48 protein-coding genes, 1 tRNA gene and 1 pseudogene (1 of these 50 running past the window's edge) are annotated in these 57,671 nt (G+C 69.3%); 20 read left to right on the plus strand and 30 right to left on the minus strand.

The features are described 5' to 3' along the window. From VEC11_RS16795 to VEC11_RS16805, 3 genes and pseudogenes are all read left to right on the plus strand, one after another. Positions 1–379 (plus strand): annotated as a pseudogene (locus VEC11_RS16795) (TPM domain-containing protein); the annotation flags it as partial. Further along, positions 373–1,050 carry a TPM domain-containing protein gene (locus tag VEC11_RS16800; protein WP_464134663.1) on the plus strand — a complete coding sequence of 226 codons (678 nt, stop codon included), beginning with the start codon at positions 373–375 and terminating at the stop codon, positions 1,048–1,050. The pseudogene VEC11_RS16795 and the gene VEC11_RS16800, both read left to right, overlap by 7 nt. Next, complete coding sequence (locus VEC11_RS16805) at positions 1,047–1,577, plus strand: NUDIX hydrolase (protein WP_464134668.1); 531 nt, start codon at positions 1,047–1,049, stop codon at positions 1,575–1,577. The genes VEC11_RS16800 and VEC11_RS16805 overlap by 4 nt, the downstream gene beginning before the upstream one ends. 95 nt (positions 1,578–1,672) lie before the next feature. Here the strand turns inward: VEC11_RS16805 and VEC11_RS16810 are convergent, their stop codons facing one another. Beyond that, the gene (locus VEC11_RS16810; protein ID WP_464134673.1) at positions 1,673–1,951 is read right to left on the minus strand and encodes an NADH dehydrogenase ubiquinone Fe-S protein 4; all 279 of its coding nucleotides are present in this window, start codon (positions 1,949–1,951) and stop codon (positions 1,673–1,675) included. 222 nt (positions 1,952–2,173) lie between these two features. Here VEC11_RS16810 and VEC11_RS16815 point away from each other — a divergent pair, with 222 nt between their 5' ends. Genes VEC11_RS16815 through VEC11_RS16840 form a run of 6 tightly spaced genes read left to right on the plus strand, consistent with a single transcriptional unit; the run spans position 2,174 to position 7,285 of the window. Next, positions 2,174–4,411 (plus strand): molybdopterin cofactor-binding domain-containing protein, encoded by a 2,238-nt coding sequence (locus VEC11_RS16815; protein ID WP_464134678.1) that lies wholly within the window; start codon positions 2,174–2,176, stop codon positions 4,409–4,411. Then, a complete protein-coding gene (gene hemH / locus VEC11_RS16820; RefSeq protein ID WP_464134682.1) occupies positions 4,408–5,415 on the plus strand; it encodes a ferrochelatase in 1,008 nt (335 codons plus the stop codon). Before VEC11_RS16815 ends, hemH begins: the two co-directional genes overlap by 4 nt. Positions 5,416–5,451: 36 nt before the next feature. Further along, complete coding sequence (phbB, locus tag VEC11_RS16825) at positions 5,452–6,174, plus strand: acetoacetyl-CoA reductase (protein WP_464134685.1); 723 nt, start codon at positions 5,452–5,454, stop codon at positions 6,172–6,174. A 42-nt stretch (positions 6,175–6,216) separates the two neighbouring features. Further along, the gene (locus tag VEC11_RS16830) at positions 6,217–6,681 is read left to right on the plus strand and encodes an endonuclease domain-containing protein (RefSeq protein ID WP_464134689.1); all 465 of its coding nucleotides are present in this window, start codon (positions 6,217–6,219) and stop codon (positions 6,679–6,681) included. Next, positions 6,681–6,902 carry a ribbon-helix-helix domain-containing protein gene (locus VEC11_RS16835; RefSeq protein WP_464134692.1) on the plus strand — a complete coding sequence of 74 codons (222 nt, stop codon included), beginning with the start codon at positions 6,681–6,683 and terminating at the stop codon, positions 6,900–6,902. Before VEC11_RS16830 ends, VEC11_RS16835 begins: the two co-directional genes overlap by 1 nt. Continuing rightward, on the plus strand, positions 6,899–7,285 hold the full coding sequence (locus VEC11_RS16840) for a VOC family protein (protein WP_464134696.1): 387 nt from the start codon (positions 6,899–6,901) through the stop codon (positions 7,283–7,285). The genes VEC11_RS16835 and VEC11_RS16840 overlap by 4 nt, the downstream gene beginning before the upstream one ends. On the opposite strand, the gene VEC11_RS16845 is transcribed toward VEC11_RS16840, so the two are convergent. The 3 genes from VEC11_RS16845 to VEC11_RS16855 form a co-directional block, all read right to left on the minus strand. Next, the gene (locus VEC11_RS16845) at positions 7,286–11,941 is read right to left on the minus strand and encodes an NAD-glutamate dehydrogenase (protein ID WP_464134698.1); all 4,656 of its coding nucleotides are present in this window, start codon (positions 11,939–11,941) and stop codon (positions 7,286–7,288) included. It abuts the gene before it with no gap. A 111-nt stretch (positions 11,942–12,052) separates the two neighbouring features. Next, the gene (locus VEC11_RS16850; RefSeq protein WP_464134701.1) at positions 12,053–12,427 is read right to left on the minus strand and encodes a cupredoxin domain-containing protein; all 375 of its coding nucleotides are present in this window, start codon (positions 12,425–12,427) and stop codon (positions 12,053–12,055) included. Positions 12,428–12,516: 89 nt separating this feature from the next. After that, a complete protein-coding gene (locus VEC11_RS16855) occupies positions 12,517–13,812 on the minus strand; it encodes a PAS domain-containing protein (protein ID WP_464134705.1) in 1,296 nt (431 codons plus the stop codon). A 269-nt stretch (positions 13,813–14,081) separates the two neighbouring features. Between VEC11_RS16855 and VEC11_RS16860 the strand changes: the two genes are divergently transcribed. Both VEC11_RS16860 and VEC11_RS16865 read left to right on the plus strand, forming a co-directional pair. Then, complete coding sequence (locus VEC11_RS16860; protein ID WP_464134710.1) at positions 14,082–15,800, plus strand: M1 family metallopeptidase; 1,719 nt, start codon at positions 14,082–14,084, stop codon at positions 15,798–15,800. A gap of 73 nt (positions 15,801–15,873) precedes the next feature. Further along, on the plus strand, positions 15,874–16,704 hold the full coding sequence (locus VEC11_RS16865; RefSeq protein WP_464134714.1) for an AraC family transcriptional regulator: 831 nt from the start codon (positions 15,874–15,876) through the stop codon (positions 16,702–16,704). 37 nt (positions 16,705–16,741) lie between these two features. Here VEC11_RS16865 and VEC11_RS16870 read toward each other — a convergent pair. The 3 genes from VEC11_RS16870 to VEC11_RS16880 form a co-directional block, all read right to left on the minus strand. Next, positions 16,742–16,817: transfer RNA gene (locus VEC11_RS16870), tRNA-Thr, on the minus strand. Between the two features lie 71 nt (positions 16,818–16,888). Further along, positions 16,889–17,437 (minus strand): hypothetical protein, encoded by a 549-nt coding sequence (locus VEC11_RS16875; RefSeq protein ID WP_464134719.1) that lies wholly within the window; start codon positions 17,435–17,437, stop codon positions 16,889–16,891. Between the two features lie 111 nt (positions 17,438–17,548). Further along, complete coding sequence (locus VEC11_RS16880) at positions 17,549–17,914, minus strand: PilZ domain-containing protein (RefSeq protein ID WP_464134722.1); 366 nt, start codon at positions 17,912–17,914, stop codon at positions 17,549–17,551. 138 nt (positions 17,915–18,052) lie between these two features. Here VEC11_RS16880 and VEC11_RS16885 point away from each other — a divergent pair, with 138 nt between their 5' ends. Further along, positions 18,053–19,435: a L,D-transpeptidase scaffold domain-containing protein gene (locus VEC11_RS16885; protein ID WP_464134727.1), complete on the plus strand. Its 1,383-nt coding sequence runs from the start codon at positions 18,053–18,055 to the stop codon at positions 19,433–19,435. Between the two features lie 3 nt (positions 19,436–19,438). Here the strand turns inward: VEC11_RS16885 and VEC11_RS16890 are convergent, their stop codons facing one another. Then, positions 19,439–19,951, minus strand: a complete 513-nt coding sequence (locus VEC11_RS16890; protein ID WP_464134732.1) for a DUF4396 domain-containing protein — start codon at positions 19,949–19,951, stop codon at positions 19,439–19,441. 79 nt (positions 19,952–20,030) lie between these two features. Between VEC11_RS16890 and VEC11_RS16895 the strand changes: the two genes are divergently transcribed. Genes VEC11_RS16895 through VEC11_RS16915 form a run of 5 tightly spaced genes read left to right on the plus strand, consistent with a single transcriptional unit; the run spans position 20,031 to position 22,844 of the window. Then, positions 20,031–20,306, plus strand: coding sequence for a metal-sensitive transcriptional regulator (locus tag VEC11_RS16895; RefSeq protein WP_464134736.1), 276 nt, complete (start codon positions 20,031–20,033; stop codon positions 20,304–20,306). 46 nt (positions 20,307–20,352) lie between these two features. Further along, positions 20,353–20,712, plus strand: a complete 360-nt coding sequence (locus VEC11_RS16900) for a hypothetical protein (protein ID WP_464134742.1) — start codon at positions 20,353–20,355, stop codon at positions 20,710–20,712. A gap of 40 nt (positions 20,713–20,752) precedes the next feature. After that, positions 20,753–21,001, plus strand: coding sequence for a hypothetical protein (locus VEC11_RS16905; RefSeq protein ID WP_464134746.1), 249 nt, complete (start codon positions 20,753–20,755; stop codon positions 20,999–21,001). A gap of 53 nt (positions 21,002–21,054) precedes the next feature. Continuing rightward, positions 21,055–22,389, plus strand: coding sequence for a hypothetical protein (locus tag VEC11_RS16910; RefSeq protein WP_464134750.1), 1,335 nt, complete (start codon positions 21,055–21,057; stop codon positions 22,387–22,389). Between the two features lie 11 nt (positions 22,390–22,400). Then, a complete protein-coding gene (locus tag VEC11_RS16915) occupies positions 22,401–22,844 on the plus strand; it encodes a DUF411 domain-containing protein (RefSeq protein ID WP_464134755.1) in 444 nt (147 codons plus the stop codon). Positions 22,845–22,941: 97 nt separating this feature from the next. On the opposite strand, the gene VEC11_RS16920 is transcribed toward VEC11_RS16915, so the two are convergent. After that, entirely contained in the window at positions 22,942–23,688 is a 747-nt protein-coding gene (locus VEC11_RS16920) for a PepSY domain-containing protein (RefSeq protein WP_464134759.1), read from the minus strand. Positions 23,689–23,804: 116 nt separating this feature from the next. Here VEC11_RS16920 and VEC11_RS16925 point away from each other — a divergent pair, with 116 nt between their 5' ends. Genes VEC11_RS16925 through VEC11_RS16935 form a run of 3 tightly spaced genes read left to right on the plus strand, consistent with a single transcriptional unit; the run spans position 23,805 to position 26,016 of the window. Continuing rightward, positions 23,805–24,515, plus strand: coding sequence for a hypothetical protein (locus VEC11_RS16925; protein WP_464134763.1), 711 nt, complete (start codon positions 23,805–23,807; stop codon positions 24,513–24,515). A gap of 15 nt (positions 24,516–24,530) precedes the next feature. Continuing rightward, positions 24,531–25,175 (plus strand): maleylacetoacetate isomerase, encoded by a 645-nt coding sequence (maiA, locus tag VEC11_RS16930; RefSeq protein ID WP_464134768.1) that lies wholly within the window; start codon positions 24,531–24,533, stop codon positions 25,173–25,175. 52 nt (positions 25,176–25,227) lie between these two features. After that, complete coding sequence (locus tag VEC11_RS16935; RefSeq protein WP_464135569.1) at positions 25,228–26,016, plus strand: class II aldolase/adducin family protein; 789 nt, start codon at positions 25,228–25,230, stop codon at positions 26,014–26,016. Here VEC11_RS16935 and VEC11_RS16940 read toward each other — a convergent pair. The 21 genes from VEC11_RS16940 to VEC11_RS17040 all read right to left on the minus strand — a co-directional run. Beyond that, positions 26,013–27,341, minus strand: a complete 1,329-nt coding sequence (locus VEC11_RS16940; RefSeq protein WP_464134773.1) for a spinster family MFS transporter — start codon at positions 27,339–27,341, stop codon at positions 26,013–26,015. The two genes, VEC11_RS16935 and VEC11_RS16940, sit on opposite strands and share 4 nt — an antisense overlap. Positions 27,342–27,498: 157 nt before the next feature. Beyond that, complete coding sequence (locus VEC11_RS16945; RefSeq protein WP_464134778.1) at positions 27,499–29,793, minus strand: TonB-dependent receptor; 2,295 nt, start codon at positions 29,791–29,793, stop codon at positions 27,499–27,501. 11 nt (positions 29,794–29,804) lie between these two features. Next, positions 29,805–30,647 carry an alpha/beta fold hydrolase gene (locus tag VEC11_RS16950; protein ID WP_464134783.1) on the minus strand — a complete coding sequence of 281 codons (843 nt, stop codon included), beginning with the start codon at positions 30,645–30,647 and terminating at the stop codon, positions 29,805–29,807. A 154-nt stretch (positions 30,648–30,801) separates the two neighbouring features. After that, positions 30,802–31,173 (minus strand): hypothetical protein, encoded by a 372-nt coding sequence (locus VEC11_RS16955; protein WP_464134788.1) that lies wholly within the window; start codon positions 31,171–31,173, stop codon positions 30,802–30,804. A 10-nt stretch (positions 31,174–31,183) separates the two neighbouring features. Next, complete coding sequence (locus VEC11_RS16960) at positions 31,184–31,453, minus strand: hypothetical protein (protein WP_464134791.1); 270 nt, start codon at positions 31,451–31,453, stop codon at positions 31,184–31,186. A gap of 97 nt (positions 31,454–31,550) precedes the next feature. Beyond that, positions 31,551–31,826 carry a hypothetical protein gene (locus tag VEC11_RS16965; RefSeq protein WP_464134794.1) on the minus strand — a complete coding sequence of 92 codons (276 nt, stop codon included), beginning with the start codon at positions 31,824–31,826 and terminating at the stop codon, positions 31,551–31,553. A 45-nt stretch (positions 31,827–31,871) separates the two neighbouring features. Next, complete coding sequence (locus VEC11_RS16970; RefSeq protein WP_464134799.1) at positions 31,872–32,402, minus strand: hypothetical protein; 531 nt, start codon at positions 32,400–32,402, stop codon at positions 31,872–31,874. Between the two features lie 61 nt (positions 32,403–32,463). Next, positions 32,464–32,688 (minus strand): hypothetical protein, encoded by a 225-nt coding sequence (locus VEC11_RS16975; protein ID WP_464134805.1) that lies wholly within the window; start codon positions 32,686–32,688, stop codon positions 32,464–32,466. Positions 32,689–32,789: 101 nt separating this feature from the next. Beyond that, a complete protein-coding gene (locus VEC11_RS16980; RefSeq protein ID WP_464134809.1) occupies positions 32,790–35,297 on the minus strand; it encodes an ABC transporter permease in 2,508 nt (835 codons plus the stop codon). 18 nt (positions 35,298–35,315) lie between these two features. Next, entirely contained in the window at positions 35,316–37,772 is a 2,457-nt protein-coding gene (locus VEC11_RS16985) for an ABC transporter permease (protein WP_464134814.1), read from the minus strand. A gap of 12 nt (positions 37,773–37,784) precedes the next feature. Continuing rightward, positions 37,785–40,280 (minus strand): ABC transporter permease, encoded by a 2,496-nt coding sequence (locus VEC11_RS16990; RefSeq protein WP_464134817.1) that lies wholly within the window; start codon positions 40,278–40,280, stop codon positions 37,785–37,787. A gap of 12 nt (positions 40,281–40,292) precedes the next feature. Continuing rightward, positions 40,293–42,794: an ABC transporter permease gene (locus VEC11_RS16995; RefSeq protein WP_464134821.1), complete on the minus strand. Its 2,502-nt coding sequence runs from the start codon at positions 42,792–42,794 to the stop codon at positions 40,293–40,295. Positions 42,795–42,812: 18 nt separating this feature from the next. Then, complete coding sequence (locus VEC11_RS17000) at positions 42,813–43,490, minus strand: GIN domain-containing protein (protein WP_464134826.1); 678 nt, start codon at positions 43,488–43,490, stop codon at positions 42,813–42,815. A gap of 14 nt (positions 43,491–43,504) precedes the next feature. Then, positions 43,505–46,009 carry an ABC transporter permease gene (locus VEC11_RS17005; RefSeq protein WP_464134832.1) on the minus strand — a complete coding sequence of 835 codons (2,505 nt, stop codon included), beginning with the start codon at positions 46,007–46,009 and terminating at the stop codon, positions 43,505–43,507. Positions 46,010–46,019: 10 nt separating this feature from the next. Beyond that, complete coding sequence (locus tag VEC11_RS17010) at positions 46,020–48,515, minus strand: ABC transporter permease (RefSeq protein ID WP_464134836.1); 2,496 nt, start codon at positions 48,513–48,515, stop codon at positions 46,020–46,022. 46 nt (positions 48,516–48,561) lie between these two features. Continuing rightward, positions 48,562–51,066, minus strand: coding sequence for an ABC transporter permease (locus tag VEC11_RS17015; protein WP_464134840.1), 2,505 nt, complete (start codon positions 51,064–51,066; stop codon positions 48,562–48,564). A gap of 9 nt (positions 51,067–51,075) precedes the next feature. Beyond that, on the minus strand, positions 51,076–53,571 hold the full coding sequence (locus tag VEC11_RS17020; RefSeq protein WP_464134845.1) for an ABC transporter permease: 2,496 nt from the start codon (positions 53,569–53,571) through the stop codon (positions 51,076–51,078). A gap of 46 nt (positions 53,572–53,617) precedes the next feature. Then, on the minus strand, positions 53,618–56,128 hold the full coding sequence (locus VEC11_RS17025; protein WP_464134849.1) for an ABC transporter permease: 2,511 nt from the start codon (positions 56,126–56,128) through the stop codon (positions 53,618–53,620). A 15-nt stretch (positions 56,129–56,143) separates the two neighbouring features. Further along, positions 56,144–56,620: a Rid family hydrolase gene (locus VEC11_RS17030; RefSeq protein WP_464134854.1), complete on the minus strand. Its 477-nt coding sequence runs from the start codon at positions 56,618–56,620 to the stop codon at positions 56,144–56,146. Beyond that, a complete protein-coding gene (locus VEC11_RS17035; RefSeq protein ID WP_464134859.1) occupies positions 56,617–57,297 on the minus strand; it encodes an ABC transporter ATP-binding protein in 681 nt (226 codons plus the stop codon). The genes VEC11_RS17030 and VEC11_RS17035 overlap by 4 nt, the downstream gene beginning before the upstream one ends. 23 nt (positions 57,298–57,320) lie before the next feature. Then, positions 57,321–57,671, minus strand: the 3' end of a protein-coding gene (locus VEC11_RS17040) for an efflux RND transporter periplasmic adaptor subunit (RefSeq protein ID WP_464134865.1). It continues 954 nt past the right edge of the window; only the last 351 of its 1,305 coding nucleotides appear in the window; its start codon lies beyond the right edge, outside the window; its stop codon occupies positions 57,321–57,323.

Below are 57,671 nucleotides of genomic sequence, written 5' to 3' on the forward strand. Positions count from 1 at the left end.
GCGCGCAGCCTCGATCATCCAGCAGGAGATCATCCCGCGCTTTCGCGCCGGCGACATGGAGGGCGGGGTGGTGCAGGGGACGCTGGCGCTCCTCGGCTCGATCGAGGGCACCTACCAGCCGAAGCCGGCGGCGCGCGGCCGGCCGTCGAACGACAATCTGGTCACGCTGCTCGTCATCCTGCTGATCGTCTTCCCGTTCATCATGACGCGCCTCTTCTACAGCTATGGCGGCGCGCGCCGCGGCGGCTGGGGCTATCCGATGGTGATCCCCGGCAGCGGCTGGGGTCGTCGCGGCGGAGGCTGGAGCGGCGGCAGCGGCGGCGGCTTTTCCGGCGGCGGCGGCTCGTCCGGCGGCGGCGGCGCATCGGGGGGATGGTGATGCAGCTCAGCGCGGACGACCTGCAGCGGGTGACCGAGGCCGTAGCGAAAGCCGAGCGCGAGAGCGACGGCGAGATCGTGACGATCGTCGCCCGCCGCTCCGACGCCTATCATGACGTCGCACTCCATTATGCGATCCTTGCCATGCTGCTCGTCCCCGCATGGTGGGCGGTCGTGCCGCAGAGCTGGATCGACTGGTGGACCGGACTGCTGCTCGGCTGGAACGGGGAGCTGACCCGGCCGATCGTCATGCTCGCCATGTTCGTGAAGCTGATCGCGGCCTTCCTGTTCGTCCGGCTGCTGCTGATCTGGCGGCCCTTGCGCCTCGCGCTCACGCCGGGCGCGACCAAGAGCCGGCGCGTGCATCGCCGCGCGGTGCAATTGTTCCGCTCGAGCTGCGAGCTGAAGACGCGCGGCCGGACCGGCGTCCTCATCTATCTCTCGCTCGAGGAGCATCGCGCCGAGATCGTCGCCGACCGGGCGATCGCCGAGCAGGTCGAGGCGGACGTCTGGGGCGAGGCGATGGCGGTGCTGGTCGACGAGGTGAAGCAGGGCCGGGCGGGTCAGGGGCTGGCGCTCGCCGTGGAGAAAGTCGGCGCGGTGCTGCACCGGGTGCTGCCGGCGAAGCACGACAATCCCGACGAGTTGCCCAACCGGGTGATCCTGCTGTGAGCGCACCGGACGGCAACCTCCCGGAGGAGACCGTGTGGGAAGGCCGCTTCATTGCCGTGAAGAAGCAGGGCAAGTGGGAATATGTCTCGCGCACCCGCAACATCAGCGCCGCGGTGATCGTCGCGATCGACGACGGCCATGTCATCCTGGTCGAGCAATATCGCGTGCCGCTCGGCCGGAATTGCCTCGAGCTGCCCGCCGGCCTGATCGGCGACGAGGATGAAGGCGAGGCGGTGGAGAGCGCCGCGGCGCGCGAGCTGGAGGAGGAAACCGGCTACCGCCCGGCGCGGATGACCGACCTCGGTTATTATCACAGCTCACCGGGCATGGTCTCCGAGGGTTTCACCCTGCTCCGCGCCGAGGGGCTGACCAGGGTCTCCGACGGCGGCGGCGTCGAGGGCGAGAATATCGTCGTGCACCGGGTGAAGCTGGCCGACGTCCCCGCCTTCGTCGCGGCGAAGCGGGCCGACGGCTATGCGATCGACGTGAAGATGCTGCTGCTGCTGGCGGACTCGTTGCTCGCCTAGCCCGTCATTCCAGCGAAAGCTGGACTCTCACTGTTCTGGCTCGACCGCCGTCAGGGCAATTCCAGCTTTCGCTGGAATGACGGAGTGAAGCGTCTCTAGCGGAAATTGTCGGCGTAGGCCTGGAGCTTGAGTCTGGGCTCGGACGCCGGGACGATATGGGCATCGATCCGGTTCTTCGCCGCATAGGCCTTCGCCGCCTCGAGGCTCGGGAAGGTCAGGATCACCTGTTCCTGCGTCTCCGAGCCGCCGGCCCAGCCGGTGAGCGGATCGGGCCGCTTCGGGCGCGCGGATTCGAATTCGAGAATCCATTCGCCGGAGCGGGCCCTGCCCGACTGCATGGCGTTGCGCTCGCGTTGGTAGATCCTGGCAGCCATGGGGCGTGCGATGCCCCAGGACCGGGTGGGGAATCAAGCTCCCTCATAGTCATCCCGGCGAAAGCCGGGATCCATGAACCTGGAGACTGGAATGGGTCCCCGGTGTTCGGCAATGAGCTCGCACTTCGGTGTTAATGGGTCCCGGCTTTCGCCCGGATGACCAGTTTGATTTGGCCCCCTATACTCTAGCCCCCCGCCCCCTCCCCCTCTATCACCCTCCCGATGGCGAGAGACGCGACCAGACGGGGGCCAACCCGCCGGCAATTGCTGATCGGCGGCGGGCTCGGCGTCGGGCTGCTCGTCGCCTGGAAGTTCTGGCCGCGTTCCTATACGCCGAACCTCAGGGCCCGCGAAGGCGAGACGGTCTACAATGCCTGGCTGAAGCTCGGCCGGGACGGCCATGTGAGCGTGGCGGTGCCGCAGGCCGAGCTCGGCCAGGGCGCCTGGACGGCCTTGCCCCAGATCCTCGCCGACGAGCTGGGCGCGGACTGGCGCACGGTCGCGGTCGAGCCGGCGCCGCTCTCCCCGCTCTACGCCAACACCTTCCTCGCCGCCCAGGCCGCGGACGACAGCGGCTGGCCGAGCGGGCTGCAGGGTACGGGCCGCTGGCTCTCGCGCCGCTATGCGACGCGCAGCGCCCTGATGCTGACCGGCGGCTCCTCCTCGGTCCGCGCCTTCGAGACGCCGCTCCGCGAGGCGGGGGCGGCGGCGCGGGTGATGCTCTGCATGGCCGCGGCGGCGCGCTGGGGCGCGGACTGGCGGGAGCTGGAGGCGCGCGCCGGCTTCGTCTGGCGCGGCAGCGACCGCATCCCCTTCGCCGAGCTGGCCGAGGCTGCGGTGGGCTACACGCCGCCGGACCCGGTGCCGCTGCGCGAGGATGTCGAGGGCCGCCTCTCCGGCCAGCCTTTGCCCCGCCTCGACGCGCCGGCGAAGATCGACGGCAGCGCCCTCTTCGCCGGTGACATCCGCTTCCCCGACATGGTCTATGCCTCGTTGGCCAGCGGCCCCTGGGGCAGCCGGCTCGCCGGCATCGACCGGGCGGCGGGCAACGGCGTGCCCGGCGCGCTCCGCACCTTCGAGGATGCGGAATGGGTGGCGGTGGTCGGCACCAACTGGTGGGCTGCGCACAAGGCGCTGATGCGGATGCGGCCGCGCTTCCACCTGCGCCGGCCCTTCGTCACGACACAGGGCATCTCGGCCGCGCTGACCGCCGCGCTCGATGGCGAAGGCACGCGCGTGTTCGAGGCGGGCGACATAGCCGGCCCCTTCCCGGGCGCCAGCCCGGTCAGCCAGACCTATGAGGTCGGCCTCGCGCCGACGGCTGCGCTGGAGCCGCTGACCGCCACCGTCCGGATCATTGGCGACGCGGTGGAGGTCTATGCGGGCTGCCAGGCGCCGGGCCTCGCCCGCGCCGCGGCGGCGCGCGGGGCGGGCGTGGCCGAGCACCAGGTCACTTTCTTCCAGACCTTCGCCGGCGGCGGCTATGGCCGGAAGCTGGAACTGGCGGCGATCGAGCAGGCCGCGAGCCTCGCCCGGCAGATGAGCCGCCCGGTCCAGCTCACCTGGTCGCGGCTGCAGGAGATCATGCGCGACAGCTACCGGCCCGCCGCCCGTGCGCGGCTGACCGGCTGGATGAAGCAGGGCCGGCTCGAGGCGTGGCAGGCCAGGATCGCGGCGCCGGCGACCGCGGTCGAGGTCGCGCGGCGGATCGGCGCCAGTGGTGGCCTGGCCCGGCCGGGTTTCGCCGCCGTCGCCGGGGCGCGGCCGCCCTACGGCATCCCCAATGTCGCGGTCGACCAGGTCGAGACGGAGATCGGCATCGAGACCGGCCTGTGGCGCGGCGAGGCGCACAGCTACACCTGCTATTTCACCGAATGCTTCGTCGACGAGCTGGCCCTGGCCGCGGGGCTGGAGCCGCTCGCCTTCCGCACCTTCCTGCTGCAGAACAATCCCCGGCTCGCCCAGTGCCTCGCCACCGCCGCCTCGATCGGCGGCTGGGACGGCGGCGCGCGCGGCAGCGGCATGGGCCTCGCCTGCCATTCGGCCTTCGGCTCCCATATCGCCTGCCTCGTCGAGGTGGAGGTGACCGGCGACCAGCGCCTGCGCGTTTCGCGCGCGGTGGCGGCGGTGGATTGCGGGCGGATCGTCAATCCGGAGCTGGTCAAGCAGCAGGTGGAGGGCGGCATCGTCCATGGCGTCGCCGCGGCGATCGGCCGGCCCGTGGAGTTCGCGGACGGGCTGCCCGTGGCGCGCACGTTCGGCGCCTGGGGCCTGCCCATCCTGCGCGACGCGCCCGAGGTCAGCGTCGAACTGATCGACAGCGACGAGGCGCCGGGCGGGGTGACCGAGCTCGGCGTGCCGCCGGCCGCGCCCGCCATCGCCAACGCCTATTTCTCGCTGACCGGGCAGAGGGTGCGGACCCTGCCGATCCTGGTCGGCGCCGGCCAGGCGGCGGCATGAACCGTCCCGCCGACCATCCCGAGATCCCCGCGCCGAAGATCGGCGTGCTGCTGATCAATCTCGGCACGCCCAATGCGCCCGAGCCCGGCGCGGTGAAGCTCTACCTGCGCGAATTCCTCTCCGATCCGCGCGTGGTCGAGATCCCGCAACTGGTCTGGCAGCCGATCCTGAGGGGCATCATCCTCAATACCCGCCCCAAGAAATCCGCCCATGCCTACCGGCAGGTCTGGATGGAGGAAGGCTCGCCGCTCGCCGTCCATACCAGGCGGCAGGCGGAGGCCCTGCAGGGCGCGTTCGGGCCGGAGGTGATCGTCGACCATGCGATGCGCTACGGCCAGCCGGCGATCGCCGAGCGGCTCGACGCGCTGCAGGCCCAGGGCTGCACGCGGATCCTGGCGGCGCCGCTCTACCCGCAATATTGCGCGGCGACCACGGCGACCGCGGTGGACGAGGTCTTCCGCCATTTACGGCACAAACGCTGGCTGCCGGCGGTGCGGACCCTGCCGCCTTATCATGACGACCCGGCCTATATCGCCGCGCTGGCGGAGAGCCTGCGGGCCTCGCTCGCCGCGCTCGACTTCGCGCCGGAGGCCCTGATCGCCAGCTTCCACGGCATGCCGCAGCGGACGCTCGAGCTCGGCGATCCCTATCATTGCCATTGCCGGAAGACCGCGCGGCTGCTGTCCGAGGCTTTGGGTCGGGAGCTGGAGGTCGCCTTCCAGTCCCGCTTCGGCCGCGCCAAATGGCTTGAGCCGGCGACCGACAGGGTGCTGACGGCACTGCCGGGCAAGGGCGTCAGGAAGGTCGCAATCTTCGCCCCCGGCTTCGCCGCCGACTGCCTGGAGACGCTGGAGGAGCTGGCGATCCGCGGCCGCGACACCTTCCTCACCGCCGGCGGCACGGACTTCGCCTACCTGCCCTGCCTCAACGAGTCCGGCGAGGGCATGACGATGCTGCGGATATTGCTGGCCCGCGAACTTGAAGGATGGGCGGGCGCGCAATAAGGGCCTCTCCATAAGCAGACAAAGGAGAGGAAGCACATGGCACGCGTCGCAATCGTCACGGGCGGCTCGAGGGGCATTGGCGAGGCAATCAGCATCGCGCTGAGGGACCAGGGCGTCACCGTCGCCGCCAATTATGCCGGCAATGAAGAAAGGGCGCGCGAGTTCAGCGACCGCACCGGCATCAAGGCCTATAAGTGGGACGTCGCCGATTTCGACGCCTGCATCGCCGGGTGCGCGCAGGTCGAGAGCGAGCTCGGCCCGGTCGACATCCTCGTCAACAATGCCGGCGTCACCCGCGACGGGACGATGAAGCGGATGGACCGGCAGGCCTGGGAGGACGTCATCGACATCAACCTCGGCGGCTGCTTCAACATGGCCAAGGCGGTCTGGGCCGGGATGAACGAGCGGAAATATGGCCGCATCGTCAATATCGGCTCGATCAACGGCCAGGCCGGCCAGTACGGCCAGGTCAATTATGCCGCCGCCAAGTCCGGCATCCACGGCTTTACCAAGGCGCTCGCCCAGGAAGGCGCCCGCGCCGGCATCACCGTCAACGCGATCGCGCCCGGCTATATCGACACCGACATGGTCGCCGCGGTGCCGCCCGACGTGCTCGAGAAGATCGTCGCCAAAATCCCGGTCGGCCGGCTCGGCCAGGCCAGCGAGATCGCCCGCGGCGTGACCTTCCTCTGCGCCGAGGAAGGCGGCTTCATCACCGGGAGCACGCTATCCATCAACGGCGGGCAGCATATGTATTGAGTCGAGCTACCCCCTCCACGCCTTCGTGGAGGGGGCAAGGGGGTGGCTTCCTTGCCCACAGAAGCGCAACGCCAGCTTCAATTCGCGCGAGCGCTGCGCAACCATCCCACTCCCGCGGCGGAGCGGCTGTGGCGTGCCCCGTCGCGCGTCCGCCCACGCTTCACCCGCCAGCTTCGCGTTGGTCCTTTCGTTGCCGACTTCGCCCGCCGCCGGGCGCGACTGATCGTCGAGGCCGACGGCTCCCACCATGCCGAAAGCCCAACGGATGAATTGCGCTCGGCCGCGCTCGAGGCCGAGGGCTGGCGCGTGATCCGGTTCTGGAATTCGGACATCACCGACAATCTCGACGGCGTGGTCGAGGCGATTGTCGAAGCTGTCACTGCCCGTATCCCGCCGGGGGAAGAGGTTCGGTTCATGGACTCGCGAGCCGGGCGGGAGCGGAGGCCGCGCGGAAGAAGGCAGGAGCCACCCCCGACCCCTCCAGCAAGGGCTGGAGGGGAGGACTGATGGGACCGGTGAAGCGCTCGATCATGATCGCGGGGCATGCGACCTCGATCAGCCTGGAGCCGGTCTTCTGGGATGCCCTGCGCGAGGCGGCGGCGGCCGAGGGGCTGCCGCTGAACGCCCTGGTCGCACGGATCGACGCCGCGCGGTTGACGGGGCCGGCCGCGGCCAATCTGGCGAGCGCGATCAGGGTCTGGCTGTTCGAACGGGAGCGCGCACGATGAGCGTCGAGCTCAACCACACGATCATCTGGTGCAGCGACAAGGCGCGCTCGGCCGCCTTCCTGACCGGCACCCTGGGCCTGCCGCCGGCGCGGACCTTCCTCCACTTCCTGGTCGTCGACCTCGCGAACAGGGTGTCGGTCGACTATTACCAGAAGGAGGGCAGCATCGCGCCGCAGCATTATGCCTTTCTCGTCGACGACGGCACGTTCGACGCGGCCTTTGCGCAGATCAGGGAAAGCGGCGTGGCCCACTGGGCCGATCCGGCGCGGACCAGGCCGGGCGAGATCAATACCTATTATGGCGGCCGGGGCCTCTATTTCGAGGACCCGGACGGCCACCTCATGGAGATCATCACCACGCCTTACGGCGACGGGCCGCCCTAGCTAGCGCTGGAGCAGCACCCGCGCCTGGGTCGCGATCTGGGCGAGCATGGGCGCCGTGGTGATCGAGGCGGTCCGGGCGCGTTCCACGGTCCGGCGGAACTGCTCGATGCGCGGCCCCTGCTCGGCCACCCATTTGTCGACCGCCGCCTTGGGGTCGTCCGACTTCCTGCGTTCCAGGAATTCGAGGCGGAGCTGCTCGAAGTCGCGGGCGAGGCCGGCGGTGAGCAGCCGCTCCCACTGGTCGCGCGCCTGGAAATGGTTGGCGGCGTTCTGCGCCCAGTCGAGCCCCAGCGCCTCGCCGAGCTTGGTGTAGGCGCGGGTCAGCTGGATCTCGTCGGCCTTCTGCTTCTGCCCGAGCATGGCGAGGCCGACCGCGCCGTTCATCTCGAACAGGCGGACGATCCGGTGGGTGAGCGCCGGCGGCGCGTGCAGCGCGTCCAGCCCGGCGCGCAGGCCCCCGGCCTCGGCCCGCGCCTCGGGCCGCAGCAGATCGTCGACCATCGCCTCCAGCTTGGCGAGGCCCGGCTGCAGCAGGTCGACCAGCTCGCCCGGCTTGAGGTCCGGCGAGGTCGTACGCAGCAGGTCGGCGATGTGCAGCTGCAGGCCGATCGAGGCCTGCTCGAACAGCGCCAGGCGCACCTGCTCGGGCATGTCGGCCGAATCGAGCTCGTCCCACAGCTCCTGCATGCGGAACAGGCGCTCGGCGGCGAGGAAGGCGACTGCGGCCTGGGCGAAGGAGGCGCCCTCCTCCTCGGTCAGCGAGAAGGGCGCGATGATGCCCAGCCGGTTGACGAAGCGGTTGGCGACCTTGGTGGCGATGATCTCCTTCTTCAGCCGGTGCGCGCGGATCGCCTCGGCCTGGCGCTCCTGCATCGCCTTCGGGAAGGCGGCCATCAGCTCGGGCTCGAGCGTGGGATCGTCGGTGAACTTCGCCTGCTCGATCGCCGCTTGCAGGCGCATCTTCGAGGTGGAGAGCAAGACCGCCAGCTCGGGCCGGGTCAGGCCGAGGTTGAGTTGGGCGCGGCGCAGCAATTCCTCGTTCGAGTCCAGCCCCTCGACCGCGCGGTTGAGGCGGCCGCTATCCTCCAGGATCTCGATCACCCGGACCAGCAGGGGCAGTGCCCGCGCCCCGCCCCGCTCGGCGATGGAGAGCGCCAGCGTCTGCAGGCGGTTGTCCTCCAGCACGATCTGGCCGACCTCGTCGGTCATCTCGGCGAGCAGCAGGTTGCGCTCCTCGAGCTCCAGCCGCCCCTCGATCATCTCGCGGTTCAGCGGGATCTTGATGTTGACCTCGTTGTCGGAGCAGTCGACGCCGGCGCTGTTGTCGATGAAGTCGGTGTTGATCCGGCCGCCATGATTGCTGAACTCGATGCGCGCGGCCTGGGTGATGCCGAGATTGGCGCCCTCGCCGATCGCTCTTGCGCGCAGGTCCGCGGCATTGACCCGGATCGCGTCGTTGGAAGGGTCGCCCACCTCCTGGTGGCTCTCGCCGCGCGCCTTCACATAGGTGCCGATGCCGCCGAACCAGAGCAGGTCGACCTCGGCGGTAAGGATCGCGCTGATCAGGGCCGCGGGCTCGATCTCCTTGACGTCGAGCCCGAGCATCTCCTGCACCTGCTTCGAGAGCGGGATCGACTTCTGGCTGCGCGGGAAGACCCCGCCGCCCCTAGAGATCAGCTCCTGGTTGTAGTCGGCCCAGGAGGAGCGCGACAGGCCGAACAGGCGCTTGCGCTCCTTCCAGCTCTTCGCCGGATCCGGGTCGGGATCGAGGAAGATGTGGCGGTGGTCGAAGGCGGCGACCAGCTTGATCGCCTTTGAAAGCAGCATGCCGTTGCCGAACACGTCCCCCGACATGTCGCCGACGCCGGCGACGCGGATCGGCTCCTTCTGCACGTCGATGCCGAGCTCGCGGAAATGGCGCTGGACGGAGACCCAGGCGCCTTTGGCGGTGATCCCCATCGCCTTGTGGTCGTAGCCGTTGGAGCCTCCCGAGGCGAAGGCGTCGCCGAGCCAGAATTTGCGCTCGACGGCGATCGCGTTGGCGACGTCGGAGAAGGTGGCCGTGCCCTTGTCGGCAGCGACCACGAAATAGGGGTCGTCGCCGTCACGGATCGTCACGCCCTTGGGGTGAACGACCTTGTTGCCGACGATATTGTCGGTGACCGAGAGCAGGGCGCGGATGAAGATGCGATAGCTCTCCGTTCCTTCCGCGAACCAGGCGTCGCGGCTGGCGGCGGGCGGCAGCTGCTTGGGATAGAAGCCGCCCTTGGCACCGGTCGGCACGATCACCGCATTCTTCACCAGCTGCGCCTTCATCAGGCCCAATATCTCGGTGCGGAAATCGTCGCGCCGGTCGGACCATCTGAGGCCGCCACGGGCGATCGGGCCGCCGCGCAGATGGATGCCCTCGAGCCGCGCCGAATAGACCCAGATCTCCCGCCAGGGCCGCGGCGCCGGCAGGCCCGGGACCAGGGCGCTGTCGAGCTTGAAGGCGAGCGCCTCCTCGCCGGAGGGGGCGAAGGCGTTGGTCCGCAGGGTCGCCGCGATCACGCCGCGGAGCAGGCGCAGGATGCGGTCCTCGTCGATCGCCGCGACGCTCTCGAGGCCCTTGTCGATCTTCTTCTGCGCCGCAGCCACGGCGGCGTCGCGGTCGCCCTTGAGCTCGGGATCGTGCATCGCCTCGAACAGGGCGATCAGGCCATGGGCCACGGTGGGCGCGCGGCGCAGCGCCTCGACCACGGTCGCCTGCGAATAGGACAGGCCGATCTGGCGCAAATAGCGGAACCAGGCGCGGAACAGCAGCACGCCCTCGGGCGCCAACCCGGCCGAGACCAGCAGCTGGTTGAAGACGTCATTCTCCGAGCGGCCCTCGAGCACCGCCTCGACCACCGCCTCGACGACGGCGGCGCGCTTCAGCACCGGCGCGCAGGCCGAGCGGTCGCTGGTGACCACTGCGAATTCGTGGATATGGCCGTCGAGCCCGCTCTCGAGCCGGGTCGGCGTCTCCTTGAGGACGTGGAAGCCGAAATTCTCCAGCACCGGGACGACGTCGGACAAGGGCACGATGTCGTGCTTGCGGTAGATTTTGAGCCGCAGCTGGCTCTCCGGGTCGATCTCCAGCCGATAGAGGCGCACGCCACGCTCGCGGTCGTCGGGCAGCTTGTCGAGATGGACGATGTCCTGCGCCGCATCGCTGGCCGGATAGCGGGACCGGTAGGCCTGCGGGAAGGCGGGTGCGTAGGTCAGCGCGAGCCGGGTTGCGCGAGTCGTGCCGACCAGCTCGCCCAGCGCCTCCTCGACGCTCGGCGCCCAGCCGCGCACCATCGCGTCCAGTCTCTGGTCGAGCGCCTCGACGTCGGGCGTCGGCGTCTTGGCGGAGACGTTGAGGGTGAAGCGGAGCAAGGCGAGGTCGCCGTCGCCGAGATCGACCGACCAGTTGGTGATCTGGCCTTCGGACGCCTGCTCGATCATCTCGCCGATCGCCACCCGCCGCCGCGTGGTGAGCTCGTCGCGCGGCAGCCAGACGAAGGCGAACATGTGGCCCTTGAGGATGGAGCGGACCAAGGCGAGCGTCGGCCGCGGCCGGTCGGCGAGCGAGATCGCGTTGGAGACGAGCTTCTTCACCTCGTCGGGCCGCAAATTGACCATCAGGTCGCGCGGCAGCGAGGCCAGAGCATGGCGCAGCGCCTTGCCGCTATGGCCGGACGGATCGAAGCCGAAGTCCTTCTCGAGGCTGGCGAGCTCGCGCCGGAGCACCGGCACCTCCTCGATCGGCGCGTTCAGCGCCTGGCTGGTCCAGAGGCCGGCATGGACCCCGATGCCGGTGATCTTGCCGCGCTCGCGGATCGGCACGACGATCAGGTCCAGCGGCACGCGCCGGTGCACGGGCGAGCGCAAATCGGCCTTGGCGACCAGGGGCTCCTGACCGCCCTCCTCGAAATAGCGGATCGCGCCCTCGCAGCCGCCCTCGTCGGTCGGCTGGCCGGGCTTGCCCATGATGCCGAGGCCCTCGGACGGCGCCTCGCCGGGCCGCTCGACCTCGTAGCCGAGCAGGGTCATCGCCCCGTCGGCGAGCCAGTGCAGCAGCGCCCGCCCTTCCGGATCGCGGACGAGATCGGCCTGGGCGTGCATGTTGGCCTGCATCGCCCGCCAGTCGGTCACCGCCGCGCGCACGTCGGCGAGCACGGCCTGCAGCTCGGCGGTCAGCTCCTGCCGGCCCTTCGCGTCGGCGCGGTCGACCTCCATGTAGATGATCGACTCCCGCCGGCTGCGGTCCTCGCAGAGCGGCTCGACGTCGGTGAGACAGCCGTCCTCGTCGCGGGTCGTGCAGACGACCGGATGGAGCAGGCGGTGGATGATCAGGCCGCGCGCGGCGATCGCCTGGGCGACGCTGTCGACGAGGAAGGGCATGTCGTCGTTGACGATGCCGATCCGCATCCGCCGGTGGCCGAGGCCGGTGCCGGTCGATTCCAGCCGCACCAGAGCCGAGCCCGGCTGCCTTTTGCCCGCGCAGGCGGCGATGAAAGCGGCCGCCTCACGCGTCTCTTCGGCGCTGTAATTGTCGAGCTCTCCGGGAAGCGCGCCCTGGCGCAGGAGGGTGGCAAGGATATCCAACAGGCGCTGGTCAGCGGTGTTGCCCGCTACCTCGGCTTTCATACAAATCGGCTCCCGGAGCTTCTCTCGATCGGCGGGCCCCGCCCGCCCTGCGCGGCCTATAGCCCTGCCCCCCTCGGACCTTCAACCCCGCGGGGGCGGGACGAACCAGCGCTACTCGACGCTGATCGTGCCGCGCATGCCGAAGGCGGTGTGCATGGTGTGGGTGCAGCGCAGCCGGTAGCTGCCGCGCGACGGGGTGAGCCTGACCTCGACGCTCTGGTGGCCCGGCACCTCGACCTCGCCCTCCACGACGGGCCCGGTGACGCCGCTGGCGGCGGCGAAGAATTGCGGCGCCGAGAAATTGTGGCCGCCGCCGCCGGTATTGGTCAGCCTGAGGACGACCGGCCGGCCCGCGGTCAGCGCGATCGCGCGCGGCTCGAACTCGAAATTGGAGAGGCGCACCTCGACGGTCTGCGGCGCCGGCGAATCCTGGGCGAGGACGGGAAGGGGAAAAGCGAGCAAGGCCGCGACGAGAACAGCACGCATGGCACGACTCCTGAGTCGGATCCCCTGCGGCGGCGCTTCTAGCAGGTTTCAGGAAGGGGGACAGTTACCCGTAACCGCCCCCATGCAGGTCAGGCCGCACTCTTGCGGATCGCCTTGTCGACCAGGGCCTGGTCGGCCACCGGCGCGACGATGGCGAGGCCGTCCGCCTCGCGGCGGGCGACGAGCAGGACGAACTCGTCCGCGCCCGCGACCTCGATCGCGACGCGGGCGAGCGGCGGCGCGGCGTGGAGCCGGGCGCGGACCTCGGCCCAGCGGTCCGGCCGGGCGGCCGGGCGGCGGAAGGCGCGCTCGTCGGCGACGACGCCCTTGAGCCCGCCGACATGCGCCTCAAGCAGGGCGGCCAGGGTCCCCGCCGAAACCCGCTCGCGCTTCGCCCAGGACAGGGCGGCGGCGAATTCGGTGAGCCGGCCCTTGTCGTAATGGACGCCGAAGACAAGCTTCACGACCGGGGTCATCGGCGCGCGCGTCTGCACCTTCAGGCCGGCATCGGCGAGCAATTCGGCATAATCGTCCGGCGCCTCCTCGGCGGCCAGCGCGAAATCATAGGCATGGCCGAGCGCTCGGTAGAGCGCCTGGTGGCCACGCGCTTCCGCGCCGATCGCGTCCTCGGCGCTGTCGCGCGCGACCGAGAGCCGGTCGGCGAGGCCGTCGTCGGGCCAGAGGCTGAGCGTCGAGGTGTCGGGCGGCACCGAGAGGTCGCCGGTCACCGTCGCCTCGACGAATTCGCTGTTCGGACCGTCCGCCCAGGCGGGGCCGTCGCCGGCATGGACGAGCACCGGCTCAGGCGTGTCGGCGATGGCGCGCAGGGCCTCGTCCTCGATCCCGGCGGCGATGGCGGCCTCCGCCATCTCCTTCCAGTTGATCACGCCGTAGATGAAGTCGATCGCCTCGCCGTCGGAGGAGAGCGGCATCAGGATGCCGCGGTAGAGCGTGTTGTGGCCGCGCATGCCGACGAACTCGGCCTCGAAGCCGATCGGCGCGCGGTTGGCGATGATCTGCAGATAATGGTCGGTCAGCCGCGACAGCAGGGAGCGGCCCGGCACCTCGCTGATCCGCCCGATCGCATGGTCGAGCGCGCATTCGATGCGCAGCGCCCGGCCGAGGAAGCGGATTTCAGGATCCTCGGGATCGCGCGAGAAATCGAGCAGCACGCTGTGCGGGCCGAAATCGCCCAATGTCTGCGGATCGACGTCCTGGATCGAGGGATAGGGACGGCCGTCGAGCAGGGAGACCCAGTAATTATAGGCGCGGACATGCATGCGGCGCTCGTCGACGCCGATCTCGGGCGGCCGCTCCATCACGGGTTCCTCTTCGGGCGCGGCGGGAAAGCCCGTCTCCTCCTCAAACCCCCTGGAGATGTCCATAGATCCACGTCCCTGGCAGCGCGCCGTTCAGGGCGAACCTGCACCGACGGGGTTGAGATATGGTTAAGGGGGGTTAGCGATATTGCGTGGGATAGGCGCCAACTGCCCGACCTGTCGCGGAGCGTCCCGCGGGCTGCCGGTCCTGGATGGCGCAATAATCGCCAAGAGCGGGCGGCCCGCCTGCTGATACGAGCCTGACCGGACTGCTTTTGACGCGCTCGAACGGGATCGTCGTCCCGTTCCGGCGTGGCCGAGCGAGGTGAGGGCAGATGAGCGAGGCGATTGACGCGAGGGAAGCGGGGACTGGATCGGGCGGCATCGGGCGCCGGAGCCTGTTGCAGCAGGCCCTGCTTTTGGGCCTCGGCGGCGCCGCCGGCCTGTGGAGCGGACGGGCGCCCGGCGCGCCCGCCCCGGCCCGCCGCTCGTCGGTGCCGCGCTACGACATGAATGTGCGCCTGGAGCCCGCCCAGCGGCGCATGCAGGTGTCGGGCGTCGCGCGCTTTCCCGGCTCCGCGCAGCCCCGGCAGGAGCTGCGCTTGCTGCTGGCCCCATTGGCGAGCGAGGTCCGGTTCTCGTGCCGCGACCGGCGCGGGGCCGTGCCGGTCTCCGTCTCGGACGAGGTGCGCGGCGGCGACCGGCTGTGGACCCTGCGCTTTGCCGCCCCGCGGGCGGCGAGCGTCGAGCTCGAAGTCCATTTCTCCTACCGCATCGGGGGGCAGGGGCTGCTCTTCTATGCCGGCCCGGAGCTCTGCTTCGCCACCGCCTGGGGGATGAACTGGTATCCGCTCTCGCTGGCTGAAAACCAGGGCATGGCGACCGGATCCTTGTCGGTGGAGGCGCCGGCCGGCTGGAAGGTCGTCGCCAGCCACAGGGCGCTGGGCACGCCGCGCGGCGGCAGGTTCCGGTACGAGGTCATCCACTCCACCTATTTCAGCTTCGCCGCCGGCCCGTTCGTGGTCACCGAGCAGCCGGGAACGCCGCACGTCAGCCTCTATGCGCTGGAGGCGCGGGCCAACACCGCCGCGCTCGCCGGGGGCACGCAGCGCATGCTCGGCGTGCTTGGGCGCGAATTCGGTCCCTATCGTTCCGACCGGTTCGCTTTGGTCGAGGCGCCGCGGCCGATCGCGCAGGCGTCGGGCCTCAACGCCTGTTCGCTGCCCGGCTTCGCGATCCTGAACGGCAATGCGTTCCGGGCGCGGAGCGTGGCCTCCATGCTCGAATGGCTCGGTCACGAGCTCAGCCACCAATGGTTTCCGCACATCGTGGGATTTCGCGCCACACCGAACGCCTTTCTCACCGAAGCCCTGGCCGAATATGGCGGCTGCCGGGTCGTGGAGGAGATGGGCGGCGCGGCGGCCGCCGAGCGGATGCGGCGCATCGGCTTCGAGCCCGATCCGATCTACAGCGCGGCCGCCTATTTCCAGATGGTCGCCAATGGCGAGGACTCGCCGCTCTACCGTCCTGCGGAAAGCCCGAACGAGAATGCGACGCGAAACATCGCCTACAACAAGGGCGGGTTCGTCTTCTCGATGCTCGGCCGCCATATCGGCGCGGACCGCTTCCGGCGGGCCTTTCACGACATCACCGGCCGGCACGCGCACGGGGACGTCACATGGGAGGAGTTCCGCCGGACGATCGAACGCATGAGCGGGCGGGACCTCACGCAATTCTTCGAGCAATGGTTCGAGCGCACCGGCGCCCCGGACTTCGCATTGAGCTGGCGTCAGGACGGCGCCCGGGTCGCCGGCGTCGTTCGTCAGCCGGCTCCCTATTACGCGGCGCATATGGAGATCCGGATGGACGGGGCCGGGGGACAGAGCCGGACCCACCTGATCGACGTCGCCGCAGCGGCGGAGACGCCTTTCTCGCTGCCTGCCGGCTTCGCGGTGCGCGATGTGGTGCTGGATCCCGCCTACAAGATCCTGCGCTGGACGCCCGAATATCGGGCGCTGCGGCGGACGACGCCGCAGCCCGGCCCTGCCCTGTAGCACCTCGTTGACCCCCAATTTCCTTTCCCTGATAGTCATTTCGGTTGCTTGAGGGTCGGCACGAAGCCTTGGCATGCGCAGAGATGCACCTCGAAACACGGCGCGTTACTGGCGGGACGAGGGCCTGAAGGGCCTGAACCTGCTCTGCGCGGACCTGACCGACCAGGACTTCCCCCCGCACGTCCACGAGGCGCTGGTCGTCGTCGTCACCGAGGAGGGCGGCGCGAGCGTCCGCTGCGGCGGCCGCAGCGAAACCGCGCTGCCGGGGTGCGTGCTCGTGTGCAATCCCGGGGAGCCGCATAGCGGCAGCATGGGGGGCAGCGCGCGCTGGCGCTACCGGGGCTTCTATTTCGAGGCGCGCGCCCTCGACACTTTGCTGGACAGCCTGTCCCTGTCCGACCAGCCCTATTTCCGCCGCGGCGCCCTCGCCGACCCCGCTCTGGCGCGCGCGCTCCTGACCCTGCACCGGACGATGGACGTCGCGAATGCGGACGCCTTTCAGGTGCAGGAGTTGATGGTGCGGGCGATGGGGCTGCTCTACGCGCGCCACGGTGACGGCCAGACCGCCGCCACCCCGGCCGGCCGCGACCGGCTCCTGCTCGGCCGCGCGCTCAGGATCCTGCGCCGCCGCTTTCGCGAACCCCTGCAGCTCGGCGACGTCGCCCGGGCGCTCGACATGACGCCCTTTCAGCTGATCGGCCTGTTCAAGCGCGAATTCGGCCTCACGCCTTATGCATTGCTCACCCAGATCCGCCTCAACGCCGCCTGCAGCCTGCTGAAGCGGGGAGAGCCGATCGCGGACTGCGCGATCGCCGCCGGCTTCTACGACCAGGCCGCGCTCAGCAAGCATTTCCGCTCGCGCTTCGCCATCACCCCGGCGCAGTTCGCCGTCGCCGCCGCCTGAAGAGCGACGCGTCCGGGTTGCTGCTGCTGAAGGAGGGTGGTGCCGCTTAACGGACTCGAACCGTTGACCCCATCATTACGAATGATGTGCTCTACCAGCTGAGCTAAAGCGGCGCTCGCGGGAAGGCGCGGGCTCTATCAGCGCCCCGCGTCGATGACAAGCCGATGCCTCGCGCAGATTGATCTCAATGCGCCGCGTGAGGCTCGTCAGCGGCCTCGGCCTCGTCGTGCGGGCGCGGGATGCGGTAATGGGTGTAGCTCTTGAAGCAGGCGCTGCTGAGCCGGATCTGCCCCTCGCTCAGCGAGACGCGCGCGCCGGCCGGGAGATGGATGGCGGTGCCGATATTGTCGGCGGTCCAGCGGCTGCGCGGTTCCCGCCAGGCGAAGCTCCGGCCCCGGTCGCCGCGGCCGAGGCCGTCGGGGACGGCGACGCGCATCGCGCCGGCGTCGCTCGTGCCCTCCAGCACGAAATGGGTGTAATTGCCGTGATTGCATTGCGGCGCTGCCGAAGGGACGGCGACCAGCTCGTCGCCCGCGGAGAGCGTGCCCGTGAAGGGCTGCCACTGGCCGCCGGCGGGCCGTACCTGGACGCTGACGCACTGCCCGGCCTCTGAATGTCCGACTTCAGGCGGCTGCGCCTCGGCGAAGCGGGCGCAGGCTTGGTAGGGGGCATCCTCCATATCGGCGTCGACCACCGGGCCGAGCACGGCGCAGGCGGCCAGTGGCATGATCATATTGAGAGCGATGACGCGCCGGCCGACCCGCATGGACTACCCCCTTCGCTGCGTGCGGGGAGCATAATCGGGAAAGCGGAGAGTTGCCAGCAGCTGTCCGAACTGGCGTGACTAGCGCTTCTGCTGGCCCTGGACGCCGAAATGGCCCTTGATCGGCGGCTTGCGGTTGGCCTCGGCGAGCATCTCGACCGTGGCCGGATGCAGCGGCGTCGCGAACTGGAAGCCGGCCTTGCCGTCCTCCGTCCAGGCGCAGCGGCTGTTCTGCGGCTCCAGGCCGGGCAGCTTCAGCCAGACATGGGCGCCCGGCTCCAGCTGCAGGTCGGATTCCGCCATGAAGCCGTCGGTGGAGAGGTTGAGCACCTCCGCATCGACGATCGTTGCGCCCGGCTCGCGCAGCCGCGCCGCCAGATTGACGATCCGCCGCTCGGCCTGACGGCCTTCGGCGACGGGGAGAATGGCCAATTGTGCCTTGCTCACGCAAAAAACTCCTGAACCTGCCCTTTGTTATGGGCACAGATTGGCTAAACAAGCATTAAGCGGGTTCGGTGGGGATAACCGTATCTCCATAAATTGCGTGTTTTCTGCGGTTTTTCCCGGGATGCGGATGGGGTGATCGTGCGCTTTGGACTGCTGGTAAGTGCCTGCCTTCTCGTCGCTGCCTGCGGCGGGCCGTCCGGTCCGGCCGTGCCGGAGGCGCCCGCGGTCGAGGCGAGCGCGCTGCAGGCGGCGGTGCGCGATCCGCGGGTGCGCCGCTTCTACGAGGCGCGCCAGTGGCGGCCGGCCTGGACCCGCGAGGCCGAGGAGTCGCTGAACGCGGCGCTCGCCGGCGCCGACCGGCACGGCCTCAGGCCCGACGATTTCCGGCGTCCGCTGGCCAACGCCCGCGAGGGCGCGGCGCGCGAGGCGGCGCTCAGTCTCGCCGCGCTCGATTATGCGGGGGCGCTGGCGCGGGGACGGACCGATCCGACCCGGCTCAACCGCATCTACGAGATCCCGCGGCCCGATCCGAACCTCGCCGAGGGGCTCGAGCGGGTGCTGGCGGGCAACGGCGACGTGCGCGCCTGGATCGAGGGGCTGGCGCCGCAGGACGCCGATTATCGCGCGCTCTCCGCCGCCTATGTCGAGGCGAAGCGCCAAGTCGATGCCGCGCGCGGCCGGCCGACGCCGGAGCAGGCGGACCGGATGCGCATCCTCGCGGTCAATCTCGAGCGCCGCCGCTGGCTGGAGCGCACCGCCCCCGCCACCAGGATCGACGTCAACACCGCCTCGGCGATGCTGGTCTACTGGCGCGACGGCACGCCAAGGGACACGCGCCGGGTGGTGGTCGGCTCGGCCGGCGACCGGGCGACGCCGAGCCTCTCCGCGCCGATGTTCCAGCTCGTCGCCAACCCGACCTGGACGGTGCCGCGCTCGATCGGGATGAGCGCCGGCTATATGGCGCGGCGCGGCTTCACCGTCCGCAACGGCCGCCGCGTCCAGCCCTCGGGGCCGGGCAATGCTTTGGGCCTGGTCAAGTTCGACCTTCGGAACGGCCATGCCATCTACCTGCACGATACGCCGTCCAAGTCGCTCTTCCTGCGCGACGAACGCCATGCCAGCCATGGCTGCGTGCGCGTGCACAATGCGCTGGAATTCGCCGAGCTCATCGCCCGCGACGAAGGCGTGCTGCAGCAATGGCAGCGCGCCCAGCGGCCGCCGCCGGCGCCGCGCCAGTCGCGGCCGGTGGCGAGCGCGGAAGGGACGAATGGCGAGGCCGCGCCGCAGACGCCCGCCCAGCCCGCACCGCGCCGCTACGTCCAGCGCTGGATCCCGCTGCAGCGCGAGATTCCGGTCCGCCTGCTCTACCACACCGCCTTTGTGGAGAACGGCCAGGTCAGGATCGTGCGCGACGTCTATGGCCGCGACGAACGGGTCGCGGTCGCGCTCGGCCTGCCGCCGCGCGTCCGCCCGGCGCGGCGCACGGGCGCAGGTGCGGCGCCGGCGGATGTCGGGCCCTAGCGCCTAGTGGCAATTCTTGAGGTTGCGCTTCAGCAGCCAGAAATTGATCGGCCAGGCGGCGAGGAAGCCGGCGGGGACGGCGACCAGGAAGCCCTGCCAGAAGCTCCAGTGGAGGATCGAGGGCGCGGCCATCCCGCCCATCGACCAGTCGACGGCGTTCATCGCGATCTCCATCACCCCGATCGAGACCACCTCGCCGACCCAGATGATCTTCAGCGCGGCGAGCAGGCCGAGGCGCCGGCTCTTCATCACCGGCAGCAGGCCGAGCGTCATGCCTGACGCATAAGCGAGCAAAGTGGCGAGCGCGATCGTCTGCCAGGCGGCGAGCCCGAGGCTGACGCCGATCATCAGGCCCGCGACCTCGCCGATCACGCAGCCGGTGAGGCAATGGAGGGTCGCCTGCGCGGCGAGCCGCCAGGGGCCGGCGCCCGGCGCGCCATGATGATGATGGGCATGCGCCCCGCCCCCGCCATGGTGGGCGCGATGCTCCTGCTGATGCTCGGCGACGGACGACACTTCACTTCTCCTACGTGCGATTCGATACCCCCTATGGGTATGCTTGACATATACCCCCATCCGGTATTATGCAAGCCACATGAAACGCGACAACAAGGCGCAGCTGGCGAATCGCCTCAGCCGGATCGAGGGCCAGGTGCGCGGCGTCGCGCGGATGATCGACGAGGATCGCTACTGCATCGACATCCTCACCCAGATCCAGGCGGCCCGCGCCGCGCTCGCCAGGGTCGAGACCGAATTGCTCAACGATCATCTCGGCCATTGTATCGAGGCGGCGATCAGCGGCGGCGACACGGCGGACCAAAGGCAGAAGGCCGGGGAGCTGATCCAGCTGCTGCAGCGGAGCGCGCGATGAAGGCTTTGCGCACGCCGTCCGGCCGCTCTATCAGGGCGGGGTGACGATGCGCGGCGCCCTCCGCTTCCTCCTGCTCGCGGCCATGCTGCTCGCCCCGGTCGGCCGCATCGGCATCGCCCAGGCGATGGCGATGCCGGCGAATGCCCCCGCCGCCATGGCCGGCCATTGCGCCGACATGCCGGCGGCCGCGCCGGCAGGGCATGGTGGCGCTCACAAGCAGGCCCCGCAACAGGACGACGAGCGCAAGGCGGTCGACTGCATGATCGCCTGCGCCGCCATGACGACCGCCCCTGCGCCCTTTGTCGCGCCGGCGCCTCTGGCCGAGGCAATGCCGGGGGCGCTTCAACTCTCCAGCCTGTCAGGCATCCGCCCGGAAGCCGATCCGCCCCCTCCCCGATTCTCCTGACGATCTCGAACCAACTTTCGAAATCTGAAGGAGTAAAATCATGATCATCCTGACGGCGGCCGCGATCGCGGCCGCGCAACCCGCGCCTGCGCCGCAGGCACAACCCGCGCATCCGGCCGGCCATAGCGGCCATGCCGGCCATGCGGGTCATGGCGCCGGTCAGGCCGGCCATGCGGGTCACAGCGCCGGCCAGGCGGCCCCGGGCCAGACGCGGCAGGCGCATGACTGCGCCTGCTGCGAAGGCGGCTGCACCTGCTGCGGCGAAGGCCGCCAGCAGCGCGCCAGGTGAAGCGGGGAGGCGGCGGCCGAACCGCCGCCGCCTCCCTTTTCAGGATCCGGACGATGAACAGCCTCAAGACCGCAGCGGCATTGTGCGCCCTGCTGGCCGCCACCCCCGCTCTCGCCCAGCATGACGGGCACGGCCAGCACCGGGGCCACGGTCAGACGCAGGGCCAGGGCCACGACCAGCACCAGGGCCACGCCATGCCCGGTGGCGCCCCGCCGGTCACCGCGGAGCCGACCCGGCCGCACGGCATGACCGGCGCGCTCGGCGCCTATCCGGCACAGCGCGAGGCCTCAGGCACCGCCTGGCAGCCGGACGCCTCCAGCCATGGCGGCGTCCATCTCATGGCCGGCGACTGGATGCTGATGGGCCATGCCAATCTCAGCCTGGTCTATGACTGGCAGGAAGGGCCGCGCGGCGGCGAGAAAGGCTTCGCCGCGGGCATGGTCATGGCCATGGCGCGGCGCGCGCTCGGCCCCGGCGCGCTGCAGTTCCGCGCGATGCTGAGCCCGGATCCGCTGATGGGCCGGCGCGGCTATCCGCTGCACCTCGCCGCGGGCGAGACGGCGGACGGCGTCACCCTGCTGGTCGACCGCCAGCATCCGCACGATTTCTTCATGGAGCTCTCGGCCAGCTACTCGCTGCCGCTGGGCCCCGAGGCCAGCCTCTTCCTCTATGCCGGCCTGCCCGGCGAGCCCGCTTTCGGCCCGCCCGCCTTCATGCACCGCATGGCGATCGCCGACTCGCCCGAGGCGCCAATCACCCATCACTGGCTGGATTCGACGCATATCACCTTCGGTGTGGTCACGGCGGGCGTCATCGTCGGGAACGTCAAGGTCGAGGCGTCCCGCTTCAACGGCCGCGAGCCCGACGAGCGCCGCTGGAATATCGAGACCGGGCCGCTCGATTCGACCGCGGTCCGCCTCTCCTGGAACCCGAATGCCAACCTGTCGCTGCAGGCAAGCTGGGCGCATCTCGTCTCGCCCGAGCAGCTCGAGCCGGACGAGAACAGCGAGCGCTGGTCGGCGAGCGCGCTCTACACAAGGCGCTTCGGCCGGGAGAACTGGTTCTCCGCCACGCTCGCCTGGGGCAATCGCGACGGCGCCGAGGCGATCGCGGCGGAAGCGGGCGTCGGGCTCGGCCCCTGGACCCTCTACGGTCGCGCCGAATATGCCGAGAATGCCGAGCTCGACCCGGCGGCCGGCCATCACGGGCCGCGGCACCGGGTCAGCAAGGTCTCGCTCGGCGCGATCCGCGACTTCCGGGTGGCGCCGAACGTCCGGATCGGGCTCGGCGCGCAGGTCACGCAGAATTTCGTGCCCGCCGCGCTGGAACCGCTTTATGCTGGCGACCCGCAGGGGGCGATGGCCTTCATCCGACTGAAGATCGACTGAGGAGCAGCACCATGATCAACCGCCGCCATCTTCTCGCCGGTCTGCCCCTGTTGCTGGTCGCCGGCCGGGCTGAGGCGCAGCCCGCGCCCGCCATCCACGTCGTGAAGACGCCGACCTGCGGCTGCTGCACCGACTGGGTGACGCATCTGCGCCAGGCGGGCTTCCGGGTGACCGTCGCCAACGTGCCCGACGTCACCCCGACCGCGCGGCGGCTGGGCGTGCCCGACGATTTGCGCTCCTGCCACACCGCCGCGGTCGGCGGCTATGCGATCGAGGGCCATGTCCCCGCCAGCGACATCCGCCGCCTGCTCCGCGAGCGCCCGGCCGCGGCGGGGATCGCTGTCCCCGGCATGCCGATGGGCTCGCCCGGCATGGAGCATGGCGGCCATCGCGAGCGCTATAACACGATCCTGTTCACCCGGACGGGCCGCCGGACGGTGTTCGCGCGGCATTGATTGTTCCAACTTAGTCGTCCCGGCGAAGGCCGACCCGTGAACGCTGGCGGCTGAAGGCCCGGCCAAGGCGGTCTCCCTTCTCCGGATCGATCCGTGTTCATGGGCCCCGGCTTCCGCCGGGATGACTCCGCAGCGCCCGCCGTCGCCTGAGCCAGCCGGTCACCCCGAGCCGGCTCGGCAGCAGGACGATGCCGGCGATGATCATGACGAGCGAGAGCAGGGTCGCGACGATCAGCAGCCAGGAGTTGAAATCCTCATGGCCGCGCCAGTCCATGATGTGCAGGCCCCAGAGGAAGTCGTAGGTCCGCCAGAGCGTCGAGCGGCGCGCGGTCACCTGGCCGGTGTCGGCAGCGACGTAGATTGCGCGGCCCTCGCCATCCTCGAAATCGACCCGCCAGGCCGGGAGCAGGCCGCGATATTCGGTCGTCTCCTCGGTGACCCGGCTCACCCGCGCCGCGCGCAGGTTGCCGGAATGGTCGGCCTCGGCGACCTGCGCCGCGACATTCATCGGGATCGGCGAGAGCCGCCGCGCATCGGCGAGGTCGTAGAGCACCGGCCTGCCGCCATGCGGCTTCAGCAGCGCGACCGGCCGGCCGAGCAGGCGCCGGACCTCGACCGTCTCCGCTCCCGCCAGCCCGGCCCCGCGCAGCCGCGCCAGCCCCGCCGCCGCCTCGTCCAGCGGCACCGGCGGCGCGGCCAGCTCGACCTTGGCATGCTCGCTGCGGACCCGCTCGATCGGGAACCAGGCGAAGAACAGGCCGCTGGCGAACCAGAACAGGATCTGCACCGCCATCAGCAGCGCCAGCCATTTGTGGACCTTGGCCCAGAAGCCGCTGACCGTCATCCGCCGCCCTCCCCGCGCCTGCCTAGGACCGCCCGGGGAGGATGGCCAGTGGCAGGCTTGCCCCGGCTCCTCGAGAACTGTATTAGTGTCCTAATACAATAAAGGGGAGTGAGGGGATGTTCGGATCCGTCCGGCGGTCGACACTGGCTTTCGCGGCCTGCAGTCTCGTCCTGATCGCGATCAAGCTCCTGTTCGATCATTATCCGGGCGAGTTTCCGGGCCGGGACCAGGCCTCGGCCTTCACCTGGCCGGTGATCGGCGCGATCTGGCTGGCCGCACTGCTCGGCCTGTTCGCCGAGCGCTCGATCGGCTTCCCGGATGCCTTCGCGGACATGAAGGGGGAGCGGCGCGGACTCATCCTGGCGGTCGCGACCGGTCTCGCCTACGGCGCGCTCACGGTCGTGCAGGACATCGTCACGGGCGGAAGCACGGTCCCGGTCGAGGAGTGGCCGCACCTGCCCCTGCCCTGGGCCGTTCCCTTCTACACTTTCGGCGCAATCTTCCTCGAATTCCTGCTCCGCCTCGGCGCGCTCTGCCTGCTCGTCTGGTTCGTCCATGTCCTGATCCTGCGGCGGCGCTGGTTGCTGCCGGTGTTCTGGATCGCGAACCTCATCGTCTCCTTCTACGAGATCATGCCGATGACGATGGCGGATGTCGCGGCCGGAGACTGGGGCGCGGTCGCGCTGACCCCCTTGTGGCCGCTCTACTGGACCAACCTGTTCGAGGGGTGGCTCCTGCTTCGCCACGGCTGGTTCGCGCCGATCATTTTCCGGCTGGCCTTCTATCTCGTCTGGCACGTCGGCTATGGCGGGCTCGGTCCCTTCTAGCCTATCAGGTCAGCCATGAAGCTGGTCCTCTACGATTATTACCGGTCGTCGGCGAGCTACCGCGTCCGCATCGGCCTCAACCTCAAGGGCGTGCCCTACGAGCGCGTGGCCGTGAACCTGCTCGAGGGGGAGCAGAAGGACGAGACCTATCGCGCCCGCAACCCGCAGGGCTTCGTGCCGATGCTGGAGGTGGACGGCCAGCGTTTCACGCAGAGCCTCGCCATCCTGGCCTGGCTCGACGCGGCTTTCCCCGACCCGCCCTTCTTTCCCGAAGCGCCCGCCGACTGGGGCCATGTCCGCGCGCTGGCCCTGACCATCGCCGCGGACATCCATCCGCTCAACAATCTGCGCGTGCTGAAGCGCCTCGCGGAAATGGGCATCGACCAGGCCGGCCGCGACGACTGGTACCGGCACTGGATCCGCGAGGGCTTCGACGCGCTGGAGGCGCTCGCCGCGCCCCGCGCCGGCGCCTTCCTGGTCGGCGACACGCCGACTTTGGCGGATGTCTGCCTGGTCCCGCAAATGTACAATGCCCGCCGCTTCGACGTCGCGCTCGACGCCTGGCCGACCCTGGTCCGCGCCGACGCCAGTGCGACCGCGCTCGAGGCCTTCGCCGCGGCCCATCCGGACAGGGTCGCGCCGCCGCCGCCGAGCGGCTAGAACGGGTGCAAAGGAGACAGACATGGGACGCGTCGACAATCTCGCGAAGAGCATGGCCGAGGCCCATGCCCTGTCCACCGTGGACATCCCGCCCATGCAGGACAAGGTCAGCGCCGAGGAGTGGAAGATCCGCGTCGACCTCGCCGCCGCCTACCGGCTGGTTGCGCATTTCGGCTGGGACGACCTGATCTTCACCCATCTCTCCGCCCGCGTGCCCGGGCCCGAGCATCATTTCCTGCTCAACCCCTATCAGCTGATGTTCGAGGAGGTGACCGCCTCGTCGCTGGTCAAGGTCGACATGAGCGGCAATCCGGTCGACCCGACCCCGTTCATGACCAATGCGGCGGGCTTCACCATCCATAGCGCGCTGCACATGGCGCGCGAGGACGCCCATGCGGTCATGCACCTGCACACGCCCCACGGCCAGGCGGTCGCCGCCCATGCCGAGGGCCTGCTCCCGCTCACCCAGACCGCGATGGTGATCCGGGACGAGATCGCCTATCACGATTATGAGGGAATCGCGGTCGACCTCAGCGAGCGCGAGCGGATCATCCAGGACCTGGGCGACAAGAGCGCGATGATCTTCCGCAACCACGGCACGCTGACCGTCGGCGAGACCGTGGGCGAGGCCTTCCTCAAGCTCTACTTCCTCGAGCGCGCCTGCGAGGCGCAGGTGCTGGCGCTGTCGGCGGGCGAGGGGAACCTCAACAACCCGCCGCAGGGCGCCCCCGAAATGGCGGCGCAGCAGGGCAAGGTCAGCCTCAAGATGGGCGCGAACCTGCTCGCCTGGCCAGCCCTGCTCAGGAAGGCCTACCGGCTCGACCCGAGCTTCGCGACCTAGGCCACCCAGTCCTTCGCCAGCCGGCGCGAGGCGATGAAGTAGAAGACGGCGCTCAGCCCATAGAAGGCGAGGCCGTAGAGGATCGAATATTTGAGCGCCTGGTCGCCATAGGCCGGGCCCATCACGTCGGACATGAAGCCGAAGAAGAAGACGCCGAAGCCGATCCCGATCAGATTGTTGACGAACAGGAAGCTGGCGCTGGCGGTGGCGCGCATCGCCGGCGGGACGATATGCTGGACTGCGGCGATCACCGGACCGAGCCAGGCCAGGCCGAGCATCTGGCCGACCGTGAAGAGCAGCCAGCCGAGCCAGAGCGTCGGCGCGAACAGGCCGAGCGCGAAGACCGGCAACGCGATGGCGAAGCAGATAGCCGGGATGCGCGCATAGGAGCCGGGATCGCCCGGCCCCGTCCGGTCGCCGAGCCAGCCGCCGAGCCAGGTGCCGGCGACGCCGCCAATCAGGACGATCGAGCCGTAGAAGACCGAGATCCTGAGCAGGTTCGGGTCGGTGCCGCCGGTGAACCAGGCGGGGAGCAGGTTCATTAGCGGGTCCATCGCCGCCATGTCGAAGCTCAGGCCGAAGAAGCTCGGCAGCCAGAAGATCAGGCCGTAGCCGAGGATCGAGCCCGAGGCGGCGCCGAGCGAGAGCAGCCAGAAGCTGGGCTTGCGCGCGAGCACACCCGCCACGGTCGCGAGCGGCGGCGCTTCCTCCGGCACGGTGCCCTCGGCGCGGTCGAAGCGGCCGCGCTCCGGCTCCCTGATGCAGAGCTTGACGAGCAACGCGACGGGCAGGCCGGCGAGGCCGACGATCAGGAAGGCCGAGCGCCAGTCGAGATGGCTGGCGATCCAGCCGCCGAAGAGGATGCCGAGCGCCGAGCCGATCGGGATGCCGAGCGAGAAGAAGGCGAGCGCGCGGCCCCGCCTTTCCTTCGGATAGAAATCGGAGATCAGGGCGTAGGAGGGGGCGACGCCGCCCGCCTCGCCGACGCCGACGCCCATCCGCGCGAGGAACAATTGCCAGAAATTCTGTGCGAGGCCGCAGGCGGCGGTGAACAGGCTCCACAAGGCCACCGAGCCGGCGATGATGTTCACCCGGCTCCGGCGGTCGGCCAGCCAGGCGATCGGGATGGCGAGGCCCGAATAGAACAGCGCGAAGGCGAGCCCGCCCATCAGCCCGAGCTGGGTGTTGGTGAGGCCCAGCTCCGCCTTGATCGGCACCGCGAGGATGCCGATGATCTGCCGGTCGACGAAGTTGAAGATATAGGCGAGGAGCAGGACGAGCAGGACGCTCCTGCCGGCGCCGGATTTCGTCCCTTCAATCGCCACCAAATGTCTCCGCTGGATCGGACCCCGGCTCCCTCTCCCCGGCGGGGAGAGGGTTGGGGTGAGGGGGCTCGACCGCGGAAACGAAGCTCCGGGCGCCAAACACCCCCTCCCTGCCCTCCCCCTCTAGGGGGAGGAGTTCAAGGTCGCCAGTCTCCGCCTAGAAACGGATGCCGGCGCGCACGTAGATCGTCTGCGGGGCGCCGTAATAGACGGTGCGGATGCTGCCGATCGAGGAGAAATCCTGGCCGTCGGTCTTGTACGCCTTGTCGAAGATGTTGTTGGCGTAGAGGCCGATATTCCAGCGGCGGTTGGCGGTCTCGTAGACCAGCCGCGCGTCGACCAAAGCGTAGCCGTCCTGGAACAGGCCGGTCACCGGATTGGTCGTCCCCACATTGCCGACCACATAGGTGTTGTCGACGGCGAGCGCGGTCAGCGAGCGGTAGCGCATCTGGGCGCCGAAGGTCAGGAAGCCCGTCTCGCCCATATTGGCCTCGTACTGGCCACCGAGGCGCCAGGTCCAGCGCGGCGCGAAGGCCGGCCGCTGGAAGGCGCGGCTGCCGCCCGGGAAGCGGGCGTCGGCGAACTCGTCATATTCGGCATGGAGATAGCCGATCTGGGTGTCGAGCAGCAGGCCCGGCAAAGGCGTCCAAGCCGCCTCCACCTCGAGCCCCTTGATGTCGAGCCGGCCGGCATTGATCACCGACAGGACCGGCGAGGGCAGGTTGGTCACCGGATCGAGGCCGGTGCCGGCGACGCGCGCCTGGAAGTTCCTATAGTCGTTGTAGAAGGCGGTGACGTTGAGGCGGAGCTGGCCGGCGATGGTCGAGCGGACGCCGATCTCGTAGCTGTTCACCTCCTCCGGCTCGTACTGGGTGCGCTCGGCGACGCTGTTGGCGCGGCCGTTGAAGCCGCCCGATTTGAAGCCGGTCGCGAAGCGCGCATAGACCATCGCATTGGGCGCGAACTGCCAGTCGATCGTCGCCATGGGCGAGAAATCGTGCCAGGTGTCGTTGGCGATGAACTGGAACGGCGCCAGGCTGGTCAGCAGCGGGCTCGACGAGAAGGTCGAGGTCGTGCGGAAATAGTCCTTTTCCTCGCTCGTGTAGCGGCCGCCGACCGAGATCCGGAATTCCGGGGTCACCGCGAAGCTGAGATTGGCATAGGCCGCATAGCTCTTGGTGACGAGATCGTCGTCGATGGTGCGCAGGAAGGTCGGATTGCCGAGCAAAGGCCCGATCAGGTCGTCGGCATAGGCCTCCTGGTGCGAGACGATATGCTCGCGCAGGTAATAGAGGCCGGCGACCGCGGTCAGCCGCTCGCCCGTATAGGTGAGCTGGAATTCCTGGCTGAACTGGTTCTGGTCGACGCCGACGAAGACGTCGCCCATTTCGAGCTGGGTCGCGTCGATGTCGACGAAATCGTCCGTCTTGAGCTCGCGATAGGCGGTGATCGAGCGCAGCGTCAGGTCAGGCGTGACGTCGAGCGCGATATTGGCCGAGGTGCCCCAATGTTCGAGCTGGGTCGAGTTGGGCAGGCTCGGCGTGGTCCGGCCCGTATAGTCATAGCTGGTCGGATTGAGCGGCAGGACGAGCGCGGTGCCGCCGCCGATCAGGAAGGTCAGGTTGTTCTGCGGCTGGCCGACATTGAGATGGGCATCGTCCTCGGAATAGTCCGCGGTCAGGTCGATGCGCAGGTTCGAGAGGGGGTTGAGCGCGATCGTGGCGCGCACGGCCTCGGTATTCTTGTCATTATAGTCGCGGCCGAGCACCGGATCCTCGACATAGCCGTCGCGCTGGGCGTGGAGCGCGGCGAGGCCGACGGCGATGCCGTCGGTCAGCGGGCCCGAGACGCTGCCGCGCAGCTCCATCTGGTCGTAGGAGCCGTAAATGGCCGTCACGCTGGCGTGGAACTCGTTGCCCGGCCGGCGGGTCACGAAGCTCAAGGCGCCGCCGATCGTGTTCTTGCCGTAGAGCGTGCCCTGCGGGCCGCGCAGCACCTCGACGCGCTGCAGGTCGAGCAGGTCGAACTGGGTGCCGCGGATGCGGCTCAGATAGACGCCGTCGATATAGACGCCGACGGCGGGGTCGAAGGTCTGCAGCGCGTCAGGCTGGCCGACGCCGCGGATGTAGATGTTGGTGGCGTTGGACGAGCCGCGGCCCGGGACGATGTTGATGTTCGGCACCGCGCCCTGCAGGCCGGTCGGGTCCTGCGCCTGGATGCGGTCGAGGCTGCGCTCGGAGAAGGCGCTGACCGAGGCCGGCACGTTCTGCAGATTCTCCTCGGTGCGCCGGGCGGTGACGGTCACCTCCTGGTCGGCGGCGCCGAGATCCTGCTGGCTCTGGTCGACGGTGCCGTCGGCGATGACCGGAGCGGGCTCGTCCTGGGCGAAGGCGGGGCCGGCATAGGCGGTGAGCGCGATGAGCGCGGTGGTCAGCTTCAGCGTGTTCCTCATGACGTGTCTCCTCACGAATTCGAATTCCGGTTGGCGCGGGCCAAAGACAGGCGGTCCGCGAAATCCTTCAGGGTGGCGTTGAACAGCTCCGGCTCCTCGAGATGCGGGGCATGGCCGGAATTTTCGAAGCGGACGGCGCGGGCGTGCGGCAAGGCGGCGACGAGATGGCTCGCCGTGTCCTCGCCATAGAGCTCGGAGCGGCCGCCATGGACGATCAGGGTCGGGTGCTGGATGCGGTCGAGCAGGGCGCGCATGTCCTGCCGCACGAGGGAGGCCCAGGTCTCGGCGATCGCCTCGGCGTCGTTGCGCGCGAACTGGAGACTGGCCCAGTCGGCCAGCTTGCGATGCTCGGGCGCGACCGGCTGGGCGAAGATCGCCTGGCCGGCGGTGAGCGCGAAGCTCTCGAAATCGTCGCGCATGGCGATGCTGCGCGCCTCGCAGGCCTCGGGCGAGAGGCCGAGATCCCATTCGTCGTCGTTGCGGACGCGGGCGGTCATGTCGACGACGACGGCGCCGGCGAAGCGCTGCCCGGCCGCACCGGCGAGGACGTGCCAGAGGATGGTCGCGCCGAGCGACCAGCCGACCCCGATCGCGCCTTCGAGGTCGAGCGCCCCGGCCAGCTCGGCCACGTCCGCGGCCATTCGTTCCACGCCGGGCATGTCGCCGTCGCCGGCGACGGACTCGCCATGGCCGCGCAGGTCGATCGCGATGATCCGGAAATCCTCGGCCAGCGCGGCCTGCCCGTCGAAGAAGCCGGCATGCGCCATCAGCCCGTGCAGCAGCACGACCGGCGTGCCACGGCCGCTGTCCCGATAGGCGATTCGCGCGCCGTCCGACGTGGTAAAAACCTGCAAGACCCCTCCCCGTGCCGCGTGCGCCCCTGTTCGGAGTTCTGCGGCCACGAGCGCGTCTTTGCCTCATGTGAAACTTGAGTCAATGTTCAAGTTGAAAGTCGGTTCAGTTTTGTCCCGACTGTGGCCGAGTCTCCACACCGCTAGGGCGGCCGGTTCAGCCGGCGAGGTTCGAGAAGCCCGTAAACGCGGCGCGCGTGCAGCTGGCCTGGCGCAGCACCATACGGTCGCGATGGTTCAGCGTGTCGGTCAGCCGGCCGGTGGCGGGGTCGAAGGTGATGACATGGCTGCCCTCGGGATCGTGCCGGTCGCGCAGCAGGATCCGGGCGAGCACGATCCCGCCCACCGCCTCGGTCTCCGCGCAGGCGTCGCTGCACCAGCGGCGGAGGTCGAGGTCGATCCGGTAGCTGATTTCCCAAGGCCTGGCCTCGCTCTCGGGCAGGGCGAGGCCGAGCGGGCCGGCGCGCTCGGTGCCGGTGCAGACGAGGTTGAAGGCCAGAGCAGCCTGCAGCGCGGCGCTCAGGAGCAACGCCTGCGCCTCAGCGGTTGAGGCGGCCGAAGACCAGGCCGGCGCCGTCCTGGCGGCGCTCGCCCTCTTCCTCCCGCCGTTCCTGTGCCCCGCCGGGTTTGCGCTCCGGCGCGGCGAGGCGCGCGACCACCTCCTCGAACGTGCCCTCGACGGCCACCTGGTGGCCCTCGAAGAAGATGTCGGTGAACGCGCCGGCGGCGGAGCGGACATGGGTGACGAGCTCGGGATTGACCGCCACCTTGCCGCCGCCGCCCTTGCGCATCACGATCAGTCTCGCCACCGAAATCTCCTTGATCCCGATCAGGCGCGTAGCAGCAATTCGTTAAGCTCCGCTTTGCGCCGCGGCACTGCGGCCCGGGCGCGGGACGGCCCCTGGCTCAGCGGTCCAGCCGGCCGAAGATGAAGTCGCTGTCCGGCCGCCGGTCGAAGCGGTCGCTCGCCTCCCCGGCCGTCTCGTCCCTCGGCCGGGCGGCGGGATCCGGCGTCGTCAGCCGGGCGACGATCTCCTCGAACGTGCCCTCGACCGCGACCTGCTGTTCGCCGATGAAGATGTCGGTGAAGGCCCCGCTCGCCGAGCGGACATGGGTCACATGGTCCGTATTGACGGCGACCTTGCCGCCGCCCCCTTTCTTCAGCACGATCAGTCTCGCCACCGGGGCCTCCTCGAAAAGGCACGAACAGCCGCTGCATGAAATTCGTCAGACGCGGTTTTGCTCCAGCTTGCCGTGCGCGGTCGCGTCCAGCGGCGGCCCGGCGGCGAAGACCGTGGCGCGCGCCTTGCCGAGCTCGCGCATCCCCTCGACGGTCGACCAGCCCCAGGCGAAATGGGCGCCGAGCATCACGAAATTGCGCCGCCGCGGATGGCCGCTGGCCGGCTCCAGCAGTCCGAAGGCGGGAATCCAGCCCATATAGGAAGCCAGCCAGATGCCGCCGCCCGCCAGCGCGCCGGCGAAGCGGCCCATGCGCGGATTGGCCGCGGCGAGCAAAGCGCCGCAGCCCGCGCCATAGGCGAAATGGGCGGCGAGGGTGAGGTCGGGGGCGAGGGACGGCGGCGGCGCCAGCACCCGGTCGGTGAGCTCGCGCGGCGGCAGCGGATAGCGCTCCCGGGGCGGCAGCCTCCGGTGCATCCGGCGCATCGCCGAGGTCATCGCCATGGTCGCGACGAAGCCGGCAATGCCGCCGATGATCAGCCGCGAGGTGAGGCCCGGTTCGTCCCGCTTTTCGTCCATGGGAAATCGCTATCAGCGGCCCACACGTCATTCCAGCGAAAGCTGGAATGACAAGGAAGTTTCAGAGTTCCACGCCGCTCGCGATTGCCTCGAGCTTCTTCAGCCGCTCGCGCACCGCGGCGAGCTCGATGCGGACACCGACATCCTCCTTCGCGTCCGGGCCCCGGCGGCTGGCCAGCTCGAGCTTCCGATAGTCGAGCCAGCCGCGCCAGGCGCGCAGGCCCGCGAGGCAGAGCATCGAGGTAATGACAAGCGCCGTCGCGGCGATGATGAGGGTGGTGTTCATACGCTAGGTTCCCGCTCCGCCGGCATGCCACCGCGAATGCGCGCGCGGGCCCGCATTTCCACCAAGGCCCGCGAGTCTTCGACGAAGGTCATCCGGCGTTCCTATTCATATCTGAGCGCGACGATCGGGCTGGCGCGCGCGACCCGCAGCGCGTGGCCGGCCACGGTCGCAGTGGCGATGGCCAGAGCGAGCAGGCCTGCGAGCAGGAACGGCTCCGGCCCGAGAGGGATCCGCGCGTCGAAGCCGTTCAGCCAGTCGCGCATCGCCCACCAGGCGACCGGCCAGGCGATCAGATTGGCGATGATGACCGGCTTGGAGAATTGCCAGACGAGCAGGCGGACGATGTCGCGGGTGCGCGCGCCGAGCACCTTCCTGATCCCGATCTCCCGGGTGCGCCGCTCCGCGGCGAAGGCGGCGAGCCCATAGAGGCCGAGGCAGGCGATCACCACCGCCAGCAGCGCGAAGCCGGCGAACAGGCGGCTCCGCGCCTGCTCGGCACCGTAAAGCTGGGTGACCCGCTCCTCGCTATATTCGCCGTCGAAGGGAACGTCGGGCGCCAGCCGCCGCCAGGTCTGCTCGACCCGGGCGCGCACCGCGGCAGGGTCGACATCCGCATAACGCAGCAGCAGATTGGCGGCGGCATTGCGGTCGAGCCGGAAGACGATCGGCTCGATCGGGTCGCGTACCGTGCGGAAGCGGGAATCCTGCACGATCCCGATCACCCGCGCCGGCACCGGCGGCTCGTCCGCGCCGAACCAGCGAAGCGCGATCTCCCGCCCCAGGGCCGCGGCGGGATCGCGGAAACCGAGCCGGCGCGCGGCGAGCGCGTTGATCACCACATTGGCGCCGCGCGCCCTCAGCGCCGTCCGCGCCGCGGGGTCGGGATCGGGCGGGAGCGTGGCGTCATCCGCCGCCCGGCGCGGATCGAACAGACGGCCGGCGACGGGCCTGATTTCCATGGTGCGGAAGAAGCCGGCGTCGACCGCATAATCGCCGAGCATGACCGGTGCCGCCTGGCCCGGCATGGCCGCCTCGGTCTGCCGCTCGATCCGCGTCGCGACTCCGATCGAGGAGCGGCCGACCGCGACGATGCCGGGGACGCGCGCCATTTCCCCGGCGATGGCGTCGGTCCGTCCGAGCAACTGGCGGCGGCCCAGATTTTCGCTCTGGATCAGCCCCTCGCGGCGGAATCCGGGATCCAGCGTGCGCGCGAAATCGGTCTGCGCATAGACGATCGACGTGCAGACGATGAGGCCGATCGAGACTGCGAACTGGGCCACGACGAGGATGCTGCGCAGCCGCCCGGTGCCCGCCCCCTCGGCCGAGGCCCTGCCGGCCTTCAGCACCAGCGCCGGGCGGAAACGGCTGAGAAAGAGCGCCGGATAGAGTCCGCCGCCGGCGCCGACGACGAGCAGGATGGCGAGGATCGCGCCGAGCATCCCGCGCGGGCCGAAATAGTCGAGCGAGAGATCCGCCTGCAGCAGCCCGGAGAGGAGAGGCAGCGAGAGCTCGACCAGGGTGAGCGCGACCACCATGGCGACGGCAGTGATCAGCAGGGATTCGCCGATGAACTGGCCGATCAGCTGCTTGCGACGGGCGCCGAGCACCTTCCTCAGCGCCACTTCGCGGGCGCGCTGGCCGGCGCGGGCCGTCGCCAGGTTGATGAAGTTGATCGACGCCATGGCGAGGATCAGCAGGGCGATGATGGTGAAGGTGGCGATCGTGCCGCGGTCGTTGCCGGGCTTGATCGCGCCGTCCTGCGCCGGCCCGAGGTGGATGTCACGGATATTGACGATGCCATAGTCGACGCTGTCGCCGCGCCCGAAAGCGGGGTCGCCCGGCCGCTCGCCGGGGACGTGGCGCCGCTGCCAGGCGGCGAGCCCGGCCCTGACCGCCGCCGGATCGGCGCCCGGGCGCAGGGTGAAATAGTTCCAGCCGTTGCGGCAGTCCCAGCAGCTGGTGAGGAATTCGGGCTGGGAGGCCCACCAGCGGGGGAAGTCGGCGCGGGCGACGATGCGGAGCGCGAGGTGACTGTCGCGCGGCAGGTCGCGAAGGATGCCGGTCACCCGATAGTCGTTCGAGACGCCGCGCGAGATCATGGTGAGGGTGCGGCCGATGGCGTGTTCGGTGCCGTAGATGCGGCGCGCCTCGCTCTCGGTCAGGACCACGCTGTTGGTCTGCGCGAGCGCCGTCGCCGGATCGCCTTCCGCGAAGGGGAAGCGCAGGACGTCGAACAGGTTACCGTCGACGAACAGCGAATCCTCCCCCGAAAAGGCCTCTCCGCCGCGCATCACCACGGGCGAGGTCCAGTGCGCATAGACCAGCCGGTCGATCTCGGGGACGTCCGCCTTGAGCCGCCGCCCGGCCACATAGGAGGTGAGCTGCGAGTCCGTCGCCGCCCCGGTCTGGCGCGAGGTGAGCTTCAGCTGCAGCTGATAGGCATTTTCGGACCCGGGCAGCCAGGCGTCATAACGGGTCTCGTAGCGGACGTAGAGGAGCAGGGTGAGGCAGGCCGCCAGGCCGATCGCCAGCCCGGAGATGTTGATCAACGTATACATCCGGCTGCCGAGCAGCGCGCGCAGGCCGACGACGAAATAGTTGCGCCACATGAGCCCCTCCCCTCTCTCCTATTCGTATCGCAGCGCGATGATCGGATTGGCGCGGGCGATGCGGACGGCATGGCTCGCGATCGTGGCCGCGGCGATGACCAGCGCGACCAGTCCGGCCCCGACGAACAGCACGGGACTGAGACTGATCCGCTCGTTGAAGCCGGCCAGCCAGTTGGTCATCACCCACCAGGCAATCGGCCAGGCGATGAGGTTGGCGATGATCACCGGCTTGGAGAATTGCCACATCAGCAGGCGCAATATGTCGCGCGTCCGCGCCCCGAGCACCTTGCGCAGGCCGATCTCCTTGGTCCGCCGTTCGGCGGTGAAGGCGGCAAGCGCGTAGAGGCCGAGGCAGCCGATCGCGATGGCGAGCAGGGCGGCTGCGGCGAAGACGTAGCCGCGCGCCTCGTCGGCATCGTACAGCTCGGCGACGACATTGGCCACGAACACCGCCTCGAACGGCACGTCGGGCGCGTTGCTTTGCCAGATCCGGCGGATCTGCTCGGTCGGCGCGGCGGCCGACCGGCTCGCATAGCGGACAACCAGGCTGCCATGGCCGGTGCCGGTCATATAATAGAGGATCGGCTCCATCTCGTCGCGCATCGACCGGTACTGGACGTCGGCGACCACGCCGACCACGGTCAAGGTGACCGCGTCGCTGCGGAACTGCTTCCCGATTGCCTCTTGCGGGCTGCGATAGCCGAGCTGGCGGGCCCCGGCGACGCTCAGCACGACATTGGCAGCGGGGTTCGGCGGCGCCTCGTTGCTGAACGCGACGGTGGCGTCGTCCCCGCCGAAGCGGGTCGAGAAGGCGCGGCCCGCGACCACCTCGATCCCCATCGCCCCGAAGAAATTCTCGTCGACGCCGTAGATGCCGATGCCCACCGGCTCGGTCCGGCCCGGCACGGTCACGAAGGTGGTGGACCGCCCCTCGTCGGCGGGGGTGAGATCGCCCCGGCCCACCGCCACCACGCCGGGCAGCCGCGCAACCTGGTCGCGGATCGTTTGGGCCACCGGCACGACCTGCGCTCGCCCCAGATTCTCGACGACGATCAGGCCCTCGCGGTCATAGCCGGCGTCGGCGTTGCGGACATATTGGGTCTGCAGATAGATGACCGCGGTGCAGATGATCAGGCAGATCGAGACCGAGAACTGGGCCACGACGAGCAGCGTGCGCAGCCGCGACGAGGCCCTCGTGCCGGTGACCTGGCCCGCCTTGAGCACCGCCGCGGAGCTGAACCCCGAGAGGTAGAAAGCGGGATAGAGGCCGCCGATCAGCCCGACGACGAGGGCGAGGCCGAACATGGCGGGCAGGACCCCGCCCTCGCCGACATAGACGAGCGTAAGCCGGTCATCGAGAAAGGCCGACAGCGCCGGCAGGGTCAGCTCGACCAGGGCGAGCGCCAGCAGCAGCGCGACGAAGGCCATCAGCACCGCCTCGCCGAGGAATTGCGCGATCAGCTGCCGGCGCATCGCCCCCAGCACCTTGCGCAGGGCGACTTCGCGCGCGCGCTGGGTGGCGCGGGCGGTGGTGAGGTTGACGAAGTTCACGCAGGCGATTCCCAGGATCAGGATCGCCACCACCGCGAAGGCCAGCAGGGTCGAGCGGTCGTTGCCCGGCGTCATCGCGCCCTCCTGGAAGCGGCCGAGATGCACGTCGCGGACATTTTCGAGATGCAGCGCCCAGCGCTTGGCGCGGCTCATCTGGCCGGGGCCGACCGTGTCGACCGGGATGACGCGCTCCTCCCAGGCGGGGAGCCGGGCGTTGATCGCGGCCGGGTCGGCGCCGGGCCGCAGGCGGACATAGACATAGGCGGGGACGCTGTTCCACCGCTCCATGGCCTGCGGATTGTCGGGGAAGACGCTGCCCGAGATCCGGCTCACCATCGCCAGGCGGATATGGCTGTTGTCGGGCAGGTCGCGCAGCACGCCGGTGACGCGCAGCACCGCGGTGACGCCGTTCCTTGCGATGGTCAGGGTCCGCCCCATCGGATCCTCATTGCCGAAATATTTGCGCGCCTCGGTCTCGGTGAGGACGAGGGAATCGGCACCGCCGAGCGCGGTCTGCCGGTCGCCGCGGACGAGGGGCAGATTGAGCACGTCGAAGAAGGATTCGTCGGCCATCACCATCGGGGCGTAGGTGGACTGGCCGTTCTGCTGGACGATCGAACGCGTCTGCCAGAGCGCGGTGACGGCCTCGACCTCGGGGAAATCCCGCCTGAGCCCGGCGGCGACCGGATAGAAGGTCCGCTGGAGGAAGGAGGGCGGCTCGTCGGTCGCCACCCGCTCGCTCTGCACCTGGTAGGTCCGCTCCGCATTGGGCAGCCAGGCGTCATAGCTGAAGTGGTGCCGGACGAAGAGCAGGATCAGTACGCAGGCTGCGAAGCCCAGGGTCAGGCCGAAAATGTTGACGAACGTATAGGTCTTGTTCTTGGCGAAGGCCCGAAAGCCGACCGTCAGATAATTCCGCCACACAGTCCTGCTCCCTTATTCATATCTGAGCGCGATGATCGGATTGGCCCGCGCGACCCGGATCGCGTGGCCCGCGACGGTGCCGATCGCGATCGCGAGCGCGATCAGGCCGGCGAGGACGAACGGCCCCGGGCCGAGGTCGATGCGGGTGTCGAAGGTGTCCAGCCAGTCGCGCATCGCCCACCAGGCGACCGGCCAGGCGATCAGGTTGGCGAGCACCACCGGCTTCGAGAATTGCCAGGCGAGCAGGCGGATGATGTCGAGGACGCTCGCCCCGAACACCTTCCTGATCCCGATCTCCTTGGTCCGGCGCTCGGCGGTGAAGGCGGCGAGGCCGAACAGCCCCATGCAGGCGATCAGCACCGCCAGCAGCGCGAAGGCGGCGAAGGTCTGCGCCCTGGCCCGTTCCGCGGCGTAGAGATCGGCGATGATCGCCTCGCTGGTCCGCGCCTCGAACGGGACGTCGGGCACGAGCCGCTTCCAGACCGTCTCGATGGCCTGCTGCACGGCCGGCGCGTCGGCGCCCGAATGGCGGACGATCAGCCAGTCGAGCGCGCCGCGGGTCTGCCGGAACAGCGTGGCGCGGATGGGGTCGCGGACCGAGCGGAAGCGGCTGTCCTCGACCACGCCGATGATGGTCAGCGGCACCGGGCCGACATCCTCGCCGAGCAGCTCGGCCCGCACCTGTTGGCCGATGGCCGCGCGGGGCGAGCGGAAGCCGAGCGCGGTGGCAGCGCGCGCGTTGATCAGGATGTTGATGCCGCGCGCCGCCAGGGCGCGGTCCGCCGCCTCGTCGCGGGGGGAGGCGCGGGTGGCGTCGTCGGCGGCGCGGTTCTCCTCGAACAGGCGCCCCGCGAGCGGCTCGATCTCCATCGTCTGGAAGAAATTGGGGCCAACGGGCACGATGCTGATCTCGACCGACTGGGCGAGCCCCGGGACCTGGACGCGCTGGGTGACGTTGCCGGTCGTGCCGACGCCGACATTGGAGCGCGCCACCCCGTCGACGCCCTCGATCCGGCGAACCTCCTGCATGAGCGCCTCGGCGACCCGAGCGACCCGCGCGTCGCTCATATTGGCGATCTGGATGAGGCCGGCGCTGCGATAGCCGGGATCGGCGGTGCGCGCGTAGACGGTCTGCGCGTAGATGATCGCGGTGCAGATGATGAGCCCGATCGAGACCGAGAATTGGGCGACGACGAGCAGGGTGCGGATCCGGCCCGTCCCCGGCGTCTCGGCGGACGAGCGGTTGGCCTTCAGCACCAGTCCGGGCTTGAAGCGCGAGAGATAGAAAGCCGGGTAGAGCCCGCCGGCCAGGCCGATCAGCAGGACCAGCCCGATGATCGGGAGAAGCAGGCCGCCGCTGCCGAGATAGGTGATCGACAGGTCGGCATCGAGGAAGGCCGCATAAGGGGCGAGCAGCAGCTCGACCGCGGCCAGCGCGATCAGCATGGCGACGGTCGCGACGAGCAGGGATTCGCCGAGGAACTGGACGACGAGCTGCTGGCGGCGGGCGCCGAGCACCTTGCGGAGCGAGACTTCCCGCGCGCGGCGGCTGGCCGAGGCGGTGGAGAGGTTGATGAAGTTGAAGCAGGCGGTGGCGAGCACCAGAAAGGCGACGATCGCGAAGGTCGCGATCGTGGTGCGGTCGTTGCCGCGCACTGCGGCGCCGTCCTGCGCGTCGCCCAGATGAACGTCGCGCAGGGCGACGAGGCGATAATCCTGCTGGGCCCGGAAATCGCTGTCGGCGCTGCCGGCGGGGATGTTGCGCGCCTCCCAGGCCGGCATCTGCCGGTGGATCTCCCCGGCCGTGCTTCCCGGGCGGAGCGCGACATAGACCCAGCCTGCCTGCCAGCCCCAGTCGGTGAAGAAGTCGGACGTGGCGCCGAAATAGCTGGCCGGATCGAAGCGGGTCAGCATGCGCAGGCGCATGTGCGAGTTGCGCGGCAGATCGCGCATCACCCCGCCGACGCGGTGATCGACGTTGCTGCCGTTGACCGTCACGGTCAGCGTCTGGCCGACCGGGTTGCCCGGGCCGAACAGGCGGAGCGCCTCGCTCTCCGAGAGCACCACCATGCCCGGCTGGGCGAGCGCGGTGCGCGGGTCGCCATGGACGAGCGGGAAGGCGAAGACGTCGAAAAAGGGGCCGTCGACCATCGCCGCCTCGGGCACCGCGAAGGCCTGGCCGCCACGGATCACGGTGGCCGTGTTGGGCAGCAGATAGACCCGGCGCTCGACCTGCGGGAAATCGCGCGCGAGCGCCAGGCCGGAGACGTAGGAGGACATTTGCAGATTGGGATCGTCGCCATTCTGCTGCGGCGCATAATCGGTCTGCACCTGGTAGATATTCTCGGCGTTCGGAACCCAGTCGTCATAGCTGAGCTCGTAGCGGACGTAGAGCAGGATCATCAGGCAGGCGGCGAAGCCGAGCGCGAGGCCGAGCACGTTGATCAATGCATAGGTCCGGTTGCGCGCGAAGGCCCGCAGGCCCGCCGTCAGATAGTTCCGCCACATGGTTCTGCTCCCCTATTCGTATCTGAGCGCGATGATCGGGTTGGCGCGGGCAACGCGGATGGCGTGGCCGGCAACGGTCGCGACCGCGATGACGAGCGCGACCAGGCCGGCGAGCACGAAGGGCTCGGGCCCGAGCGCGATCCGCGCGTCGAAGCCGTTCAGCCAGTCGCGCATCACCCACCAGGCGACCGGCCAGGCGATCAGATTGGCGACCACCACCGGCTTGGAGAATTGCCAGGCGAGCAATTTGACGATGTCGCGCACCGTCGCTCCGAACACCTTGCGGATGCCGATCTCGCGCGTCCGGCGCTCCGCGGCGAAGGCGGCGAGGCCGAACAGGCCGAGACAGGCGATCATTACCGCCAGAAGGGCGAAGACGGCGAAGACGATGCCGCGCGTCTCCTCGCCATTGTAGAGCTGGCGGACGATGTCGTCGCTGAACTCCGCCTCGAACGGCACCTGCGGCGCAATCCGTTTCCACACCTGCTCGACCCGTGCGCGCACCTCGGCCGGATTGCCGGAATAGCGGACGAGCAGCCAGGCGGGCTGCACGCGGTCGTAGAGGAAGATGGTCGGCGCCACGGCGTCGCGGATCGAGCGGAAGCGGCTGTCGCCGACGATGCCGATCACGGTCGCCGGAGTCCGGCCGACGGTCTCGACGTCGCCGTCATCGGCCTGCAGGGTGCGGCCGACCGCATCGGCGGGATTGCGGAAGCCGAGCTCCCGCGCCGCGCTGGCGTTGAGCACGACATTGTAGCCGCGCCTCGCCATCGCCGCGACCGCTTCATCGTCGTCGCCGGTGACGGTGCTGTCGTCCAGCGCCTGGTGCTCGGTGAAGCCGCGCCCGGCGATGATCGGGATGCCCAGCGTCCGGAAGAAGCCGGTATCGACGCGGTGCAGCTCGAGCTGGACGCCCTCGGCCGCGCCGGGGGCGGTCACCACGATATTGTTCATGCCCCAGGTCGCGACGCCGATCGTCGACTGCCCGACCGAGGTGACGCCCTCGAGCGCGGCGATCTCGCGCAGCATCCGCTCCCTGAGCGGCTGCATGGCGGAGCGGTACATATTGCCGATCTGCAGGATGCCGTCGCGACGATAGCCGGGGTCGACGGTCCTGGCGAAGGCGGTCTGGGCGTAGATGACGCTGGTGCAGATGATGAGCCCGATCGAGACCGCGAACTGCCCGATGACGAGCGCGTTGCGCAGCCGCCCGGTGCCGGCCGCCTCGGCGGAGGACTGGTTCGCCTTGAGCACCGACGCGGGGCGGAAGTGGGAGAGGACGAAGGCCGGGTAGAGACCGCCGGCCCCGCCGACGAGGAGGACGAGGCCGACGATCGGCAGCAGCAGCCCGCCCTCGCCGAGATAATGCAGGCTCATGTCGGTCTCGACGAAGCTGTTCACCGCGGGCAGCAGCAATTCGACGAGGGCGAGGGCGAGCACGGTGGCAAGCGCCGTCACCAGCATGGATTCGCCGAGGAACTGGGCGATGAGCTGCTTGCGCGAGGCGCCGAGCACCTTGCGGAGCGCCACTTCGCGGGCGCGCTTGCTGGCGCGGGCAGTGGCGAGGTTGACGAAATTGACGACGGCGAGCGCGAGCAGCAGCGCGCCGACGATGCCGAGCGCGGTGATCGTGCCGCGGTCGTTGATCGGGCGCATCCCGTCCCCGGCCTTGCCGAGATGGATGTCGCGCACGTTGACCAGCCGCCAGTCGATGTTGGTGCCGGGATTGCTGCGCTGGCCGCCCTGGACCTGGTCCGGGATGTTGCGCCGCTCCCAGGCCGGCATCTGCCGCGCAATCTCGCCGACATCCGCGCCGGGCCTGAGCCGCGCATAGACCCAGCCGTTCTTCGGCATCCACTGGGTGAGGAAGGGCGACTGGGCGCTGCCGAACAGGGTCGGAAAGTCGACCCGCGCGACCACCGACAGAGCGAGGTGGCTGTCGCGCGGCGGATCCTCGACGACGCCGGTGATCTGATAGTCGGTGGTCCCGCCGCTGGTGACGATGCCAAGGGTGCGCCCGACGACGTCGAGCGTGCCGAACCGGCGCAGCGCCTCCGTCCGGGTGAGCACCATCGTGCCCGGCGCCCTCAGCGCCGTCTCGCGCGCCCCGCGCAGGAAGGGCAGGCGCACCACGTCGAACAGGGGGCCGTCGGCGAACACGAAATTCTCGCTGACCGTGCCCTGCCCGTCCTGCAGGATCACCGGCTGCTGGCGGCCGAGATAGACGACCTGCTCGACCTGCGGAAAGTCGCGCAGGCGCTGGCCGGAAATATAGGAGGTCATCTGGGTGCCGCCCGGATAGAGCGTCTGGGCGCCGGGACTCACCCATTGCTGGAGCTGGTAGGTCCGCTCTGCGTCGGGCAGCCTGCTGTCGTAGTTCGTCTCGTAGCGGACATAGAGAAGGACGATGATGCAGGCCGCGAGGCCGATCGTCAGCCCGAAGACGTTGATGAAGGCATAGGTGCGGTTGTGCGCCAGGCTGCGCAGGCCGACGGTCAGGTAATTGCGCCACATCGTCCTTCTCCCCTTCGGCTAGGGTGTCACGCGCGTGCGCAGCGCCGGGACCGCCGGAACGGCGGGCGGCGCATGCGGGGTCTGCAGGGTCGGGTCGAAGGCCTCGACCGGCCGCCGGAGGTCGGCCGCCTTGCCCCTGACCACGGCGCCGCCGTGACGGACCGTCGAGCTGACCGAGGCGGCCTCGCCCCAATAGGTGATCAGGCCGCCGTTCGAGATCGATGCCGCCAGAGTGTCGCGCGGGCGGGCGTAGATCAGGCCGCCATGGGCGACCGCGGCCGAGAGCCGCCCCGCCTCCAGCGCCCGCATGTCGATCATGCCGCCGCTGCTGACCGAGGCCGCGACCGCGGGCTGGGCCGGGAAGTCGCCCAGCACGCGGATGCGACCGCCGTCGCTGACGGCGAGGCCGGCAAGCTCGGGCGTGATGATCTCGACCTCGAACGGCTGGCGGTGACTGCAGCGCGGCTGGCAGCGGTCGATCACCAGCCGGTCGCCCTCGTCCCGGATCGGGCGCGAGGCCGGGTCGCCGCTGCGAACGGTGACGGTGCGGGTCGCGCCGTAGCGCACCGTCACCGTGCCGCCGCCGCGAAGCTCGATCGAGCGGAAGCCGGCCGGTCCGTCCTGGACGGCGGCCGGTGCCGAGGCCGCGGGCAGCAGCGCCGCGAGCGGAAGCAGCCAATGAGCCCTGAAACGCATATACTCCTCCCTCTTCATTCGTATCTGAGCGCGATGATCGGATTGGCGCGGGCGACGCGGATCGCGTGGCCCGCCACGGTGCCGATCGCGATCGCCAGCGCGAGCAGGCCGGCCACCACGAACGGCGCCGGGCCGAGGTCGATGCGGGTGTCGTAGGTGTTGAGCCAGTCGCGCATCACCCACCAGGCAATCGGCCAGGCGATCAGGTTGGCGAGCACCACCGGCTTGGAGAATTGCCAGGTCAGCAGCTGCACGATGTGCCGGACCCGCGCCCCGAGCACCTTGCGGATGCCGATCTCCTTGGTGCGGCGCTGCGCGGTGAAGGCGGCGAGGCCGAACAGGCCGAGGCAGGAGATGATCACCGCGAGCCCCGAGAAAGCGGCGAAGGCGACGCCGCGCGCATGCTCGCGCTGGTAGAGGCGGGCGAGCAGGTCCTCGGCGAAGGCGCCCTCGAACGGAGCCTCGGCCTGGAAGCGGCGCCAGACCGCTTCCGCGCCGGCCATGACGGCCGCGGGATTGGTCGAGCGGTAGCGCAGCATGATCAGGCTCGTCGCCTCGGGATCGTAGGTGAAGACGATCGGCTCGATCTCGTCGCGCGCGGTGCGGATGCGCGTGTCCTCGACCACGCCGACGATCGTCGACGGAATCATGTTGTCCGTGCCCGCAGCGCTCACCCTGATGGTCTTGCCGAGCGCCTGGGCGGGGTCGCGATAGCCGAGCAATTGGGCCGCATTGCGGTTGATGACGACGTTGAGGCCGCGCTGCGCCAGCGCCGGGCCCATGTCGGGCATCGGCGCGGTCGAGCCCGGCGCGGCCGGCGGCGGCCGCAGCATCCGGTCGTTGGCGAACTGCTCGCCGAACTCGCGCCCGGCGAGCAGGCGCATCCCCATCGTCCGGAAGAAGTCCGTGTCGACCCGGTAGACGCCCATGTTGAGCTCCGCCGGCGCGCCCGGCGCGTTCACCGCCTGGATCGACTTGTTGGTCGCGGCGACGCCGAGATTGGTGCGGGCGACGCCGGTGATCCCGGGCACGGCGGCGAAGGCGCGCCGGGCCGCCTCGTAATTGCCCTGATCCTGGAAACGCCAGCCGCCGCGGACCTGGATCAGGCCCTCGCGCTCGAAACCCATGTCGACGGTCTGCACATATTCGGTCTGGCGCCAGACCACCCAGGTGCAGACGATCAGGCCGATCGAGACCGCGAACTGGACGACGACCAGCCCGGCGCGCATCCGGCCGGAGCCGGTGCCCTCGGCCGACGACTTGTTCGCCTTCAGCACGCGCGCCGGCTGGAAGCGGGAGAGGACGAAGGCCGGATAGAGGCCGCCGGCGATGCCGACGACGAGCGTCAGCCCGAGGATCTGCGGCAGCAGCCCGCCGGCGCCGAGATAATGGATCTCGAGATCGGCATCGAGCAGGCTGGAGAGCCAGGGCAGGCCGAGCTCCAGCCCGGCGAGCGCGATCAGCATCGCCAGCGTCGTGAGCACCATGGATTCGCCGAGAAACTGGCCGATCAGCTGCCGGCGCGAGGCGCCGAGCACCTTGCGCAGGGAAACCTCGCGCGCCCGCTGCCCGGCCCGCGCCGTCGAGAGGTTCACGAAGTTGATGCAGGCCATGATCAGGATCAGCAGGGCGACGATCGCGAAGGTTGCGACGGTGCGCGCGTCATTGCCCGGCGTCATCGCCAGGCCTTGCGCGACGCCGAGATGGACGTCGGCGACGTTGACCAGCTGCAGGTCCATGATATCGGCGCGGCTCGAGACCCGCCCGTCGATCGTCTGGGTCGGGATCACGCGGCGCTCCCAGGCGGGAAAGGCGGCGTTGATCTGCGCCGCCGCCGCGGGATCGCGCAGCTTCACATAGTGGAGCTGGCCCATGTCGCCCCAGCTCGGCGCCTCGGTGCCGCGCGAGGCAGGGTCGAAGCGGACGAGGGCGCCGAAGGCCAGATGGGTTGCGCGCGGCAGGTCGCGGACGACGCCGGTGACGGTGAAGTCGCGGCGCTGCTCCCCGCTCCCGGCCGAGATGGTGCGGCCGATCGCGTCGAGCGTGCCGAACTGGCGGATCGCCTCGGTCTCGGTCAGCACCACCGAATTGACGTTGGGCAGGGCGCTGCGGGCGTCGCCGCGGACGAAGGGCAATTGGAAGATGTCGAGAAAAGCCGGGTCGACGACGAGCGTCTCGACATAGATCGGGCTGCCATTGCGGGTGACGATGGTCCGGCCCGGAATGGCGACGGTGACCGCCTCGATCTGCGGGGAGATGGACGCGATCGTGTCGCGCACCGGGGCGGGGCTGGCCTGGTTGGGGGAGACCGGCTGCCCGACCTCGTGCCAGGTCGCCTGGACCTGGAAGATGCGCTCGCTGTCGGGCAGCCAGCGGTCATAATTGTTCTCGTAGCGGACGTAGACGAACAGGGCGAAGCAGGCGGCGAGGCCGATGGCGAGGCCGACGATGTTGATGAACGCATAGGTCCGGTTGCGTGCCAGGCTGCGCAGGCCGACAATCAGGTAGTTGCGCCACATAGCTCGTCTCCTATTCGTAACGCAGCGCGTGAATGGGGTTGGTCCGCGCGACCTTCAGGGCGTGTCCGGCGATCGTCCCGATGGCGATGGCCAGCGCGAGCAGGCCGGCGACGACGAAGGGCACGAGCCCGATGTCGACCCGGCTTTCGAATTCGGAGAGCCAGTTGCGCATCGCCCACCAGGCGACCGGCCAGGCGATCAGATTGGCGATGAGCACCGGGCGCGTGAACTGCCAGACGAGCAGCCTCACGATGTCGCGCACGCGCGCGCCCACTACCTTGCGGATCCCGATTTCCTTCGTCCGGTGCTCCGCCGTGAAGGCGGCGAGACCAAACAGGCCGAGGCAGGAGATCAAGACGGCGAAGGCCGCGAACGCCGCGAACATGCGCGCGCGCCGTTCGTCGCCGGCATACATTTCGGCGATCCTCTGGTCGGCGAAGAAGCCGTTGAAGGGATCGGTAGTGACGGTCGCCTTCCAGGCCGACTGGACCGCGGCCATCACCTCGCTCGCCCGGCCGGGATCGAAGCGGACGGCGATGCCGAGATGGCCGCTCGGCGCGACATAATAGAGCCTGGGCCGGCTCTGGCGACGCGCCGATTCGAAGCGGGCGTCGTTGACCACGCCGACGATCGTATAGGGCCCGGAGCCCGGGCCGCTCTCCGAATCCTCGCGCCCGATCGGGCGGCCGATGGCGGCCTGCGGATCGGCGAAGCCGAGCGTCCGCGCCGCGCTCTCGTCGACCAGGACGTTGACGCCGCGCTCGCGGATCAGGCGCGTCCGCTCGGGATCGGCATTGTTCAGCGGCGCGCCGACGTCCGCCTCGCGCTCGTGGGTGACCGCGCGGCCGGCGAGCAGCCGCATGCCGAGCGTCCGGAACGTGTCGCCGTCGATCGGGACGATCTCCAGCTCGACGCTGGCGGGCGCCCCGGGCGCGCGGAAATTGGTGGTCGCGGTGATGTCCGGATTGGGCGTGATCCCGGAGCGCGCCACCGCGCTCACCCCGGGAATGGCCGCGAGCCGGTGCATGAACGCCTCGACCCGGGTCCGGTCCCCGATCAGGTCGGGCGCCTGGACGAACAACAGGCCGGGGACCCGGTAGCCGGGATCGGCCGAGCGCGCGAACAGCGTCTGGGCGTGAACGATCGCGGTGGAGATAATCAGCGCGATCGAGACCGCGAACTGGATCACGACCAGTGCGAGCCTGAGCCGGCCGGCGCCCGGTGCGTCCGCGCCGCTCTGGCTGGCCTTGAGCACCACGGCGGGGCGGTAGCGCGACAGGAAGAAGGCCGGATAGACGCCGCCGAGCAGGGCGACGGCCAGGAGCACGGCGGCGAACGGCAGCAGGATGCCGTCGAGGCCGAAATAATGGATCGAGATCCGGCCGTCGACGAGCTCGTTGAGCCAGGGCAGGGCCAGCTCGGCCAAGGCGAGGGCCAGCAGGCCGGCGACGGCGACCAGCACCAAAGCTTCGAGCAGGAACTGGATGACGAGCTGGCCGCGCGTCGCGCCGAGTGTCTTGCGAAGCCCGACCTCGCGCGCGCGGCGGCTCGCCCGGGCGGTGGCGAGATTGGTGAAGTTCACGCAGGCGACGATGAGGAGGAAGATTGCGACGATCCCGAAGGTGAGCAGGGTTTTCGCGGAGGTTCCCGCGCGCATCGTGCCGGAAACGATCCCCGCGGTGTTGATCGCGCGGACGTTGAGCAGCCGCTGGGTGAAGCCGAGCCCGTCAGGCGCCGAATTGTCGCGCAGGCCGGCCGGGACCAGCCTCTGCAGGGCCGGCAGCATCCGGGCCTCGATCGCGGCGGGATCGGCCCCGGGCCGCAGCCGCACATAGACGAAGGAGGCGACCCAGTTCCACTCGGTGAAGACCTCGTTGCCGGTGGTGCGGGCGGCAAGATTGGGGCGATAGAGCGCGTTGAGCTTGAGGTGCGTGTTGGGCGGCAGGTCGCGCAGCACTCCCGTCACGCGCAGCACGCGGTCGCCGTTCGCGCCGATGCGGGCGACGGTCTGGCCGAGCACGTCGGTGCGGCCGAACAGCCGCCGCGCCGCGCTTTCGGTGAGGACGATGGTGTCGACGTCGGCGAGCGCGGTCCGCGGGTCGCCGGCGACGAGGGGCAGGCGCATGACGTCCAGGAAATTGGCGTCGGTCGCATAGAGGTCGCCGACATCGAACGGCTCGCCGCCCCTGCGGACCACCCCGCTCACCTGGAGGAGGGCGGTCGACGCCTCGATCTCGGGAAATTGCGGCGGCAGCGCCGTCGCCGCGTTGAACGAGCTCTGGCCGTACTGGCGGCCGGCCTCGGTCCCGCTCGTCGCGATGCGCTGCACCTGGTAGATGCGCTCGGCATCGGGGAGCCAGCTGTCGAAGCTGCGCTCGTAGCGGATGAACAGGATGATCAGCAGGCAGGCGGCCATGCCGACCGCGAGGCCGAAGATGTTGATGAGCGCATAGGTCCGGTTCCGCGCCAGGCTGCGCAGGCCGACGGTCAGATAATTACGCCACATTCTTCGTCCCCCTTCCGTCTTTCCGTTGCGACCTTTTTCAAGTCTCCTATTCGTAGCGCAGCGCGAGGATCGGATTGGCCCGCGCGACCTTGATGGCGTGGCCGGCAATGGTGCCGATCGCGATGACCAGAGCGAGCAGCCCGGCCAGCACGAAGGGCTGGACGCCCATGGCGATGCGGGTGTCGAACTGCTGCAGCCAGAGGTTCATCGCGAACCAGGCCGCCGGCCAGGCGATCAGGTTGGCGACGATCACCGGTTTCGAGAATTGCCAGGCGAGCAGGCCGACAATGTCGCGGATGCGGGCGCCCAGCACCTTGCGGATGCCGATCTCCTTGGTCCGGCGCTCGGCGGTGAAGGCGGCGAGGCCGAACAGGCCGAGGCAGGCGATGATGATGGCAAGCAAGGCGAAGCCGGCGAACAATTTCGTCTGCGCGGCCTCCCGCTCATAGAGTTCGGCAACCTTGTCCTCGCTGAACACGCCGTCGAAGGGCACGTCGGGCGCCAGCCGCCGCCAGGCCTGCTCGACCCGCTGCATCACGCCCTGCGGATCGGAGGCGTCGTAGCGGATCAGCATCGTGCCGCCGCCGCCGTCGGTCCAGGAGAACATGATCGGATCGATCGGCTGGTGGATCGAGCGGAAGCGCGAATCCCGGACGACGCCGATGATCCGGCTCGGGACCACGCCATATTCGTCATCGACGAAGGCGACCTGGGCCAGCTTGCCGACCGCGTCGGCGGGATTGCGGAAGCCGAGGCGGCGCGCCGCCAGCTCGTTGATCACGATATTGGCGCCGCGCGCGACGAGGGCGCGCTGGTTTTCGGGCGTGGGCGGGTAGCTGAGGCCGAGCCGGTCGGCCGGCCGGTTCTCGTCGAACAGCCGGCCGGCCACCAGCTCGATGCCCATCGTCTCGAAGAATTGCGGATCGATGCCGTAGGTGCCGATGTTCACCGGCTCGGTCATGCCGGGGAGCTGCACGCTGGTATTGTTGTCGTTGGCGGTCCCCACGCCGATGTCGGACCGGCCGACCGCGACCACGCCGGGGACGCGCCTGATCTGCTCGGCGATCGTGTCGGAGCGCTCGAGCAGCTGGCGGCGGCCGAGATTCTCGACCTGGATCAGCCCCTCGCGCCGGAAGCCGACGTCGAGATTCCTCGCATATTGGTCCTGGGCCCAGACGATGGCGGTGCAGATGATGAGCGCGATCGAGACCGCGAACTGGCTGACGACGAGGATGTTGCGCAGCAGCCCCGAGCCCTGCGCCTCGGCCGTCGACTTGTTGGCCTTCAGCACCTGCGCCGGCTGGAAGCGCGAGAGGTAGAAGGCCGGATAGCCGCCCCCCGCCGCCCCGACGAGGAGGGTGAGCAGCAGGATCGGCACCAGCATCCCGCCCTCGCCGAGATAATGCATCTCCATCGACGCCTTGAGGAAGGAGTTGAGCGAGGGCAGCAGGAGCTCGACCAGAGCGAGCGCCAGCAGCATGGCGATGCCAGCGATCAGGATCGATTCCGCGAGGAACTGGGTGACCAGCTGCTGGCGGTTCGCGCCGAGCACCTTCCGCAGCGCCACCTCGCGGGCGCGCTGGCTGGCGCGGGCAGTGGCGAGGTTGGTGAAGTTCACGCAGGCCATGCCGAGGATCAGGAAGGCGATGATCGTGAAGGTCCAGATCGTGCGTCTGTCGTTGCCGGGCGTCATCTCTCCCTGCTGGGCCACGCCCAGGTGGACGTCGCGGATGTTGACCAGCCGCCAGTCCATCTCGTCGCCCTGGTTGGTGCGCTGGTTGCCGAAGATCTGGTCCTCGATGTTGCGCCGCTCCCAGGCCGGCATCGCCGCCTGGATCGCCGCCGGGTCGGCGCCCGGGCGAAGCGAGAAGTAGTTCCAGCCGGACTGCCAGCCCCACTGGGTCATGAATGTCGGCGTCTCCCGGAAGAAGCTCGGAATGTCGATCCGCGCGACGATGGTGAAGCGGATATGGCTGTTGTGCGGGAGGTCGCGGGCGATGCCGGTGACCAGATAGTCGGTGGAGATGCCGCGCGAGACCATGGTCAGGGTCTGGCCGACCACGTCCTCGCGGCCGAACAGCCGCCGCGCCTCGCTCTGGGTGAGGACGGCCGTCCCGGGCCGCGACAGGGCGCTGGCCGGATTGCCCTGGACGAGCGGGAAGCGGAGCACGTCGAAGAACAGGTCGTCGACGAGCAGCACGTCCTCGGTCGGCAGCGCCTGGCCGCCCAGCAGCGCGACCGGCTCGCTCGACAAGGCGTAGACGCTGCGCTCGATCTGCGGGAAGTCGCGCTCGAGCCTCTGCCCGGCGACGTAGGACGTCATCTGGTAGTCATTTTCCTCACCGGTCTGCTTCGAGCGATAGTGGCTCTCGAACTGGTAGGTATTCTCCGCATTGGGCAGCCACCGGTCGTAGGCGGTCTCGTAGCGGACGTAGATCAGAAGCAGCAGGCAGGCGGCGAGGCCGATGGCGAGGCCGACGACATTGATGAAGGCGTAGGTCTTGTTCTTGGTCAGCGCCCGGAAGCCCACCGTCACGTAGTTGCGCCACATATGGGCCTCCTACTCGTACCGGAGCGCGTGGATCGGGTTGGCCCGCGCCACCCTGATGGCGTGTCCGGCAATCGTCCCGACAGCGATGACCAGCGCCAGCAGACCGGCGATGACGAAGGGCCCCGGACCGATGTCGATCCGGTTCTCGAATTCCGAAAGCCAGTTGCGCATCGCCCACCAGGCGACCGGCCAGGCGATCAGGTTGGCGAGGAGGACGGGACGGGTGAACTGCCAGGCGAGCAGCCGCACGATGTCGCGCGTGCCCGCGCCGAACACCTTGCGGATCCCGATCTCCTTGGTGCGGTGCTGGGCGGTGAAGGCGGCGAGGCCGAACAGGCCGAGGCAGGAAATGAGGATCGCGAACGCCGCGAAGACCGCGAACATCTGCGCCCGCCGCTCGTCGCGGTCGTACATTTCGGCGATCCTCGCGTCGGCGAAGAAGCCTCTGAACGGCGTGTCGTTCACGCTCGCCTTCCACAGCGTTTCGATCGCCGACATCACACGCGCGCCGTTCGCGCCCTCGAAGCGGACGGCCAGGCTGAGATGGCCCGCCGGCGAAACATAATAGATGTTGGGCCGGGCCTCGAAGCGCGCCGATGCGAAGCGGGCGTCGTTGACCACGCCGACGATCGTGTAGGGGGCGACCGCGTGCCCGTCCCCCGGCTGGGGAATGATCTGCCGGCCGATCGCAGCCTGCGGATCGGAATAGCCGAGCGTCCGGGCGGCGCTCTCGTCCACCACCACGTTGAGCCCCCGCTGCTCGATCAGCCGGTCGCGCTCCGGATCGCTGTTGAAGCGCGGCGCGCCGACGTCCATCTCGCGCTCGTCCGTCACGCTGCGGCCGGCCAGCAGCCGCATGCCGAGCGTGCTGAAGGCATTGCCGTCGATGTCGACGATCTGGAGGTTGACCGCGGTCGGCGCACCCTGTGCGCGCACCGTGAAACCGGAGGTGGTGCCCGGATTCGGAGTGATGCCCACCCGCGCCACCGAGGTCACGCCGGGAATGGCGGCGACCCGGCGCATGAAGGTCTCGATCTGCTGGCGTTCGCCCAGCCAGCCGGGATCCTCCACGAACAGCAGTCCCGACACACGGTAGCCGGGATCCAGGCTGCGCGCGTACAGCGTCTGCGCGTAAATGATCGCGGTGCAGATGATGAGCGCGATCGAGACCGCGAACTGGATGACCACCAGCCCCGTCCTCAGCCGCCCGGCGCCGGGCGTGTCGGCGCTGCCCTGATTGGCCTTGAGCACCTGCGACGGGCGATAGCGGGAGAGGAAGAAGGCGGGATAGGCGCCGCTCAGCACGCCGACCAAAGCGAGCAACAGGCCCAGCGGCAGGAGAATGCCGTGCGGCCCAACATAGTGCATCGCGATCGGCTCCCCGAGAAGGCCATTGAGGAACGGCAGCGCGAGCTCGGTCAGGGCAAGCGCCAGCAGGCCCGCCACGATGACGATGGCGAAGGCCTCGGCGAGGAACTGGACGACGAGCTGCAGTCTGGTGGCGCCAAGCGTCTTGCGCAGCCCCACCTCGCGCGCGCGCCGGCTCGCACGCGCGGTCGCCAGGTTCGTGAAGTTGACGCAGGCGACGATCAGCAGGAAGGCGGCGACGATGCCGAACGTGACCAGGGTCTTCATCGACGTGCCGGCGCGCATCGTGCCCGAATCGATCGGGCCTGTGTTGATCTCCCGGATGTTGAACAGGTCCTGGGTGAAGCCGAGGCCGTCGCTCGCCGAGCGGTTGCGCTGGCTGGCCGGCACCACGCGCTGCAGGGTGGCCGGCATTCGGCGGGTGATCGCCTCGACGGTCGCGCCCGGGCGGAGACGGACATAGACCCAGGCCGAAACCCAGTCCCATTGCGTGTAGCGTTCGTAGCCGGGGCCGGTGAGCGCGATGCCGGGCCGGTAGAGCGCCGCGATGCGGAGGTGGGAATTGGCCGGCAGATCGCGCAGCACGCCGGTAACCCGCACGGGCCTGTCGCCGCCAGTAATCACCCGGTTCACCGTGGCGCCCAGCACGTCCGTCCGTCCGAGCAGCTGGCGTGCCGAGCTTTCGGTGAGGACGATGCTGCCAGGCTCGGCAAGGGCGGTCGCGGGATCGCCGGCAATCAGCGGCAGCTTCAGCACGTCAAGGAAATTGGCGTCGGTGATGTAGACATCGTCGAGCTCGACCAGCTCGCCGTCACGGCGGAAGATGCCGCCCGTGCCGATCAGCCCGGTCGCCTTCTCGATTTCCGGAAATTGCGGCGGCATGGCCGTCGCCGCCACGAAGGAGGTCTGCGCAGTGCGTTGCCCGCTTTCGGTGCCGCTCGTCGAGATACGCTGCAGCTGGTAGACGCGGTCGCCATCGGGGAGCCAGTCGTCGAAGCTGAGCTCGTAGCGAATGAACAGGACGATCAGGAGGCAGCCGGCGAGGCCGACGGCGAGGCCGAACAGGTTGATGATCGTGAACAGCGGGTCGCGCTGCATCGCCCGCCAGGCGACCGTCATGTAGTTGCGCCAGATCATCCTGCTCCCCTTCTGCAGATCTCCCGTTCGTGCTTCGTCGCTTCTCCTATTCGTAGCGGAGCGCGAGGATCGGATTGGCCCGCGCCACCCTGAAGGCGTGGCTGGCGATCGTGCCGACCGCGATGACCAAAGCGAGCAGCCCGGCCGCCACGAAGGGCAGCACGCCCATGTCGATCCGCGTGTCGAAGGTGTTGAGCCAGACGCTCATCTGCCACCAGGCGATCAGCCAGGCGATCGGCATCGCCCAGAGCACCGGCTTCGAGAATTGCCAGGCGAGCAGCCCGACGATGTCGCGGACCCGGGCGCCGAGCACCTTGCGGATGCCGATCTCCTTGGTCCGCCGCTCGGCGGTGAAGGCGGCGAGGCCGAACAGGCCCAGGCAGGCGACGATCACGGCGAGGATCGCGAAGCCCGCAAACACCTTCGCCCTTGCGGTTTCCGCCGTATAGAGCTCGGTGATGATGTCCTCGCTGAAGCGGGCGGAGAAGGGCGCGTCCTGGATCAGCCTTTTCCACACCGCCTCGACCCCGGCCAGCACTGCGCGCGGATCGGCGCCCGGATCCAGGCGGACGTCGAGCACATTGCCGCCGGTCCGGTTGATCCGGAACATGATCTCGTCCAGCGGCTCGCGAATCGAGCGGAAGCGCGAATCCTGGACGACGCCGATGATGTTGACCGGCACCAGGCCATATTCCTGGCCGAAGATGCCGGCGCGCACCTGCTTGCCGACCGCCTCCGCCGGGTTGCGCCAGCCGAGCTTGCGCGCCGCGGACTCGTTGATCACGACGTTGACGCCGCCCCGCGCGATGATCGCGCGCTGCGCCGCCGGATCGGTCGGGAAGGGCACGGTCGCATCGTCCATCGGCCGGTTCTGGTCGAAGGCGCGCCCGGCGAGCAGGCGGATGCCCATCGTGTCGAAGAACTTGTAGTCGACCTGGTAGGAACCGATGTTGATCGGGTCGCTCCGGCCCGGAAGGAGCACACCCTCGTTGGTCGAGTTCTGCGTGGCGACGCCGATCGTCGTGCGGGCGGCCGACTGGACGCCGGGCACGCGCTCGATCTCGCGGATCAGGGTCTCCTGGATGGGCACGATCTGGCGGCGGCCGATCCCCTCCACCTGCAGGATGCCGTCGCGGCGATAGCCGGGATCCGCAGTCTGCGCGTAGACGGTCTGCGCGTAGACGACGGCGGTGCAGATGATGAGGCCGATCGAGACCGCGAACTGGCCGACGACCAGGATGTTGCGCAGCAGGCCGGAGCCGCTCGCCTCGCTCGACGACTTGTTCGCCTTCAGTACCTGCGCCGGCTGGAAGCGGGAGAGGTAGAAGGCCGGGTAGAGGCCGCCCGCGGCGCCGACCAGCAGGGTCAGGCCGAGCACCGGCAGCAGCATCCCGTCCCAGCCCAGATATTGCATGCGCAGGTCTGCATCGAGGAAGCCGGAGAAGAGCGGCAGCAGCAGCTCCACCATCGCGAGCGCGAGCAGCATCGAGATGCAGGCGATCAGCACCGATTCGCCGAGGAACTGGGTGATGAGCTGGCGGCGGTTGGCGCCGAGTACCTTCCGCAGCGCCACCTCGCGGGCGCGCTGGCTGGCGCGGGCGGTGGCGAGGTTGGTGAAGTTCACGCAGGCCATGCCGAGGATCAGGAAGGCGACGATCAGGAAGGTGGTGATGGTCGTCCAGTCATTGCCCGGCCGCGCCGCCCCGTTCTGCGCCTCGCCGAGGTGGATCGAGCGGACATTCTCGATCCGGTAGTCGCTCTCGTCGCCGGGATTGTAGCTGATGCCGTCGATCACCTGGGTCGGGATGACGCGGCGCTCCCAGGCCGGGATGGCGGCGTTGATCGCGGCGGGATCGGTGCCCGGACGCAGCCGGAGATAGTACCAGCCCGACTGCCAGCCCCAGTTGCGCATGAATTCGGGCTGCTCGGCATAATAGGAATTCGGATCGATCCGCACGAGCATGTTGAAGTCCATGTGCGAGTTTCTCGGCAGGTCGCGGAACACCGCGGTGACCCTTTGGTCGACCTGCCGCCCCCGGATCATCGTGGTCAGGGTCCGGCCCACCGGATTGTCGGTGCCGAACAGCCGGCGCGCGGTGGTCTCGTTGAGCGCGACCGAGCCGGGATTCTGCAGCGCCGTGGCCGGGTCGCCGTGCAGCATCGGCAGCTGGACGGTGTCGAAGAACGGGCCGTTGACGGCGCTGGTATTCTCGACCGTCACCGCCTCGCCGTTGCGCAGCACCGTGAAGGCGCCGGCGGAGGCGTAGACCATGGACTCGATCTGCGGGAAATTCTCCTTCAGGCGCTGGCCCGACACGTAGGACGCCATCTGCAGGTTGAGCGTCTGGCCGGTCGACTTCTCCGTATAACGGGTCTGCAACTGGTAGGTGTTCTCGTGGTTCGGCAGCCAGCTGTCGTAATTCGTCTCGTAGCGGACGTAGACGAGCAGGAGCAGGCAGGCGGCGAGGCCGATGGCGAGGCCGACGATGTTGATGAAGGCATAGGTCTTGTTCTTGGTCAGCGCCCTGATGCCCACCGTCATATAATTACGCCACATGGTCCTGCTTCCGTTCTAGTTGCGCGCGGCGGCGGTCGGCCGCCGGGCGATGACCTTGATCTCGGTGATGCCCCGCTCCGGGATCAGGCGATCGACGTCGATCGCCGTCCAGGCCGGAAAGGGGGCGGTGACGTAGCGGCGGTGCACGGCGGTGATTGCCGGCATCTGCGCGGTCACGTCGGTATGGTAGGAGGTGATGTCGACGACATCGTCCCAGCTCACCCCGGCGCGCCTGAGGATGGTGCCGATGTGCCGGTAGCCGCGGTCATAGGCCGCCTCGAGCGTCTCGCCCTCGCGCTGCCCGACGACGATCCCGGACAGATAGACGGTGTCGCCGGCGACGATCGCGTCGGCATAGCCCCATTGCTCCTGGAAGCGGCGCGAGCCTTCGTCCTCGGCCATGAGCACCGTGCCCTGCCGGCGGGCCTGCGCCGCCGCCGGAGAAGGCAGGCAGGCGGCCAGGGCCGCCACCAGCAGGAGACGCCGGCTCATGCCGCCCGCCGGTGCTCGACCAGGATGCGGCCGTCGAGCATGTTGACGACGCGGCCGGCATAATCGGCATGGGCGGGCGAGTGGGTGACCATGACGATGGTCGAGCCCTCGGTGTTGAGGGCCTGCAGCATCTTCATCACCTCCTCGCCATGCGCCGTGTCGAGATTGCCCGTCGGCTCGTCGGCGAGGATCAGCTTCGGCGCTGCGACAAGGGCCCGGGCGACGGCAACGCGCTGCTGCTGTCCGCCTGACAATTGCGACGGCCGGTGCTTGGCGCGGTGGGCGATGCCCACCTTGTCCATCACCGCGTCGACCCGGGTGCGCCGCTCCCCCGTGGGGACGTTATGGTAGAGCAGCGCAAGCTCGATATTCTCGCGGACCGAAAGCTCGTCCACGAGATTGAAGGACTGGAAGATGAAGCCGATGTTCCGCTTGCGGAAGTCCGCGAGCCTGGACTCCGACATCTTGGCGACCTCGGTGCCGTCGAAGACGTAGGAGCCGCTCGTCGGACTGTCGAGCATGCCGATGACGTTGAGCAGGGTGGACTTGCCGCAGCCGGACGGGCCCATGATCGCGACGAATTCGCCGTCCGCGACATCGAGGAAGATCCCGTCGAGCGCGGTCGTCTCGACCGTGTCGGTTCGGTAGACCCGGGAAACTTCACGCATGCTCAACATAGGAAAATCCTTTCTTTGCCCACTTATTGGCCGGAGAGGCTGAGCCGGTCCCGCTCTTGGAAGCCCGTATAGGGGGAGGTGATGACGCGCTCGCCGGGCTCCAGCCCCTCGAGCACCTCGATGAAGTCGGCGTTGCGGCGGCCGAGGCGCACCTGGCGGCGCACCGCCGAGCGGCCGTCGGGGGAAACCACGAAGATCCAGCTGCCGCCCGTGTCGTTGTAGAAGGCGCCGTTCGGCACCAGCCGCGCCTGGGACGAGGCGCCCAGCGTCATGCGCAGCTGCACGGTCTGGCCGCGCTGCAGGTCGCGCGGCTCCGCGCTGACGAACTGCAGGTCGATCTCGAACGTGCCGTTGCGGACCTGCGGATAGATTTT

Source organism: Allosphingosinicella sp. (genome assembly GCF_035626655.1).
GTDB lineage: Bacteria > Pseudomonadota > Alphaproteobacteria > Sphingomonadales > Sphingomonadaceae > Allosphingosinicella.

What these genes read in the sequence shown, in the direction of transcription:
- VEC11_RS16800 (WP_464134663.1), top strand. Translation starts at nt 373, where the DNA reads ATGGTGATGCAGCTCAGCGCGGACGACCTGCAGCGGGTGACCGAGGCC.
- VEC11_RS16810 (WP_464134673.1), bottom strand. Translation starts at nt 1,951, where the DNA reads ATGGCTGCCAGGATCTACCAACGCGAGCGCAACGCCATGCAGTCGGGC.
- VEC11_RS16815 (WP_464134678.1), top strand. Translation starts at nt 2,174, where the DNA reads ATGGCGAGAGACGCGACCAGACGGGGGCCAACCCGCCGGCAATTGCTG.
- hemH (WP_464134682.1), top strand. Translation starts at nt 4,408, where the DNA reads ATGAACCGTCCCGCCGACCATCCCGAGATCCCCGCGCCGAAGATCGGC.
- phbB (WP_464134685.1), top strand. Translation starts at nt 5,452, where the DNA reads ATGGCACGCGTCGCAATCGTCACGGGCGGCTCGAGGGGCATTGGCGAG.
- VEC11_RS16835 (WP_464134692.1), top strand. Translation starts at nt 6,681, where the DNA reads ATGGGACCGGTGAAGCGCTCGATCATGATCGCGGGGCATGCGACCTCG.
- VEC11_RS16840 (WP_464134696.1), top strand. Translation starts at nt 6,899, where the DNA reads ATGAGCGTCGAGCTCAACCACACGATCATCTGGTGCAGCGACAAGGCG.
- VEC11_RS16845 (WP_464134698.1), bottom strand. Translation starts at nt 11,941, where the DNA reads ATGAAAGCCGAGGTAGCGGGCAACACCGCTGACCAGCGCCTGTTGGAT.
- VEC11_RS16850 (WP_464134701.1), bottom strand. Translation starts at nt 12,427, where the DNA reads ATGCGTGCTGTTCTCGTCGCGGCCTTGCTCGCTTTTCCCCTTCCCGTC.
- VEC11_RS16855 (WP_464134705.1), bottom strand. Translation starts at nt 13,812, where the DNA reads ATGGACATCTCCAGGGGGTTTGAGGAGGAGACGGGCTTTCCCGCCGCG.
- VEC11_RS16860 (WP_464134710.1), top strand. Translation starts at nt 14,082, where the DNA reads ATGAGCGAGGCGATTGACGCGAGGGAAGCGGGGACTGGATCGGGCGGC.
- VEC11_RS16865 (WP_464134714.1), top strand. Translation starts at nt 15,874, where the DNA reads ATGCGCAGAGATGCACCTCGAAACACGGCGCGTTACTGGCGGGACGAG.
- VEC11_RS16875 (WP_464134719.1), bottom strand. Translation starts at nt 17,437, where the DNA reads ATGATCATGCCACTGGCCGCCTGCGCCGTGCTCGGCCCGGTGGTCGAC.
- VEC11_RS16895 (WP_464134736.1), top strand. Translation starts at nt 20,031, where the DNA reads ATGAAACGCGACAACAAGGCGCAGCTGGCGAATCGCCTCAGCCGGATC.
- VEC11_RS16900 (WP_464134742.1), top strand. Translation starts at nt 20,353, where the DNA reads ATGCGCGGCGCCCTCCGCTTCCTCCTGCTCGCGGCCATGCTGCTCGCC.
- VEC11_RS16905 (WP_464134746.1), top strand. Translation starts at nt 20,753, where the DNA reads ATGATCATCCTGACGGCGGCCGCGATCGCGGCCGCGCAACCCGCGCCT.
- VEC11_RS16910 (WP_464134750.1), top strand. Translation starts at nt 21,055, where the DNA reads ATGAACAGCCTCAAGACCGCAGCGGCATTGTGCGCCCTGCTGGCCGCC.
- VEC11_RS16915 (WP_464134755.1), top strand. Translation starts at nt 22,401, where the DNA reads ATGATCAACCGCCGCCATCTTCTCGCCGGTCTGCCCCTGTTGCTGGTC.
- VEC11_RS16920 (WP_464134759.1), bottom strand. Translation starts at nt 23,688, where the DNA reads ATGACGGTCAGCGGCTTCTGGGCCAAGGTCCACAAATGGCTGGCGCTG.
- VEC11_RS16925 (WP_464134763.1), top strand. Translation starts at nt 23,805, where the DNA reads ATGTTCGGATCCGTCCGGCGGTCGACACTGGCTTTCGCGGCCTGCAGT.
- maiA (WP_464134768.1), top strand. Translation starts at nt 24,531, where the DNA reads ATGAAGCTGGTCCTCTACGATTATTACCGGTCGTCGGCGAGCTACCGC.
- VEC11_RS16935 (WP_464135569.1), top strand. Translation starts at nt 25,228, where the DNA reads ATGGCCGAGGCCCATGCCCTGTCCACCGTGGACATCCCGCCCATGCAG.
- VEC11_RS16945 (WP_464134778.1), bottom strand. Translation starts at nt 29,793, where the DNA reads ATGAGGAACACGCTGAAGCTGACCACCGCGCTCATCGCGCTCACCGCC.
- VEC11_RS16970 (WP_464134799.1), bottom strand. Translation starts at nt 32,402, where the DNA reads ATGGACGAAAAGCGGGACGAACCGGGCCTCACCTCGCGGCTGATCATC.
- VEC11_RS16975 (WP_464134805.1), bottom strand. Translation starts at nt 32,688, where the DNA reads ATGAACACCACCCTCATCATCGCCGCGACGGCGCTTGTCATTACCTCG.
- VEC11_RS16980 (WP_464134809.1), bottom strand. Translation starts at nt 35,297, where the DNA reads ATGTGGCGCAACTATTTCGTCGTCGGCCTGCGCGCGCTGCTCGGCAGC.
- VEC11_RS16990 (WP_464134817.1), bottom strand. Translation starts at nt 40,280, where the DNA reads ATGTGGCGGAACTATCTGACGGCGGGCCTGCGGGCCTTCGCGCGCAAC.
- VEC11_RS16995 (WP_464134821.1), bottom strand. Translation starts at nt 42,794, where the DNA reads ATGTGGCGCAATTACCTGACCGTCGGCCTGCGCAGCCTGGCGCACAAC.
- VEC11_RS17000 (WP_464134826.1), bottom strand. Translation starts at nt 43,490, where the DNA reads ATGCGTTTCAGGGCTCATTGGCTGCTTCCGCTCGCGGCGCTGCTGCCC.
- VEC11_RS17005 (WP_464134832.1), bottom strand. Translation starts at nt 46,009, where the DNA reads ATGTGGCGCAACTACCTGATTGTCGGCCTGCGCAGCCTGGCACGCAAC.
- VEC11_RS17010 (WP_464134836.1), bottom strand. Translation starts at nt 48,515, where the DNA reads ATGTGGCGTAATTATCTGACCGTCGGCCTGCGCAGCCTGGCGCGGAAC.
- VEC11_RS17015 (WP_464134840.1), bottom strand. Translation starts at nt 51,066, where the DNA reads ATGTGGCGCAACTACGTGACGGTGGGCTTCCGGGCGCTGACCAAGAAC.
- VEC11_RS17020 (WP_464134845.1), bottom strand. Translation starts at nt 53,571, where the DNA reads ATGATCTGGCGCAACTACATGACGGTCGCCTGGCGGGCGATGCAGCGC.
- VEC11_RS17025 (WP_464134849.1), bottom strand. Translation starts at nt 56,128, where the DNA reads ATGTGGCGTAATTATATGACGGTGGGCATCAGGGCGCTGACCAAGAAC.
- VEC11_RS17030 (WP_464134854.1), bottom strand. Translation starts at nt 56,620, where the DNA reads ATGAGCCGGCGTCTCCTGCTGGTGGCGGCCCTGGCCGCCTGCCTGCCT.
- VEC11_RS17035 (WP_464134859.1), bottom strand. Translation starts at nt 57,297, where the DNA reads ATGTTGAGCATGCGTGAAGTTTCCCGGGTCTACCGAACCGACACGGTC.